Origin of the sequence: Streptomyces sp. NPDC047043 (assembly GCF_040644055.1) — a bacterium.
In the GTDB taxonomy this organism is placed as follows: domain Bacteria; phylum Actinomycetota; class Actinomycetes; order Streptomycetales; family Streptomycetaceae; genus Streptomyces.
The window spans coordinates 1-56,985 of record NZ_JBEYVO010000042.1 but is presented as its reverse complement, the minus strand read 5'-3'; the positions used below and the strand labels follow the sequence as shown (position 1 = coordinate 56,985).

Here is a 56,985-nt window from a genome sequence, read left to right as displayed (position 1 = left end):
TTCCCATGCGTCACGGATCTGATCACGTGAGCCAACAGGCTCACCGATCACTTGGGCCCCGACGGGACGACGTGCCGTTGGGGGGACGACCCCCTTCGGGGCCCCTTTCTCCATACGGGGATACACATGCGCATACGTGCCACCGTGGCCGCCGTCTCCGGTGCCCTGGCCCTGTCCGCCCTCGCCGCGCCGGCCGCGCTCGCCGCCGACTCGCCGAAGGTTCCCGCGGATGTCGCCGCCGCCGTCGAGGCCGTCCACGCCGGCTCCGGCAGGACCGCGTTCGCCGCCGACGCGACCGGTACGCCGTACGAGCTGAACGCCTCCTTCTCCAACGTGAAGGTCAACAAGGGCAAGAACATCGCCGTCGGCACCACCAACGTGGTGAAGGTGCCGGTCACCTTCACGCTCACCCACGGCGAGGAAGTGGACATCCACGCTCCGGACTTCGTCGCCGGCATCGAGCTGTACCGCGGCACGGACTTCACCGACGAGGAGTGGTGGTTCGACAGCGACGTCGCGTCCTGCACCGACTCCTCCACGACCGTCGCCTCCTGCACCGCCACCGTCGCCATCGACCCGGCGGAGCTGCTGAACGAGGACGCCGGAGCCTGGAAGGCGGCCGGCTTCGCGGTCGCGTTCAACGGCGAGGACCAGGAGAACCCGAACCTGGACAACGTCGGCGTCGCCGTGACCGACAAGGTCGCCGCCTACAACCTGCAGCGCTACTCCAAGCTGACGGTCAACGCCGCGCCCGAGCCGGTCAAGAAGGGCAAGACCGTCACGGTCACCGGCAAGCTGTCCCGCGCCAACTGGGACGACGGCAAGTACCACGGCTACACCAACCAGTCGGTGAAGCTGCAGTTCCGCAAGAAGAGCTCCAGCACCTACACCACGCTGAAGACCATCAAGTCGAACTCGACGGGCGACCTGAAGACGACGACCACTGCCACGGTCGACGGCTACTACCGCTACAGCTTCGCGGGCACCACGACCACCCCGGCGGTCAGCGCCACGGGTGACTACGTCGACGTGCAGTAAGCGCGAGCGATGAGCAGCGGCCGCCCCCGGCGGGGACCCGGGGGCGGCCGTTCCTCCGCAGATCGCAACGGCTTCGTAATCTGCGCACAAAATCCGTATCGGCCGTACAACCAGTCACAACCGTCACGGATCTGATCCGGTGAGCCAACAGGCTCCACGATCACTTTCTCCACTTGGGGAACACATGCGCATACGTGCCACCGTGGCCGCCGTCTCCGGCGCCCTGGCCCTCTCCGCCTTCGCGATGCCGGCCGCCCACGCCGCCGACTCCTCCTCCTGGGAGGCGGCCTCCGCGAAGGCCCTTGCCGCGCACTCCGGCAAGACCGCGTTCAGCAGCGACGCCGCCGCCGCGGACCTCGGCGTGACCTTCTCCGACCTCAAGATCGCCAAGGCGATCAAGGTCGGCACCACGAACCACGTCTCCACCACGGTCACCTACACGCTGACCCACGGTGCGAACTACGACATCTCGTCGGACGACTTCGACAGCGGCCCGGTCATCTACAAGGGCTCGTCGATCACCACCCCGGACAACCTGCTCGGCGGCGAAGCACCCGCCACCTGCACCAAGGTCACGGACACCACCGCCACCTGCACCGGCAAGATCGACATCTACCCGGGCGAGGGCGACCTGCTCAACTCCGACGCGGGCAAGTGGACGGCCGGCGCGCTCGCACTGCAGTACAGCACGGGCGACTACTCCCTGCAGGGCGACCTCGGCTCCACGCTCGTGCAGCGCTACTCCAAGCTGACGGTCAACGCCACGCCGGAGCCGGTGAAGAAGGGCAAGACCATCACCGTCACCGGCAAGCTCTCCCGGGCCAACTGGGAGGACAACAAGTACCACGGCTACACCAACCAGCCGGTGAAGCTGCAGTTCCGCAAGAAGGGGACCAGCACCTACACCACCCTCAAGGGCATCTACTCGAACTCGACGGGTGACCTGAAGACGACGACCACCGCCACGGTCGACGGCTACTACCGCTTCTCCTTCGCAGGCACCACGACGACCCCGGCGGTCAGCGCCACGGGCGACTACGTCGACGTGCAGTAGTGCCGTGCCCCTTCACGGGCGCGGGACTCTGACATGTGCGGCTGCGCCGCGTGGGCTCGACCAGCCACGACGGGTCCGCAGTCGACACACAACATCAGCGCTTCCGGCCAAAACCAAGCGCTAGGCGGGAACGCGGCGGTCGACCCATTTCCAGATCAACTCCAGGGCGACCGCCGCCACCGCCGAGATGCCGACCGCGATCCACGGCATCGTCACGCCGACCAGTTTCAGTGCGAAGAAGTGCTGCAGCCACGGCACGATCAGTACGAACAGGAACGCCACGCCCATCGAGGCCACCAGGGCGATCCGCCACCAGGTGTAGGGCCGGGCGATGATCGCCAGCACCCACATCGAGATCAGGAACAGCGTCAGCGTCGCCGCACTGGTCTCCGCGTCCAACTGCCCCGGGCCGGTGTAGTAGTGACGGGCCATCAGATACGTCACGAAGGTCGCCACCGCGGCCACCACCCCGCCCGGGATCGAGTACCGCATCACCCGCCGTACGAAGTGGGGTTTGGCGCGTTCCTTGTTGGGCGCCAGGGCGAGGAAGAAGGCCGGGACGCCGATCGTCAGGGTCGACAAGAGCGTCAAGTGCCGTGGCAGGAAGGGGTATTCGACCTGCCAGCACACCACCAGCACCGCCAGCAGCACCGAGTAGACCGTCTTCACCAGGAACAGGGTCGCCACCCGGGTGATGTTGCCGATGACCCGCCGGCCCTCCGCGACCACCGAGGGCAGCGTCGCGAAGCTGTTGTTGAGCAGCACGATCTGCGCGACCGCGCGCGTGGCCTCCGAGCCCGAGCCCATGGACACACCGATGTCGGCGTCCTTCAGGGCCAGTACGTCGTTCACGCCGTCGCCGGTCATCGCGACCGTGTGCCCGCGCGACTGCAGCGCGCCCACCATGTCCCGCTTCTGCTGCGGGGTGACCCGCCCGAACACCGTGCCCTCGTCGAGGGCCTGCGCCATCCCGTCCCGCTCGGCGGGCAGCCGGCGCGCGTCGACGGTCGTCCCGGTCAGGCCCAGCTTCCCGGCCACCGCGCCCACCGAGACCGCGTTGTCGCCGGAGATGACCTTGGCGCGGACGTCCTGCTCGGCGAAGTAGCGCAGGGTGTCGGCCGCGTCGGGCCGCAGCCGCTGTTCGAGCACGACGAGGGCCGTGGGCCTGGCCCCCTTCGCGGGCTCGGGGTCGCCGAGGTCGCGGCCGGCCCGGGCGAGCAGCAGGACGCGCAGGCCCTGTTCGTTGAGCCGCCCGGTCTCCTTGAGAGCGGGGTCGCCGTCGGTGAGCAGCACGTCGGGCGCCCCCAGCAGCCACGTACTGGACTCGCCGTTGCCCTCGCTGAAGGTGGCGCCGCTGTACTTGCGGGCGGAGGAGAAGGGCAGCGCCTCGGTGCAGCGCCAGTCCTCGACGTCCGGGTAGGCGTCGATGATCGCCTGGAGGGAGGCGTTGGGGCGCGGGTCGGACTCGCCCAGGGCGCCCAGCGCCTTGCGTACGTAGGACTCGTCGGCGCCCTGCAGCGGCCTGAGCTCGGTGACGTCCATGCCGCCCTCGGTGAGGGTGCCGGTCTTGTCGAGGCAGACGGTGTCGATGCGGGCGAGGCCCTCGATGGCGGGGAGTTCCTGGACGAGGCACTGTTTCCGGCCAAGCCGGATGACACCTATGGCGAAGGCGACCGAGGTGAGGAGCACCAGCCCCTCCGGGACCATCGGCACGATCCCGCCGACCGTCCGCGCCACCGAGTCCTTGAAGCCGTGCTCCTTGACGACCAGTTGGCTGATGACCAGGCCGATCGCGGTCGGGATCATCATCCAGGTGACGTACTTGAGGATCGTCGAGATACCCGTGCGCAGCTCGGAGTGGACCAGGGTGAAGCGGGAAGCCTCTTCGGCCAGTTGGGCGGCGTAGGCCTCGCGGCCGACCTTGGTCGCCTTGAACGCCCCGCCGCCGGCGACGACGAAGCTGCCCGACATGACCTGGTCCCCGGGCTTCTTGACGACCGGGTCGGCCTCGCCGGTGAGCAGTGACTCGTCGATCTCCAGCCCGTCGGCCTCGACGCACACCCCGTCGACGACGGCCTTGTCCCCCGGCCCGATCTCGATCAGGTCGTCCAGCACGATGTCAGACGTACTGACCGCGGCGGCGGCCCCGTCCCGCCGCACCGTGGGCCGTGCCTCCCCGATCACGGCGAGGGAGTCCAGGGTCTTCTTCGCCCGCCACTCCTGGATGATGCCGATACCGGTGTTGGCGAGGATGACGTAGCCGAAGAGGCTGTCCTGGAACGGCGCTACGGCCAGCATGATCACCCAGAGCACGCCGATGATCGCGTTGAACCGGGTGAAGACGTTCGCCCGGACGATCTCGCCCATCGACCGGCTGCTGCGCACCGGTACGTCGTTGACCTGCCCCCGCGCGACCCGCTCGGCGACCTCGGCCGCGGTCAGCCCGCGCGCCGTCGTCGGGAGGGGTACGGGGTGCACAGGGTCGAGCTCGGCGCCCGCGTCGATGTGCGTCATGCATTCGACGGTACGTGCGGATTTGCGGCTTCACCCGCCGAGTGACCGGAAGATCCGACCTGGGGAGGAGCCGACTCGTGCGGTGGTTGTACGGCCTACTCGACCGACCCCGACTTCAGTGCCGCGTCCCGCTTGATCGCCGCGTCCCGCTTCCGTACGAACCAGACGCCGTACAGCCCCAGCACCCCTCCGGCCAGACAGGTCCACAGCCACCATGTGTGCCCGTGGTCGTCGAACCAGCCGTAGAAGGGCAGCTGCACCAGGAAGAGGACGAACCACAGGATCGTGCCGCCGGTGATGGTGGCGACCACGGGGCCCTCAAGGGGCTCCGGCGCCTCGTGCTTGGGGGTCCACTTCGCCATGAGGGACAGCTTACGAGGCGATCACATCTACGCGCGGAGATAGCGCGGCAGGAATTCATATGTTCATACTGAAACCGTTTGCGCCTGTCCACTTCTGCTCGTAGGAACACCCAATGTCCACCTCGGCCACCGCCAAGGCCCCCGCCCCCCACCAACCGGGGAACGCGCCCGCGACCGGCGCACTCGACCGCTACTTCAAGATCTCCGAGCGCGGCAGCACACTGTCCCGGGAGATCCGCGGCGGCTTCGCCACCTTCTTTGCGATGGCCTACATCATCGTGCTGAACCCGATCATCCTGGGCAGCGCGAAGGACATGTACGGGCATCAGCTCGACAACGGCCAGCTGGTCACCGCGACCGCCGTGACGGCCGCCTTCACCACCCTCCTCATGGGTGTCATCGGCAACGTCCCGATCGCGCTGGCCGCCGGCCTCGGCGTGAACTCGGTCGTGGCGCTCCAGCTCGCGCCCCGGATGTCCTGGCCGGACGCCATGGGCATGGTCGTCCTGGCCGGCTTCGTCGTGATGCTGCTGGTCGCCACCGGACTGCGCGAGCGCGTCATGAACGCCGTGCCCTACAGCCTGCGCAAGGCGATCTCCATCGGTATCGGCCTGTTCATCATGCTGATCGGCCTGGTCGACTCCGGCTTCGTCTCCCGCATCCCGGACGTCGCCCAGACCACCGTCCCGCTCCAGCTCGGCGCCGACGGCCACCTCAACGGCTGGCCGGTCCTGGTCTTCATCCTGGGCGCTCTGCTCACGCTCGCGCTGATCGTCCGCAAGGTCTCCGGCGCGATCCTGATCTCGATCGTCACGATGACGGTCCTCGCGGTGATCATCAACGCCGTCGCGACGATCCCGACCTGGGGTCTTACGACGCCCAAGTGGCCCGGCAACCCGGTCGCCACCCCGGACTTCGGACTGATCGGCCAGGTCAGCCTGTTCGGCGGCTTCTCCAAGGTCGGTGTGCTGACCGGCGTCCTGTTCGTCTTCACCGTGCTGCTGTCGTGCTTCTTCGACGCGATGGGCACGATCATGGGCGTCAGCGACGAGGCCAAGCTGACCAACGCCAAGGGCGAGATGCCCGGCATCAACAAGGTCCTCTTCGTCGACGGCATCGCAGTCGCCGCGGGCGGCGCCAGCTCCTCCTCGGCCACCACCTGCTTCGTGGAGTCCACGGCCGGCGTCGGCGAGGGTGCGCGCACCGGCTTCGCGAACGTCGTCACCGGTGCGCTCTTCGCCGTGGCGCTGTTCCTGACGCCCGTCGCCACGATGGTCCCGTCCCAGGCGGCCACCCCGGCGCTGCTCGCGGTCGGGTTCCTGATCCTGGCCGGCTCGGTCAAGGAGATCGACTGGGCCGACTACACCGTCGCCGTCCCCGCCTTCGTGACGATGGTGATGATGCCGTTCACCTACTCCATCACCAACGGCATCGGCATGGGCTTCATCACCTTCGCGGTGCTGCGCCTGGCCGCCGGACGGGGCCGGGAGGTCCCGGTGGCGATGTACGTCGTCGCGGCGGTCTTCGGCTTCTACTACCTGATGCCTGCGCTCGGTCTCACGTGACGCCGTAGAACTTCTCGGTCTCCTCCACGGCGGACTGGAAGCGCTCGTCGAAGTCATCCCGAATGAGCGTCCGGACGACATAGTCCTGGACGCTCATTCCTCTTTTGGCGGCGTGGTGCCGGAGCCGATCGAGCAGCTCTCCGTCTATCCGCAGGCTGAGCACACTGGTCCCCATACCTACGAGGGTCGCGGCACCCTTCGGCGCGGTGTGTCACGTTCCGCGTCTCGATCACCCATATGAGTGATGTTCCGGTTCAGTGGCCCGGGTCACGGGAATCCCGGCGCATTCCAGCTTGTTTAGCGAGAGTAATGAGTTACGCTAAAGAGATGTCGGACCTCAGCCATGGCGACGACGTTGCCGCCGTGAACTCCCTGCGATCAGCTGTCATGCGGCTGTCCCGTCGGCTCAAGCACCAGCGCGTCGACGAGTCGCTCAGCCCCACCGAGATGTCGGTGCTGGGCACCCTGTCCCTCTGCGGGAAGGCCACCCCGGGCGAACTCGCCCGCAAGGAGCACGTGCAGCCGCCATCGATGACCCGCATCGTCGCACTGCTGGAGGCCAAGGGGCTGGTCCGGCTGGAGCCGCACCCCGAGGACCGGCGCCAGAAGGTCGTCACCAAGACCGAGCAGGCCGAGGCCATGCTCGAGGAGAGCCGCGCCAAGCGGAACGCGTTCCTGGCCAACCTGGTCGAGGGCCTGGACGAGGACGAGTGGGCCAAACTGCGCGCCGCCGCCCCCGTGCTGGAGAAGCTCGCACATCTGTAAGCAGCAGTCTTTCGCAAGGAGGCGAACCCTTTTGAGTACGGGATCCGGAGCAGAATCCGCCCCCGCACCGACCGACCCCGACTCCCCGCCCACTCCCAGAGCCGCTCGCAAGTCCTCGATGTTCAGCTCGCTGAAGGTCCGGAACTACCGGCTCTTCTTCGCCGGCCAGGTCGTCTCCAACATCGGCACCTGGATGCAGCGCATCGCCCAGGACTGGCTGGTCCTCAGCCTCACCGGCTCCGCGACCGCCGTCGGCGTGACGACGGCACTGCAGTTCCTGCCGATGCTGCTCTTCGGTCTCTACGGCGGCGTCCTCGTGGACCGGCTGCCCAAGCGCCGCACGCTGCTGTTCACCCAGTCCTCGATGGCCCTCACCGGCATCGCGCTCGCGGTGCTCACGCTCTCCGGCCACGTCCAGGTCTGGCACGTCTACCTCGTCGCCTTCGCCGTCGGTCTCGCCACGGTCGTCGACAACCCGGCCCGGCAGTCCTTCGTCAGCGAGATGGTCGGCCCGGACCAGCTGCAGAACGCGGTCAGCCTGAACTCCGCGAACTTCCAGTCCGCCCGCCTGGTAGGCCCCGCCGTCGCGGGCCTGATGATCACCGGTGTCGGCACGGGCTGGGCGTTCCTCTTCAACGGCCTGTCCTTCGTCGCGCCCATCGCGGGCCTGCTGCTGATGCGCGCGCGTGAGCTGTACGTCGTCGAGCGCGCGCCGCGCGGCAAAGGCCAGTTGAGGGAGGGACTGCACTACGTCGCCGGACGGCCCGACCTGATCTGGACGATCGTCCTGGTCGGCTTCATCGGCACCTTCGGCTTCAACTTCCCGGTCTATCTCTCGGCCTTCGCGGACGACGTCTTCCACGCGGGCGCCGGCTCCTACAGCCTCTTCAACACGCTGATGGCCGTCGGTTCGCTGGCCGGCGCGCTGCTCGCGGCCCGCCGCGGAACGGCCAGGATGCGGGTGATGATCGGCGCGGCGGCGGCCTTCGGCGCCCTGGAGCTGGTGGCCTCCACCGCCCCCTCGCTCTGGCTGTTCGCCCTGCTCATGGTCCCGATCGGCATGTTCGGCATGACGATCAACGTCACCGCCAACACCAGCATCCAGATGGGCACGGACCCGGCCATGCGCGGCCGGGTCATGGCCCTCTACATGATGGTGTTCCTCGGCGGCTCTCCGGTGGGCGCGCCCATCGCGGGCTGGATCACGGATGCGTACGGCGTCCGGGCCGGCCTCGCGGTCGGCGGCACGATCGCCGCGGCGGCCGCCGTCACCATCGGCCTGATCCTGGCCCGGGTCGGCGGACTGCGCCTGTCGGTCGGCTGGAACCGCGGCCACCCGCACCTCCGGTTCGTGCCGCGGGAGCGGCAGGAGGAGCTGGCCGCGGCGGCGTGACGGCTGTGCCGGCCCGGGGGGATCACACCCGCCGGGCCAGCACCTGCCCCGGCCAGTCGTCGGTGCCGACGTAGGTCTCCGTGCGGGCGAACCCGTTGCTCTCGTAGTAGCGGACGAGCTTGCCGTCGTCGCCGGCGTAGCAGTCGACCCGCAGCAGGGAGATGCCCGCGCGCCTGGTCGTCTCGGCGGCGTGCGCGAGCAGGGCGCTGCCCACGCCGTGGCCCTTGAAGCGGCGGTCGGAGGCGAGCCAGTGGATGTACCGCTCCGGCTCGCCCACCGGGGGAAGGTGGGACAGATAGGCGCCGGGCGCGTCGGTGAGGGTGAGGGTGGCTGCCGGTACACCGTCGGCCTCGGCGATGTACGTGTCTCCCTCGTCCACGTAGCGGGTGACCGACTCGACCGTCCCGGAGCTCTGTGACAGGGGCTTGGCCCCCCACTGTCCGGTCCGCCCCTGCGCGACCAGCCACTGCACGCAGCTGTCGAGCATGCCGAGTATCACGGGAACGTCCTCGGGTCCGCCTTCTCTGATGGTGATCTCCATGCCCTCATGGTGGCAGGGTGGAGCACATGAGACTCTTCGCCGCCGTGCTTCCGCCGGAGGACGTCGCCGCCGAACTCGCCCAGGAAGTGGCCGAGTTGAGGAAACTGCCGGATGCGGACCGACTGCGCTGGACCGGGCGCCCCGGCTGGCACTACACCCTCGCGTTCTACGGAGAGGTCGACGAGGACGTCGTGGCGGAGCTGTCGGTGCGGCTGGAGCGGGCGGCGCGGCGGACCGGGCCGTTCGAGCTGGCGGTGCGCGGTGGGGGCCAGTTCGGGCACGGACGGGCGTTGTGGGCCGGGGCCGAGGGGGATCTGCAGGCGCTGCGGCTGATCGCCGACCGCTCGGAGTCGGCGGCGCGGAAGGCGGGTGTGCCGATGGGGGAGCACCGGCGGTACAAGGCGCATCTGACGGTGGCGCGCAGCCGGGACGCGGTGGATGCGCGGCCGTATGTGGCGGCTCTCGGGGAGTTCACGAGCCGGACGTGGACGGTGTCGGAGCTGGTGCTCGTGCAGAGCAATCTGCCGAGGTCCGGGGTGCCGGGGGAGCAGCCGCGGTACGAGGCGGTCGCTCGTTGGCCGCTCGGTGGGGCCGGTTAGGCTCGAGTACGTGGACCCGAAAACCCGGAACCGGATCATGGCCGGTGTACTTGTGCTGTTGTTCGTGGTGGTGGCGTTGGCGGCGGCGCTCGGAAAGTAACCGACCGCCGCCACCGCCGGGACGCCCCCTGGGCCGTCGGCTCTACCAGGCGAAAGCCTCCGGGGAGGGGCCCGGGCCCGGGAAGATCTCGTCCAGGCCGGACAGGAGCTCGTCGCTCAGCTCCAGCTCGACCGCCCTGATCGCGGACTCGAGCTGTTCGGCCGTGCGCGGGCCGACGATCGGGCCGGTGACGCCGGGGCGGGTGAGGAGCCAGGCCAGGGCGGCCTCGCCGGGCTCGACGCCGTGCTTGTCGAGCAGGTCCTCGTACGCCTGGATCTGGGCGCGGATCGTGGTGTTGGCGAGGGAGTCCGCGGCCCGGCCGCTCGCCCGGCGCCCGCCCTCGACCTCCTTCTTGATCACGCCGCCGAGCAGTCCGCCGTGCAGCGGCGACCAGGGGATGACCCCGAGGCCGTACTCCTCCGCGGCCGGGATGACCTCCATCTCGGCGCGGCGCTCGGCGAGGTTGTAGAGGCACTGCTCGCTGACGAGACCGATGGTCCCGCCGCGACGGGCGGCGATCTCGTTGGCCTGGGCGATCTTGTACCCGGGGAAGTTGGAGGACCCCACGTAAAGGATCTTCCCCTGCTGCACCAGCACGTCGATGGCCTGCCAGATCTCCTCGAAGGGAGTGCGGCGGTCGACGTGGTGGAACTGGTAGACGTCGATGTGGTCGGTCTGCAGCCGCTTCAGGCTGGCGTCGACCGCGCGCCGGATGTTCAGCGCGGAGAGCTTGTCGTGGTTCGGCCAGGCGTCGCCGTCGGCGGCCATGTTGCCGTACACCTTGGTGGCGAGGACGACCTTGTCGCGGTGGGCCGCGCTCTTGGCGAACCAGTTGCCGATGATCTTTTCGGTACGGCCCTTGTTCTCGCCCCAGCCGTACACGTTGGCGGTGTCGAAGAAGTTGATGCCGGCGTCCAGCGCCGCGTCCATGATCCCGTGGCTGGCGGTTTCGTCGGTCTGCGGTCCGAAGTTCATCGTGCCGAGGACCAGTCGGCTGACCTTGAGTCCCGTGCGTCCGAGCTGCGTGTACCTCATGACCACCTAGCCAACGGCGTGGAGTGCGCTCTAGGCAAGGGAGCTTGGGGGTGCGCCGTACGCCGGTTACGGGGATTCCGCCCGCCTCGGCCACCGGAGTCGGTATGGGGGCGTCCGCCTTCAGCTCCCTGAAGGGGCGTGCAGCGTGACGAACACGGCCCGGGCGCGGGTGTCGGCCGTTGCCTGCCAGGCGCCGGTGACGTGGCCGAGTACTTCCTGCGGAGGGAGCGGCGTGGGGTGCAGGACGCGGTGCACGCGCAGCAACTTGCTGTCGGTTGTGTGGAGTTCGGTGCTCTCGGTGGTGTCGGTGGGCGTGGACAGGGGGGTCTCGATCGTTGAGGCGCAGGAGTGGGTGACCTCGTCGTCGGGGGTGTCCGTGATGCTCTGGGCCATGGCCTGGGTCCGGCCCTGGAGCAGGACCAGGAGCTCGGCCAGGAGTACCGGGTCGTGGCAGCCGTCGTAGGCCCAGCGCTTGCCCAGTACGCCGTGCTCCATGGTGCCGATGAGGGCATGTTCCGCGCCGTCGAGCGGGGCGCCGCGGTAGGTGAGCGGGACCAGGTAGGCGGCCGGGGCGGGGCCCGACGCGTCGGTGGCGACCATGAACTCGATGCCGACCTCGCCCTCCGGGTCGTCCAGCCGGAAGCCGCCGGCCTTGGTCAACTCCGGTGTGGCAGGGCCACCTTGGTACCAGGGGCGGGTGGGCAGCCAGGTGGTGAGCAGTTCCACCTTGGTCGGCTTGAGGGTGGTGTGGTGGATGAGGGCCATGGGACCGGATTCTGTCAGCCGGGTCGTGTCCCCGCGGGGGATTTCCGGGCCGTCCTCCGGCTGTCCCCCGGTGCCGTGCGGGGGGTGTCTCCCCTGGTGAACGGGGGGACAGCCGGGGCGAGTTACGGCCGTCGGATCTATAGCGTCGACGTACATGGAGGATACGGAGCGGATTCACACCACCCGCCGCAGCGTGCTCGCGCTCGGCAGCTGGACTTCAGCGAGCGCGAGTACCGGGAGGCGCTGGCCACCAACCACCGGCTCTCGCGCGCCGAGGGCATCGACGCGGTGCTGCGCCGGCACCGCCTGGATGCGTTGGTCATGCCCACCACCGGCCCCCCGGCCAAGATCGACCTGATCCGCGGCGACACTTACGGCGGCGGCGCCTCCACCCCGGCCGCCCTTGCCAGCTCCCCGGCGATCAGCGTGCCCGCGGGCTTCACCTTCGGCCTCCCGGTCGGCCTGACGTTCATGGGTACGGCATGGAGCGAGCCGACCCTGCTGCGGCTGGCGTACGCCTACGAGCGCGCGAGCCGGGTGCGCCGACCGCCGACGTACCGGCCGCCGGACGTGGGTTTCTGAGGAGACCTTGTTCGGCGGGCCCTCGAGGGTCACTCCCCGTACGGCTCGCCCACGTCCCACGCCTGGTGCATCGCGTCCGCGTAGGCCGCCGCGATCTTGTGCTCGCCGCTCGCGTTCGGGTGCGTGCCGTCGTAGGTGTCGAGGTGGATGTCGTACGAGGGCGGAGGTGACGCAAGGAGCAGGGGCGAGCGAGGTTCGTCCAGGTCTGCCACCGCCTTGGCCAACAGTTCGTTGAAGCGGGTCACTTGGGCCGCGAAGGGGGTGTCGTCGGCGGCGCGGACGTTCGGGATCACCGGCAGTACGACCATGCGGATGCGTGAGTTGGCCGACCGCGCCTCCGCCACGAAGCGGCGCGCGTTCTCCGCCGTCTGCTCCGCGTTCGTGTAGAAGCCCAGGTCGATCAGGCCCAGCGAGACCAGCAGGACGTCCGCCCGGTGTGCGCGCACCGCCTCGCCGATCAGCGGCGCCATGTGCAGCCAGCCCTCGCCCCAGCCGGCCAGGTGGGCGCGGAAGAAGTCGGGGTCGGCGTACTCGTACGACGTGGGTGAGTCCGTCGCCTTGTCGTACAGCGCCTCGCGCGGGCCGACGAGCGCGAACGGGCCGCCGTACGTCTCGCGCAGGTGCTCCCACATCCGGTAGCGCCACGTGTGTTCGCCGGCGCTGCCGATGGTCATGGAGTCGCCGACGGGCATGAACCTGAGCATCCGCTCATGATGGACGACCACTACCGGCCGGTAGGAGGGGAGTCGTCCACGGGTGCTGTGAGCATCACCACGTCGTCGGGTCTTCGGGGTGCTTTATTCGTACATTTGCTGCTGTTCCTGCCCGTGCCGATGAGCTGAACCGGGCGATCGAGCCTCTGATGTCCCGGAGGCTGATGGTCTGGTCGGCACGTGAGAACGCGGGCAGCGGGCGACCGTCACAACGACCGCCCGGCCACGTCACAGCAGCCGCGTGGAAATGATGGGCGGCTGTTACCTCCCCCCGTGCGCAGTTGTACCGGGCCTGTGACCGGTCGCGTCGGCTTTCGTGCGGAGCCAATGGCAGGCTTGGGGGCATGCGCCGACCGTTCGCCGTTCTCGCCGGGATCCTGCTCATGGGTGCCTTCGCCGTGCCCGCCTCCGCCGCCGGCGGCGACGAGGGCTTCACGATCAAGGACCCGCGGATCACCGAGTCCAGCGGGCTCGCCGCTTCCCATCTCCACCCCGGCATCTACTGGACCCACAACGACAGCAACGACGGCCCGTACATCTACGCCGTCGACAGCAGCACGGGAAAGACCGTCGCCCGCATCACGCTGAGCGGCGTCGGCTCGCCCCGCGACGTCGAGGCCATCTCCATCGGCCCCGACAACCAGATCTACGTCGGAGACATCGGCGACAACCTCGGCGGCAAGTGGCCCTACGTCTGGATCTACCAACTGCCCGAGCCGAAGAAGCTCGTCGACCAGACGATCCGGGCCACGCAGTACGTCGTGAAGTACTCGGACGGGGCCCGCAACGCCGAGTCGCTGATCGTCGATCCGAAGACCGGGCGCGCGTACATCATCGACAAGAACGAGGACGGCGGGCATCTCTACGAGGGCCCCGCCAGGCTCTCGGCGACAGGGGCGAACATCTTCAAGCCCGTCGCCGCCGTCGACCTCTGGGCCACCGACGCTGCCATCTCCCCGGACGACAAACAGCTCGCCGTGCGCGGCTACTTCGGCGGGATCTACTACGACTGGAACGGCGGCAAGATCAAGCGCAAGGGGCGCCTCAACGTCCCCTTGCAGGGGCAGGGCGAGTCCGTCACCTACTCCGCCGACGGGACCAGGCTCATGTACGGCAGCGAGGGCGGCGACAGCACCGTGCAGCCGGAGAGCGTGCCCGGAGGGGGCGGTGACTCCAATTCGCCTTCCGCGGGCGGGAGTTCGGCGGCTTCGGGTGACGGGGGTACCGGCTCGGGCGGCAACCTCAAGGTCGGCGCGCTCGCCGTCGCCGTGGCGGCAGCGGCGGTGTTCGGCTTCCGGCTGCTGCGGCGGCGCGGCTAGCCGCCTGCCGCTCCCTCGCCGCTGCATCTATTGACGGGGTCATGTCGCATCTGTTTCCTGGGTGGTGCGTGGTGTGGTGGGAGCGCTCCCACTCGTTCCGGGCCCGCGCCTCCCGAGAGGAAGCAGCGACATGTTCCGCAGCCTGCGAAGAGCGCTGTGCGCTGTTGCCGCGGCGCTTCTGTTACCGCTGGCGGGTGTCCACACGGCGCACGCCGCCGATGCCGCCGGCGCCGGTTACTGGCACACCGGCGGCCGTCAGATCCTGGACGCGGCCGGGCAGCCGGTCCGCATCGCCGGCATCAACTGGTTCGGCTTCGAGACCGGCAACCACGTCGTCCACGGCCTGTGGTCCCGCGACTACAAGTCCATGATCGACCAGATGAAGTCGCTCGGCTACAACACCATCCGGCTGCCCTACAGCGACGACATCTTCAAGTCCTCGACCGTCCCCAACAGCATCGACTTCAGCAGCGGCAAGAACGCCGACCTGCAGGGTCTGGGCTCCCTCCAGATCATGGACAAGCTGGTGGCCTACGCCGGTCAGGACGGCCTCAAGGTCATCCTGGACCGGCACCGCCCAGACGCGGGCGGCCAGTCGGCGCTCTGGTACACCTCCGCCGTCCCCGAGTCGACCTGGATCGCCGACCTCAAGGCGCTGGCGGCCCGCTACAAGGGCCAGGACACGGTCGTAGGCATCGATCTCCACAACGAGCCGCACGATCCCGCCTGTTGGGGCTGCGGCGACACGGCGACCGACTGGCGGCTGGCCGCGCAGCGGGCCGGGAACGCGGTGCTCTCCGTCAACCCGGACCTGCTGATCTTCGTGGAGGGCGTGCAGACGTACAACGGTGTGTCCGGGTGGTGGGGCGGCAACCTGATGGGCGTGGCCCAGTACCCGGTGCAGCTGGATGTCGCGGGCCGGGTCGTGTACTCCGCCCACGACTACGCGACCAGCGTGGCCCAGCAGCCCTGGTTCAGCGATCCGTCCTTCCCCGACAACATGCCGGGCGTCTGGGACAAGTACTGGGGTTACATCTTCAAGCAGAACATCGCGCCGGTGTGGGTGGGCGAGTTCGGTACGACGCTGGCCTCGACCGTGGACCAGAAGTGGCTGGCGGCGCTGGTGAGTTATCTGCGCCCCACCTCGACGTACGGCGCGGACTCCTTCCACTGGACCTTCTGGTCCTGGAACCCCAACTCCGGTGACACCGGCGGGATCCTGAAGGACGACTGGACGACCGTGGACTCCGTGAAGGACGGCTATCTGGCGAGCGTCAAGGCGCCGTTGTTTCCGGGTACGGGCGGGGGGAGCGGTGGTGGCGGTGGCGGGAGTACCGCTTCCTGCTCGGCCGCCTACACCGTCACCAGCGACTGGGGGAGCGGGTTCAACGCCGACGTGAAGGTGACCAACTCGGGCAGTACGGCGATCAGTTCGTGGAAGGTGACCTGGGCCTGGAGCGGTTCGCAGCAGGTCACGTCCATGTGGAACGCGTCGTACACCCAGAGCGGGGCGACCGTGACGGCGGCGAACGCCTCGCACAACGGGGCGATCGCGGCGGGTGGTTCGGCGAGCTTCGGGTTCGGGGGTGCGCCCGGCGGTGCGGGAGTGCCGAGCGTGAGCTGCACCGCGGCATGAGAAAGGGCGCCCGGTGGTCGCCGGGCGCCCTTCACCGTCCTACCGGACAGGACTACAGCTTCTCGATCACGTAGTCGATGCACTTCGTCAGCGCCTCGACGTCCGCCGGGTCGATCGCCGGGAACATCGCGACGCGCAGCTGGTTGCGGCCGAGCTTGCGGTACGGCTCGGTGTCGACGATGCCGTTGGCGCGCAGGACCTTGGCGACGGCGGCCGCGTCGACCTCGTCGGTGAAGTCGATGGTGCCGATGACCTGGGAGCGCTTGGCCGGGTCGGCGACGAAGGGGTTCGCGTACTTGATGTCCTCGGCCCAGCCGTAGAGCGTGCGCGAGGACGTCGCCGTGCGGCGGACGGACCAGTCGAGGCCGCCCTGGCCGTTGAGCCACTCCAGCTGCTGGTTCAGCAGGAAGAGGGTGGCGAGGGCCGGGGTGTTGTACGTCTGGTTCTTGCGGGAGTTGTCGATCGCCGTCGGCAGGCTGAAGAACTCCGGGACGTGGCGGCCGGACGCGTGGATGCGCTCGGCGCGCTCGATCGCGGCCGGGGAGAAGACGCCGATCCACAGGCCGCCGTCGGAGGCGAAGGACTTCTGCGGGGCGAAGTAGTAGACGTCGGTCTCGGCGATGTCGACCGGGAGGCCGCCGGCGCCGGACGTGGCGTCGACCAGGACCAGCGCGCCCTCGTCGGCGTCGGCCACGCGCTTGATGGGCATGGCGACACCGGTCGAGGTCTCGTTGTGCGTGAAGGCGTATACGTCCACGCCCGCCTCGGCCTCGGCCTGCGGGTGCGTGCCGGGGTCGCTGGCGATGACGGTGGGCTCGGCCAGCCAGGGGGCCAGCTTGGACGCCTTCGCGAACTTCGAGCTGAACTCACCGAAGCTGAGGTGCTGCGACTTGTTCTCGATCAGGCCGTGGGTCGCGACGTCCCAGAACGCCGTGGAGCCGCCGTTGCCGAGGATGACCTCGTAGCCCTCGGGGAGGGAGAACAGCTCGGAGATGCCCTCGCGCACCTTGCCGACCAGGTTCTTGACCGGGGCCTGGCGGTGGGAGGTGCCGAGGAGGGAGGTTCCGGTGGCGGCCAGCGCGTCCAGCGCTTCCGTCCGCACCTTGGAGGGGCCCGCGCCGAAACGTCCGTCGGCGGGCTTGATGTCAGCGGGAATCTGGATCTCAGCCACGCTGTGAGATTAGCCGGTGGGGGAAACGTGGGTGAAACGTAGTCCGTCGGGTGAGACGCGTGTCTCGGTGGTTGTCTGCTGAATTACTTCGGCCGTCGGCTGGAGGGTGGCGGCCGTGGGCTGATTTGCTGGCTTCATGGCGGATCTCGAGGCACGTTTGCGCGAGGTTGTCCGGGGCGATGTGCGGTTTGACCTCGCTTCCCGGGCGCTGGTCACCATGGACGCGTCCAACTATCGGCGGGTCCCGCTCGGGGTCGTAGCGCCGCGGGACGGCGATGATGTCGCCGCCGTGCTGGCCGTGTGTCGGGAGGGCGGGGTGCCCGTCGTGGCCCGGGGCGGGGGTACGTCCATCGCGGGGCAGGCCACCGGGACCGGGGTCGTACTGGACTTCACCCGGTACATGAACCGGCTCGTGTCCCTCGACGTGGACGCGCGTACCGCCGTCGTCCAGCCGGGGCTCGTCCTCGACCGGCTGCAGGAGGCCGCCGCACCGCACGGGCTCCGGTTCGGGCCCGACCCCTCCACGCACAGCCGGTGCACGCTCGGCGGGATGGTCGGGAACAACTCCTGCGGATCGCACTCGGTGGCGTGGGGGACGACCGCGGACAGCGTGCGGCAGCTGGACGTGGTCACCGCGCGCGGCGAGCGGCTGCGGCTCGGGCAGGAGTGGGCCGGGGCGCCCGAGGGGCTGCGGGGGCTGGTGGAAGGGGAGTTGGCGCGGCTGCGGACCGGGTTTCCGGAGCTGCCCCGCCGTATCTCCGGGTATGCGCTGGACGCGCTGCTGCCGGAGAAGGGGGCCGATGTCGCCCGTTCCTTCTGCGGGAGCGAGGGCACGCTGGGGGTGCTGACGGAGGCCGTCGTACGGCTCGTCGAGGCGCCACGCGCGCGTGCGCTCGCCGTGCTGGCGTACGCCGACGAGAGTGCGGCGGCGGAGGCCGCGGCCGGGTTGCTGCCGTACGGTCCCCTGACGGTGGAGGGGATGGCCGCCGATCTCGTGCCGGCGGCGGCGATCAGTGCCTTGCCGCGGGGTGGGGCCTGGCTGTTCGTGGAGACGGGCGGGGAGTCGGCCGCGGAGGCACGCGCGCGTGCGGAGGAGATCGTGCGGGCCGCCGATGTCGTGGACTCGCTCGTCGTGACCGGGGCGGCCGAGCAGCGGGCGCTGTGGCGGATCCGGGAGGACGCGAGCGGTACGGCGACCCGGATGCCGGACGGGTCCGAGGCCTGGCCGGGGTGGGAGGACTGCGCGGTGCCGCCGGCCCGACTCGGCGCGTATCTGCGGGACTTCAGGGGGCTGCTCACCCGGCACGGGCTGCGTGGGACGCCGTACGGGCACTTCGGGGACGGATGCATCCATGTGCGGATCGACTTCGATCTGCTGACCGAGGCGGGCATCGGGCGGTTCCGGCGGTTCTCGGAGGAGCTGGCCGAGGTGGTCGTGGCGCACGGCGGGTCGCTCTCCGGGGAGCACGGGGACGGACAGGCACGGGCCGAACTGCTGCCGAGGATGTACGGCGCGGAGACGGTCGCCCTCTTCGAGCGGGTGAAGGGCGTCTGGGACCCCGACGACCTGCTCAACCCCGGGATGCTGGTGCGCCCCGCGCCCCTGGACGCCAACCTCCGCTTCTCCGTGCTGCCCCGCAGACCGGTGGACGTGGCCTTCGGCTACCCGGCCGACGGCGGCGACTTCTCGGCTGCCGTGCGGCGGTGCGTGGGGGTCGCCAAGTGCCGTACGACATCGGCGTCCGGAGCGTCCGTCATGTGCCCCTCCTTCCGGGCGACCGGAGAGGAGGAGCACTCCACGCGCGGGCGGGCGCGGCTGCTGCACGAGATGCTCGCGGGCGAGCTGGTGACCGACGGCTGGCGTTCGACGGAGGTCCGGGACGCGCTGGACCTGTGCCTGTCCTGCAAGGGCTGCCGCTCCGACTGCCCGGTCGAGGTCGACATGGCCACGTACAAGGCGGAGTTCCTGCACCACCACTACGAGGGGCGGCGCCGCCCGGCCGCGCACTACAGCATGGGGTGGCTGCCGGTGTGGTTGCGCTGGGTGACCCGGACCCGCACCGCCCGGCCGCTCAACCACCTCGCTTCCGTACGGCCGTTGGCGGCGCTCGCGAAACGGCTCGGGGGGATCGCGGCCGAGCGGCGGATTCCGCGGGTGGCCACGGAGACGTTCACCCAGTGGTACGGGCGCCGGGCGAGGGCGCGGGCTCGGCAGGAGATGCGTGCGGGAGTGGTGGTCGAGGAGATGCCCGACCGGGGCCCGGTCTTCCTCTGGCCCGACACCTTCACCGAGCACCTCTCGCCGTCCGTGGGCAAGGCGGCGATTCGGGTGCTGGAGGCCGCCGGGGTGGGCGTGACGCCGCTGCCGAAGCTGACCAGGATGCACCGGCCGGTGAAGCAGAGTGTCGAGAAGGACGGCAGTGTGTCGTTCACCGTCGGCCTGCTGCCGTCCCGCCGGTACCGCCTGTGCTGCGGCCTGACGTATCTTTCGACCGGCCAACTGGACCGCGCCCGCGAGGTGTTGCGGCGCACGCTCGACATGCTGGACTTCCTCGTGGACCCCCGGCTGCCCGAGCCGCCGCCACTCCTCGTCGTCCTGGAACCGAGCTGCGCGGCGGCCCTCCGTACGGACCTGCCGGAACTGCTCCACGACGACCCGCGCGCCACGCGCCTCGCCGCCTCGGTCCTGACCTTCGCGGAGGCACTGGAGCGGTACGCGCCCGACTGGACCCCGCCGCGCCTCGACCGCCCGGTCACCGGCCAGACCCACTGCCACCAGCACGCGGTGCTCGGCGACACCGCCGACCGCCGGCTGCGCGAGGCGGCGGGCCTGACCGGCGAGCTGTCCGGCGGCTGCTGCGGCCTGGCGGGCAACTTCGGCTTCGAGCAAGGCCACTTCGAGGTGTCGGCGGCCTGCGCGGAGGACCAGCTCCTGCCGGCGGTGCGGGAGGCCCCGAAGGGGGCGGTGGTCCTGGCGGACGGCTATTCCTGCCGGACGCAGTTGGAGCAGCTGGGCGGGGTACGCGGGAGGCACCTGGCGGAGGTGCTGGCGGAGGCACTGGAGGCGGAGGCCGAGGGAGACGGACGGGACGCATGAGCCCGCCCGTGTCACCGCCGGGCGCGGGAACCCACGCGTGCACACTCGGCCTCATCAGGGCGCGGGAACCGGCGCACGCGCGGGCGACCTCATTAGATGGCAGGACCAGCCACTCGAAGGAGCCCCATGTCCCTGCACCTCCGCCCCCTCACCCGCGCCGAGCACCTCGCCTTCGTCGCGGACCGTCCCTCCGCCAGCCATATGCAGGTCCCTTCCTGGGGCGAGGTGAAGCCGGACTGGCGGGCGGAGAGTCTGGGGTGGTTCGAGGCGGACGGGCGGCTCGTCGGGGCGGGACTCGTGCTGTACCGGCCGTTGCCGAAGCTGAAGAAGTACCTCGCCTATCTCCCCGAGGGGCCGCTGATCGACTGGCACGCGGCCGACCTGCGTGAGCGCTGGCTCGACCCGATGCTCGCGTACCTCAAGAAACAAGGGGCCTTCTCCGTGAAGATGGGGCCGCCCGTCGTCGTACGGCGTTGGAGCGCGGACGCGGTCAAGGCGGCGATCGCCGATCCGGCGGCCCGGCGGCTGCGGGACGCGGAGGCGACCTCGACCGAACCGGGCGCGCTCGACGTGGCCGACCGGCTGCGCGCTGCCGGGTGGAAGCAGACGGAGCCGGGCGGCGAGGAGGGCTTCGCGGCCGGGCAGCCGCGGTATGTGTTCCAAGTCCCGTTCGCCGGGCGGTCGCTGGACGACATCCAGCGCGGCCTCAACCAGCAGTGGCGGCGCAACATCAAGAAGGCGCAGAAGGCCGGCGTCGAGATCGTCCGCGGCGGCTACGACGATCTGCCCGCCTTCTACGCCCTGTACACCGAGACCGCCGAGCGCGACCGCTTCCTCCCGCGCCCCCTGCCCTACTTCCAGCGCATGTGGACCGCCCTCACCGCCGAGGACCCCGACCGTATGCGCCTCTACCTCGCCCGCCACGACGGCGACGTCCTCGCCGCGGCCACGATGCTGACGGTCGGCGAGCACGTCTGGTACTCCTACGGCGCCTCCACCGCCCGCAGGCGCGAGGTCCAGCCCAACAACGCCATGCAGTGGCGCATGATGTGCGACGCCCATCAACTCGGCGCCGCCGTATACGACTTCAGGGGCATCACCGACACCCTGGAGGAGTCGAACCATCTGCTGGGGCTGCTGCGCTTCAAGGCCGGGGCCGGCGGAGAGGCCGTCGAGTACCTCGGGGAGTGGGACTTCCCGCTCAACCGCCTGCTGCACAAGGCGCTCGACCTCTACATGGCACGTCGATGAACACCCCCGGTTTCATCAGCTGACTCTCAGGTTCATAAGAGAACTCTCAGGTTCGGCGGCATCACTCAGGTTTCACCTAGGTATTCACAGCGCTTGTTTGCCGTTAGCTCGCCGACTTTGCCGTTCCTTGAGTTCCGGGCCGTGTAGGTTCTTCGATGTCGGGTTCCGGACGCGGAATTCAGCAAGACCGGCATCACAAGTACAGTGCGAACCAAGGAGTCGGAAATGAGCCTCAAGAAGCTCGCCCCGCTGCCCCCGAAGCCCAAGTCGAAGCAGCTGCCTCCCCCGCCGCCGCCGAAGCCGAAGAAGAAGCACCACCCCAAGCCCCCGGCTCCGAAGCCGATCCCCGGCGCGGACAGCTGAGTCAGCTGTCAGAGGGTCGACGGCCTGCCGTCGACCCTCTTCCTTCGTGGAATTCGTGGAATTTCTGGAATTCGCCAATTCCGGTGACGGGCAGTGGAGGGAATGCGGGATGGACGTGGACGAGGATGACGAGTTCGAATACGCGGACACTCCCACCATTCCGGCCCGCATCGCTTTCCGCCGCTTCTGGCCGCTGACCAAAGGCCTCCGGAAATGGCTGATACTCATCTGGGTGTGCACGGTCCTCGCCGCGCTCGCCGAGACCGAGGCCATCCTGGTCTTCAGCGACCTCACGGACAACGCCCTGCAGAAGGGATCGCTGGCCGCGTTCTGGACCCCGGCCGTGAAGTGGCTGGCCGTGGCGGTCGTCGGCGCGATCGTCGCGTACGCCGGCAACTCCCTTGCCGCCTGGGTCACCGAACGCTTCGTGATGAGGCTGCGCGAGCATGTCTTCGACCACGTACAGCAGTTGCCCCCGCACTTCTTCCAACGCCACCGCCAGGGCGACCTGTTGTCCCGGCTGACGAGTGACGTCGAGGCCATCGAGACGATGGTCGTGTCCGGCCTGGTCGGCGCGGCCTCGGCCGCCTTCTCCGCGCTCTTCTACGCGGCCGCCGCCTTCTGGCTGCGCTGGGACCTGGCCGCCGCCACCTTCGTCCTCGCCCCTCTCTTCTGGCTGGCCGCCCGCCGCTTCTCCGGCTCCATCAAGGACGTCTCGCGCGAGGGCCGGGTCGCCGACGGTGCCATCACCTCCGTCGTGGAGGAGTCGCTCGGCAACATCGTCCTCACCCAGGCCTACGACCGCCGGGACGCCGAGCGCCGCCGCCTGAACGAGGAGGCGAACGCCTGGTTCCGCGCCTCCGTCCGTTCCACCCGCCTGAACGAGGCATACGAGCAGCTCGTGCAGGTCATCGAGACGGTGTGCGTGCTCGCGGTGATCGGCATCGGCGCCTGGGAGATCTCCACCGGCCGGATGACCCTCGGCCAGCTCCTCGCCTTCGCCGCCTTCCTCGGCTACCTCTACCCGCCGGTCCGCGGCCTGGCCCAACTGGGCCTGACGGTCACCGCGGCCACGGCCGGCGCGGAGCGGCTCATCGAGGTCCTCGACGTCCAGCCGTCCGTCGCCGACCCCCGCCGCGGCACCGACGTGGGCCGCCCCGACGGCACGGTCGAGGTCCACGACGTCTCCTTCAGCTACCCGGGCGCCGACAGCACCGCCCTGCAGAACCTGTCCTTCACGGTCAACCCCGGCGAGCTGGTGATCGTCACCGGCCCGAGCGGCGCCGGAAAGTCGACGGTCTCCAAGCTGCTGCTGCGCTTCTACGACCCCGACGCGGGCGAACTGCTGCTGGACGGCGTCCCCTTGCGCGACTTCCCGCTCGCCCGCCTGCGCGAGTACGTGACCCTGCTCCCGCAGGAGACGCTCGTCCTGCACGACACGGTCCGCGCGAACATCGCCTGCGGCCGGCCCGGCGCCAGCGACCAGGCCATCGAGGACGCGGCGAGGGCGGCCGACGCGCACGACTTCATCATGCGACTGCCCGAGGGTTACGGCACCAGGGTCGACCCCAACTCGGCCCGGCTGTCCGGCGGTCAGCTCCAGCGCCTCGCCATCGCGCGGGCCATCCTGCGCGACGCGCCCGTACTGGTCCTCGACGAGCCGACGACCGGTCTCGACGCGATGGCCGCCCGCCGGGTCGTGAAGCCCCTGCGCCGTCTGATGACCGGCCGTACCACCATCATGATCACCCACGACCTCAACCTCGCCCCCGACGCCGACCGCATCCTCGTCGTCGACCGCGGCCGGGTCGTGGAGACGGGCCGGCACGAGGAACTGCTGGCGTGGGGCGGGGCGTACGCGCGACTGCACCGCTCGCAGAACAACGCGGTGATGGACACCGGCGAACTGCGGATGCCGTTGTTCGTGGACTCGGGCAGCGGGATACCGGTGGCGGTGGACGCCGCTGCCGGAACGGCATACCAAGGTTCGGGTTCCGGCGCCGGGGAGTGGAGCGCCGGGGGCGGCGTGACCTGGGGCGCCAATCCCTCCGAGGGTGTTCTGCCAGGCGGTCACTGGGGGGCTTCCGAGGGGATGACATGGTCCGGTGCTCCGGAGGGATTCGCCGGCCACTTCCCCGGCGAATTCCCGGCCGGGGTCTCGCACGCATACGCCCCCACGGTCCCCGACCGGCTCGCCGACGGCCGTCCGCTCTTCCGCGACGAGACGGCGTGGGGTGGGGCCTGACGCGCCGCTCCGGCGGCGGGCTTTCACCACTTGACCAGCAGCCCGAGATTGTGCAACCGTAGATTTACAGCGTAAACATACGGCGACAGGGCCGCTGGGCGACCACCGTTAGCACCGCCCTCCGGAGTCCGGCCTCGGTTCGAGTCCGGACGGCCCGCGCCCTCGCCGGGCTTCACCCGGCCTTCCCGGCTCCGACCGCCCCTCTCCTTGCACTCGCATGCCCGGATTCCGCACCCGGGGCGGGGGCGGCGCGCGCCGGCATCCAGCAACTGGCGCTGTTTTCAAGCAGGTTCACGATGACTGCCACCGACATCAAAACAGTACAATCCCCGCAAAAACTCGTCGCTGCACCCGAGCGCCCGGAGTACGTCGCCTCCGAGGTGCGGGAACCGAAGCGTGACTGGTCGCTCGGGCCGGTCACCGGACATCGGATCACCGTGGTGGTGTGCATGTCCCTCGGAGTCCTGGTGCTCTACCAACTCCAGGGATTCCTCTGGCCCGAGGGCCGGCCGGCCCACGGGTGGTTCGAGCAGGCATGGTCGTACGGAGCGATCCTGTGGCTGAGCGCGGTCGTCCCAGGACTCATGGGACTCGTGGGGCTGCTGGCCTTCCGGCACGCCGAGCGTCTCGACGAAGTGCGGCCGATTCCGGTCCTGGTCTGCTGGCGCATCGTCTCCCGGGGCGACAACGTGGAGGCGCTGACCGGCACGATCCGGCGATGCCAGCGCGAGATGGCGCGTACGCCGCTGTTCCCGTACGTCATCGAGGTCGTCACGGACACCGTGAGCACCTGCTTGCCGCCCCCCAACCAAGACCTCGTCTACCTGGCTGTTCCGCTGGACTACCGGACGCCCAAGGGGACGCTGTACAAGGCACGAGCCCTGCAGTTCGCCCTGGAACACTCCGCCCTGCCGGACGACGCCTGGATCGTCCACCTCGACGAGGAGACGCAGCCGACGTCCAGCGGAATAAAGGGCATCGCCCGCATGATCGGCGAAGAGGAACACACCGGCACGCCCAGGATCGGGCAGGGAGCCATCCTGTATCACCGTGACTGGCGGACGCATCCGTTCCTCACGCTGGCCGACAATGTGCGCACCGGCGACGACTTCGCCCGCTTCCACTTCCAGTCCCGGCTGCACCGGACCGTCTTCGGCATGCACGGGTCGTACATCGTGGTGCGCAACGACGTCGAGAAGTCGAGCGGCTTCGACTTCGGCCCGGTGGGCAGCATCACCGAGGACGCCTTCTGGGCCCTGGTGTGCATGGAAGGCGGCCATCGCTGCCGCTGGGTCGACGGTTACCTCGAAGAGCAGTCGACGCGGAGCATCGGGGACTTCGTCCGTCAGCGGCGGCGCTGGTTCCAGGGTCTGGCCAAGGTCGCGCTCTTCGCCCCGGTGAAGCCGCGCTGGCGCATCTCGCTCGGCATCAACACGACCCTGTGGGCACTCGCCCCCTTCGGTCTGCTCTACACCATCGGACACCTGGTGTACGGGTTCCAGGTGGACCCGTGGATCCGGGCGCTCGCCAACGGATCGTTCGCCTCGTTCCTCACGCTGTACATCCTGGGACTGAGGGCCAATCTGGCCGAGCACGGGATCACCGGCGGGCGGGCGGCCGGCTGGATCGCCGCCCAGGCCGTGCTCCTGCCCGTCTTCTCGGCCATGGAGGCGATCGGCGTGCTGATGGCCATCCTGAAGCCGGCCGCCGGATTCCACGTGGTCAAGAAATGACCTCGGGAGATTCGCTCGAGGAACGGCGTGCGGGAGCGGCGGGCCCCGCACCGCCGGGGATCGGTCCGACCCTCGTCGAGCGCGATCCCCAGGCCTCGCCCCACGCCACGGCCCGCTACGCCCAGTTGGTCGCCCTGGAGAACGCGGCCCGGTCCGGAGAGCGCCACAGGACCGTCATCGGGCAGCACATCGAAGCCCACAACGAGCTCTACAACCCCGTCTACGGTGACACCGGGGGTACCACGTACGTCGGCTACCACTACGACAGGGCCGCCGCGATCACGGGCCGGCACCCCGGATTCCTGGAAATCGACGTGGGCCCCGGCTACCACGCCACAGGCTGGGACGGCTCCCGGCGGAGGTACGCCGACGACGCCGTGGACCTCGCCCTGCGCGTCGCGAAGGGCGGCCGCGTCGCCGTGGGCATGTCGTTCCACCAGCCCCACCCCACGTCACACGTCAAGGACTACACCGCCACGTTGGCCACGAACGCGCCCCATCAGGCCGGCGCCTCCTGGTTCGCGAGCGTGGTCGACTGCCGGAACGGCACCGCCGAGCACCGCTCGTTGCTGCAGGACCTGTCCTATCTCGCCGACCATCTGAGTCGTTTTGCCGAACAGGACATTCCTGTCCTGCTGCGCCCGTACCACGAAATGAACCAGCCCACTTTCTGGTGGGGCGGCCAGAGCCCTGCCGCGTTCCGGGCCCTCTGGCGGATCACCTACGACTACCTTGTCGGCACGCGCGATCTGCACAACCTGATCTTCGTCTGGGCGCCCGTCTGCTGGACGCCCGACGGGCCCGACGCCCCGTGGGACTACTACCCGTCCGCCCCTCCTCCCGACGTGGTCGCCGTCGACTACTACGCCGACCCGGACCACACCTCCGGACTGTGGGAGAGCGACGTCGGAAGGATCGGGGACTACTACACGGCCCTCGCCGACTACGGCAGGCCCCGGGCGCTCGCCGAGTCGTACTACACACCCCTGGCCGAAAGCGGCACCAACGCGCTGCGGCGGAGCCCATGGGTCTGGTGGACCGTCTGGGGCGACGGACTCACCAGCCACAACAGTCCTGGCGACATCAGGGCCGCCTACAGGGAGTGTGGTCCAACATTCGGGACAGCTGCAAAACGGGTTTACGCGCCTGACTGAGTCCATTACCGTGGACTCGTCAGTGCATCACGATGAACGAACCCCGAGTCGCACCTGGACCGCCCGTGACCACGCCCAGCACAACCACGACCGCCTCGCCCTCGGCGGTGCACACCTCTGTGGCGCAAGGCCGTCGGGGTTCCCTCGGCCCGACCGGACTGGTCCTGGCCGGCGGTGTCTCGGTGCAGTTCGGCGCGGCGCTGGCGGTGAGCCTGATGCCGCGGGCGGGGGCGCTGGGTGTTGTGACCCTGCGTCTCTTCGCGGCAGCCGTGGTCCTCCTCCTGGTCTGCCGCCCCCGGCTGCGCGGCCACTCGCGCACCGACTGGGGCACGGTGATCGTCTTCGGCCTCACCATGGCCGGGATGAACGGCCTCTTCTACCAGTCCGTCGACCGCATCCCCCTCGGTGCCGCCGTCACCCTGGAGGTCCTCGGTCCGCTCGCGCTCTCCGTCCTCGCCTCCCGGCGCGCGATCAACGCCGTCTGGGCCGCGCTCGCCCTCGCCGGCGTCTTCCTCCTCGGCGGCGGAGGCTTCGGCGACCTGGACCCGCTGGGCGTCGCCTTCGCCCTGGCCGCGGGGGCCATGTGGGCGGCGTACATCGTCTTCAGTGCGCGCACGGGCCGACGGTTCCCGCAGGCCGACGGGCTGGCGCTCGCCATGGCGATCGGTGCGGTGGCGTTTCTCCCGCTCGGCATCGCGGAGTCCGGCACCAAGCTCCTCGACCCGGTGACCCTGGGCCTGGGCGCGGCGGTGGCGGTCATGTCCTCGGTCCTCCCGTACACCCTCGAACTCCTCGCCCTGCGCCGCCTGCCCGCCTCCACCTTCGCGATCATGATGAGCCTGGAACCGGCCCTCGCCGCGACGGCCGGCTTCCTGATCCTCGACCAGGCCCTGTCCGCCGTGCAGGCGGCCGCGATCGCTCTGGTCATCGCGGCGAGCATGGGTGCGGTACGGACGCAGGTGGGACGGGGGAAGGTGGCGGAGCCCGGGCCGGAGGCGGCTTCCGGGAACATCTGACCGCCGGGAGGACCGCCCATCCGGTCACAGGGCGAACCGCTCAGCCGGCCGTCTTCTCCCACACGGAGACATGCGACCGGCTCTCGCCGGTGAACGGCTCCCGCGTCCAGCCCGCCCAACGGTCACGCAGCCGCATCCCGGCCAGCCGGGCCATCAGGTCCAGCTCCGCGGGCCACACGTACCGGAACGGCACGGACCAGAACGAGCCGTGTCCGTCCTCGACCTTCACATGGTGCGAGCTCATCGCCTGCGTGACGAGGTCGTACGTGTCGAAACCGATCCGCGTCTCGCCCACGTGGAACGGCACCGCGTTCTGCCCCGGCGGAAGCCTGCGCAGGTCGGGGACCATGACCTCGACGACGAAGTGACCGCCGGGCTCCAGGTGGGCCGCGGCGTTGAGGAAGCAGTCGACCTGGGCGTCCTGCGTGGTCAGATTCATGATCGTGTTGAAGACCAGGTAGGCGAGCGAGAAGCCGCCGTCCACCCGGGTCGTCGCGAAGTCCCCGACCGTCACCCCGATCGCGTCACCACCGGGCTTCGCGCGCAACCGCTCCACCATCGCCCGGGACAGATCGATGCCGTGCACCTCGACCCCGCGGCGTGACAGCGGCAGTGCGATGCGCCCGGTCCCGACGCCCAGCTCCAGGGCCCGCCCGGCCCCGGCCAGCTCCGCCAGGAGGTCGACGGCGGGTTCCACCGCGTCCGACGTGAACATCTCCGCCGACGACTCGTCGTACGTCGCCGCGACGGACTCTCCGAAGTAACCGTCCTCATCAGGCATCGGGCGACCGTACTGCGGTCGTGGTGGGAGACGCGCGCGATTTTCCGCCCCGGCGCCCCAAAATTAATGCAAGCACGCTTGCTTGTTTCTGGCACCGCTGCCATGCTCGCCCCATGGCTGACCCGACGCCCGTCATCGACGATCTGTGCGCGGAGAGCGAGGAACTCGACCTGCTCGTGGCCGGGTTGAGCCCCGAGCAGTGGGCGCTCGCGACCCCTGCGCCCGGCTGGACCGTCGCCCACCAGATCGCGCACCTCGCCTGGACCGACCACTCCTCGTTGCTGGCAGTGACCGATCAGGACGCCTTCTCCCGCGAGGTCGAGAAGGCGCTGGCCCAGCCCGGCGACTTCGTGGACAACGGCGCGCAGGAGGGCGCAGGGAAGCCGCCCCCGCAGCTGCTCGCGGACTGGCGGACCGGGCGCAGGGCACTGGCCGACGCGCTGCGGGCCGCCCCCGACGGCGCCCGTTTCCCCTGGTACGGCCCGCCCATGGCCACCGCCTCCATGGCCACCGCCCGCCTCATGGAGACCTGGGCCCACGGCCTGGACGTCGCGGACGCGCTCGGCGTGGCCCGTACCCCCACCGACCGGCTCCGGCACATCGTCCGCCTCGGCGTCCGCACCCGAGACTTCGCCTTCGGTGTGCACGGACTGCCCACGCCGTTCGAGGAGTTCCGCGTCGAACTGACCTCGCCTTCCGGCGAGTTGTGGCTGTACGGGCCCGAGGACGCCGACGACCGCGTCACCGGTACCGCCCTCGACTTCTGCCTCCTGGTCACCCGGCGTGCGCACCGAGAGGACCTCGCCCTGCAGGCGACCGGCCCCGACGCCGACCGCTGGCTGGACATCGCCCAGGCCTTCGCCGGACCCCCGGGCGACGGCCGCCCGCCGAAGGGGACCGCCGGATGACGACTCTCCGTATCGGCAACGCCTCCGGCTTCTACGGCGACCGGTTCGACGCCATGCGCGAGATGCTCACCGGTGGCGAACTCGACGTCCTGACCGGCGACTACCTCGCCGAGCTGACCATGCTGATCCTGGGCCGGGACCGGCTGAAGGACCCCTCCGCCGGATACGCCCGCACCTTCCTGCGCCAGCTGGAGGAGTGCCTGGGGCTCGCGCAGGAGCGAGGGGTGAAGATCGTCACCAACGCCGGCGGGCTGAATCCCGCCGGGCTCGCCGACGCCGTACGGAAGCTGGCCGACCGGCTCGGCATCCCCGTCCGGGTCGCCCATGTCGAGGGCGACGACCTCACGGCCGCCCACCCGGGCAGCCTCGCGGCCCATGCCTACCTCGGCGGCTTCGGCATCGCGGCCTGTCTGCGCGAGGGCGCGGACGTTGTCGTCACCGGGCGGGTGACGGACGCGGCGCTGGTCACCGGGCCCGCCGCCGCCCGCTTCGGCTGGCAGCCGGGGGAGTACGACCGGCTCGCGGGGGCCGTCGTCGCCGGGCATGTGCTGGAGTGCGGGGCACAGGCCACCGGCGGCAACTACGCGTTCTTCGCCGAACGAGGCCATGACATCCGGCGGCCCGGCTTCCCGCTCGCCGAGCTGCACGAGGACGGCACCGCGGTCATCACCAAGCACCCCGGCACCGGCGGCTTCGTCGACGTCGGCACGGTCACCGCGCAGCTCCTGTACGAGACGGGCGGCGCCCGGTACGCGGGACCGGACGTGACGGCCCGCCTCGACACCGTACGGCTCACCCCGGACGGCCCCGACCGCGTCCGCATCGAGGGCGTACGCGGCGAGGCCCCGCCCCCGACCCTCAAGGTCGGCCGCAACCGCCTCGGCGGCTTCCGCAACGAGGTCGCCTTCGTCCTCACCGGCCTCGACATCGAGGCCAAGGCCGCGCTGGTACGGGACCAGATGGACGCCGCTTTCCGGGAGGCCAAGTCCGCGCCCGCCGACGTCCGTTGGGACCTCGTCCGCAGCGACCGGGCCGACGCCCCGACCGAGGAGACGGCCAGCGCACTGCTGCGGCTCGTCGTACGGGACCGGGACGAGGCGGTCGTGGGCCGGGCGCTGAGCGGGGCCGCCGTCGAACTGGCGCTGGCGAGCTACCCCGGCTTCCATGTGCTGGCGCCACCTGGAAAGGGTGCGCCCTATGGGGTCTTCGAGGATGTGTACGTCCCCCATGGCGCCGTGGACCATGTGGCCGTCCTCCATGACGGGCGCCGGATCCCCGTGCCGCCGGCCCACGACACCCTCGTACTCGACGATCTTCCGGAACCGCCGCTGCCGGAGCCGCTGCCCGACGGGCCGTGCAAGCGGGCTCCTCTCGGCCTGGTCGCCGGGGCCCGCAGCGGTGACAAGGGCGGGAACGCCAACGTCGGGGTGTGGGTGCGGTCGGACGAAGCCTGGCGGTGGCTCGCGCACGAGCTGACGGCGGACCGGTTCCGCGAGTTGATCCCCGAGAGCCGCGAGCTCCCCGTCACCCGGCACCTCCTGCCGAACCTCCGCGCCCTCAACTTCGTCGTCGAGGGCATCCTCGGCGAGGGCGTCGCCGCCCAGCACCGCTTCGACCCGCAGGCCAAGGCCCTCGGCGAGTGGCTGCGTTCCCGCCATCTGGACATCCCGGAGGTCCTGCTGTGACCGTCATCAACTCCGGCCTGGACACGGCGGGTTCGGACTACCGGGCCAACCGCGAGGCCATGCTCGACAAGCTGGACCAGCTGACCGCCGAGCATGCGAAGGCGCTTGCGGGTGGCGGCGAGAAGTACGTCGAACGGCACCGGAAGCGCGGCAAGCTGCTCGCCCGCGAGCGCATCGAGCTGCTCCTCGACCCGGACACGCCCTTCCTGGAACTGTCGCCGCTGGCCGCCTGGGGCAGCGACTACACGGTGGGCGCCTCGCTCGTCACCGGCATCGGGGTCGTCGAGGGCGTGGAGTGCCTGATCACCGCCAACGACCCGACCGTCCGCGGCGGCGCCAGCAACCCCTGGTCGCTGAAGAAGGCCCTGCGCGCCAACGACATCGCCCTCGCCAACCGGCTGCCCTGCATCAGCCTGGTGGAGTCGGGCGGCGCCGATCTGCCGTCGCAGAAGGAGATCTTCATTCCCGGAGGCGCGATCTTCCGGGACCTGACACGGCTGTCGGCGGCCGGCATCCCGACGATCGCCGTCGTCTTCGGGAACTCGACGGCCGGCGGCGCGTACATCCCCGGCATGTCCGACCACGTGATCATGGTCAAGGAGCGCGCCAAGGTCTTCCTCGGCGGTCCGCCCCTGGTCAAGATGGCCACCGGCGAGGAGAGCGACGACGAGTCGCTCGGCGGCGCCGAGATGCACGCGCGTGTGTCGGGCCTCGCGGACTACTTCGCCGTGGACGAGCCGGACGCGCTGCGACAGGCCCGGCGTGTGGTCGCCCGGCTCAACCACCGCAAGGCGTACGGGGATCCGGGCCCGGCCGCACCGCCCAAGTACGACGAGGACGAGCTGCTGGGCGTCGTCCCGGGGGATCTCAAGACCCCCTTCGACCCGCGCGAGGTCATCGCCCGGATCGTCGACGCCTCCGACTTCGACGAGTTCAAGCCGCTGTACGGGACGAGCCTGACGACCGGCTGGGCCACGCTGCACGGCTATCCCGTCGGCATCCTCGCGAACGCCCAGGGGGTGCTGTTCAGCGAGGAGTCCCAGAAGGCCGCCCAGTTCATCCAGTTGGCCAACCAGCGGGACATCCCGCTCCTCTTCCTGCACAACACCACCGGCTACATGGTCGGCAAGGAGTACGAGCAGGGCGGGATCATCAAGCACGGCGCGATGATGATCAACGCCGTGTCCAATTCGAAGGTCCCGCACCTGTCGGTGCTGATGGGCGCTTCCTACGGGGCCGGCCACTACGGCATGTGCGGGCGGGCGTACGACCCGCGCTTCCTGTTCGCCTGGCCGAGCGCCAAGTCGGCCGTCATGGGCCCGCAGCAGCTGGCCGGCGTCCTCTCCATCGTGGCCCGGCAGTCGGCCGCCGCGAAGGGGCAGCCGTACGACGAGGACGCGGACGCCGCGCTGCGCGCCATGGTGGAGCAGCAGATCGAGTCCGAGTCCCTGCCGATGTTCCTGTCCGGGCGGCTCTACGACGACGGCGTCATCGACCCGCGCGACACCCGCACCGTCCTCGGCCTGTGCCTGTCGGCCGTCCACACGGCGCCGTACGAGGGTGCGCGCGGCGGCTTCGGCGTCTTCCGGATGTGAGGGATCCAGTGATTGCTTCTGTCCTCGTGGCCAACCGGGGCGAGATCGCCTGCCGGATCTTCCGCACCTGCCGTGAGTTGGGAATCCGGACGGTCGCCGTGCACTCCGACGCCGACGAAAACGCGCTCCACGCGCGCGTGGCCGACACGGCGGTACGGCTGCCGGGAGCGACGCCCGCGGAGACCTATCTGCGCGGCGACCTGATCGTGAAGGCGGCGGTCGCTTCCGGCGCGGACGCCGTGCACCCCGGTTACGGCTTCCTCTCGGAGAACGCCGACTTCGCGCGCGCGGTCATCGACGCCGGCCTGATGTGGATCGGGCCGCCCCCGGAGGCGATCGAGGCGATGGCGTCCAAGACGCGCGCCAAGGAGCTGATGGGGATCGCACCCCTGGCCGGGGTGGGCGAGTCCGACCTTCCGGTGCTGGTGAAGGCGGCCGCGGGCGGCGGGGGCCGCGGAATGCGCATCGTGCGCCGCCTCGACGAGTTGGACGCCGCCCTGGAGGGCGCAAGCGCCGAGGCCGCCGGCGCCTTCGGCGACGGCGAGGTCTTCGTCGAGCCGTACGTGGAGGGCGGCCGCCACGTCGAGGTGCAGATCCTCGCGGACACACACGGCACGGTGTGGGCACTGGGCACGCGCGACTGCTCGCTGCAGCGCCGCCACCAGAAGGTGATCGAGGAAGCCCCCGCACCGGGTTTGACTTCCGAACTGACCGGCTCCCTCCACGAGATGGCCGTACGCGCCGCGAAGGCCGTCGACTACGTGGGTGCCGGCACGGTGGAGTTCCTGGTGGCGGGCGACAAGGCCCACTTCCTGGAGATGAACACCCGCCTCCAGGTCGAACACCCGGTGACGGAGGCCGTGTTCGACATCGACCTCGTGGCCCTGCAGCTCCGGGTCGCCGAGGGCCACGCACTCGACGAGGAACCCCCACGCGCGCGTGGCCACGCCGTCGAGGCCCGCCTCTACGCCGAGGACCCGGCGAGCGAATGGGCTCCGCAGACCGGCACCTTGCATCGCCTCGCTGTTCCCCACGTCCGCCTGGACACGGGCTACGAGGACGGCGACGAGATCGGCGTCCACTACGACCCCATGCTCGCGAAGGCCGTCGCCCACGCCCCCACGCGCGCGGAGGCGCTCCGCAAACTCGCGGGCGCCCTGGAACGCGCCACGATCCACGGCCCGACGACCAACCGCGACCTCCTCCTGCGCTCCCTGCGGCACAGGGAGTTCACGACGGCCCGCATGGACACGGGCTTCTACGACCGCCACCTCGACGAGCTGACGACCGCGCCCCCCGACCCGCACGCCCCCTTGGCCGCCGCCCTCGCCGAGGCCGCCCAGGGCCGCTCGCGCTTCGGCGGCTTCCGCAACCTGCCCTCCCAGCCGCAGACCAGGCGGTACGAGACGGCGGGCGAGGAGCACGAGATCCACTACCGGCACACACGCGCGGGGCTGGAGGCAGACGGGGTCCGGGTCGTGCACGCCGCCGCCGATCTCGTCGTACTCGAAGTGGACGGCGTACAGCGGAAGTTCGAGGTGGCGAGGTACGGCGAGCAGGTCTACGTCAACGCGACAGCCCTGAAGGCCCTGCCCCGCTTCCCGGACCCGACGGCACAGCTCGCACCGGGTTCACTGCTGGCACCGATGCCGGGAACGGTCGTGAAGGTGGTCGACGGTCTGGCCGTGGGAGCCGCTGTAAAGGCCGGAGAGCCCCTCCTCTGGCTGGAGGCGATGAAGATGCAACACAAGATCACAGCACCGGTCACAGGCACGGTGACAGCTCTGCACGCTGTGCCGGGACAACAGGTGGAGGTCGCCGCACTGCTTGCGGTCGTCGAGCCCACCTAGGGGCGCGGGGCGGTATCGATATGCGGCTACCGCCGCGCGAGCGCGACCAGCCACGGACAACCCGCAGCCCGAAGGAGCCCAGATGGCCCTCATCGAATCCGAAGAAAACAAAGCCCTCCGCTCGGCCGTCGCCGCCCTCGGCAAACGCCACGGCCGAGACTTCGACCGAGAAACCCTCTGGTCCGAGGCAGCCAAGCTGGGCTACCTCGGCGTCAACCTGCCGGAGGCATACGGCGGTGGAGGCGGCGGCATCTCCGAACTCTCCATCGTCCTCGAAGAGCTGGGCGCCGCAGGCTGCCCCCTGCTCATGATGGTCGTCTCCCCGGCCATCTGCGGCACGGTCATCGCCCGCTTCGGCACGGACGCCCAGAAACAGGAGTGGCTCCCCGCCCTGGCGGACGGCACCCGCACCATGGCCTTCGGCATCACGGAACCCGACGCCGGCTCCAACAGCCACCGCATCACCACCACCGCCCGCCGCGACCCGGACACCGGCGACTGGCTCCTCACCGGCCGCAAGGTCTTCATCTCCGGCGTGGACATCGCGGACGCGACCCTCATAGTCGGCCGCACCGAAGACGCCCGCACAGGCACCCTCAAGCCCTGCCTGTTCATCGTCCCGCGAGACGCCGAAGGCTTCACGCGCCACCAGATCGACATGGAACTCCACGCCAAGGAGAAGCAGTTCGAGCTGACCCTGGACGACGTACGCCTGCCCGCCGACGCCCTGGTCGGCGACGAGGACGCCGGCCTCCTGCAGCTCTTCGCCGGCCTCAATCCCGAACGCGTCATGACGGCCGCCTTCGCGATCGGCATGGGCCGCTACGCGCTCGCGCAGGCGATCACGTACGCACGGGAACGCACCGTCTGGAAGACCCCCATCGGCGCCCACCAGGCCATCGCCCACCCCCTCGCCCAGGCCCACATCGACCTCGAACTCGCCCGCCTGATGATGCAGAAGGCGGCCCACCTCTACGACTCCGGGGACGACGTAGGCGCAGGCGAGGCCGCCAACATGGCCAAGTACGCGGCGGGGGAGGCCTGCGTCCGGGCCGTCGACCAGGCCGTGCACACCCTCGGCGGCAACGGCCTCACCCGCGAATTCGGGCTCGCCAAGTTGATAACAGCCGCACGAGTGGCTCGTATTGCTCCGGTGAGCCGGGAGATGATTCTCAACTACGTCTCCCACCAGACTCTGGGCCTTCCCAAGTCGTACTAGACCGTCGTGGCCGCCTTGGAGGAACCGTGTTCCGCAGCGAGTACGCAGACGTCCAGCCCGTAGAACTCCCCATCCATGACGCGGTGTTGGGCCGGGCCGCCGAGTTCGGTGACGCTCCCGCCCTGATCGACGGCACCGACGGCACCACCCTGTCGTACGAACAACTGGACCGCTTCCACCGCCGCATCGCGGCCGCGCTCGCCGAGGCGGGCGTGCGCAAGGGCGACGTGCTCGCGCTGCACAGCCCGAACACCATCGCCTTCCCGACCGCCTTCTATGCGGCCACGCGCGCGGGTGCCTCCGTCACCACCGTGCACCCGCTGGCCACGGCGGAGGAGTTCGCCAAGCAACTGGGGGACTCGGCGGCCCGCTGGATCGTCACCGTGGGACCGCTGCTGGAGACCGCGCGCAGGGCGGCCGAACTCGCGGGCGGCGTCGAGGAGATCTTCGTCTGCGACAGCGCGCCGGGGCATCGTTCGCTGATCGACATGCTGGCCTCCGCCGCCCCCGAGCCGGCCGTCGACATCGACCCGGTGGAAGACGTCGCGGCCCTGCCGTACTCCTCCGGGACGACCGGCATCCCCAAGGGCGTCATGCTCACGCACCGCCAGATCGCCACCAACCTCGCCCAGCTCGAACCCGTCATGCCGGCCGGGCCCGGCGACCGCATCCTCGCCGTCCTGCCCTTCTTCCACATCTACGGCCTCACAGCCCTGATGAACGCGCCCCTGAGGCTCGGCGCCACCGTCGTCGTCCTGCCCCGCTTCGAGCTCGACACCTTCCTCGCGGCCATCCAGAACCACCGCATCACCGGCCTCTACGTCGCCCCGCCCATCGTCCTGGCCCTCGCCAAGCACCCGGCGGTCGCGAACTACGACCTGTCGTCCCTGAAGCACATCACCAGCGCCGCCGCCCCCCTGGACGCGAAACTCGCGGCCGCCTGCTCCCAGCGCCTCGGCCTGCCGCCCGTCGGCCAGGCCTACGGCATGACGGAACTCTCCCCGGGCACGCACGTCGTCCCGCTCGACGCCATGCGCGACGCCCCGCCCGGAACCGTCGGCAAACTCATCGCCGGCACCGAGATGCGCATCGTCTCCCTCGACGACCCCGACAAGGACCTCGGCGTCGGCGAGTCCGGCGAGATCCTCATCCGCGGCCCCCAGGTCATGAAGGGCTATCTCGGCCGTCCCGACGCCACCGCCGCGATGATCGACAAGGAGGGCTGGCTGCACACCGGGGACGTCGGCCATGCGGACGCCGAGGGCTGGCTGTTCGTCGTGGACCGCGTCAAGGAACTCATCAAGTACAAGGGCTTCCAGGTGGCCCCCGCCGAACTCGAGGCCCTCCTCCTCACCCACCCGGGCATCGCGGACGCGGCCGTCATCGGCGTCTACAACGAGGACAACAACGAAGTCCCGCACGCCTACGTCGTCCGCCAGCCCACCGCCACCGACCTCTCCGAAGGCGAGGTCATGATGTACGTCGCCGAACGCGTCGCCCCCTACAAACGCGTCCGCCAGGTGACCTTCATCGACGGCGTCCCGAGGGCCGCCTCCGGCAAGATCCTCCGCAGGGAACTGAGGGAGCGCACATGACGTTGATCGGACGTACGCGCGCGCGTGGCGTCGAAACCCTCAGCCTCGACTCCCCGGCCAACCGCAACGCCCTCTCGGCGGCACTGGTCGGCGAACTCGCCGACGCGCTCACGGACTGCGCCAAGGACACCGACGTACGTGCGATCGTCCTCACCCACACCGGCAACACGTTCTGCGCGGGCGCCGACCTCCGCGACCCGCCGCACCCGGACGCACTTGTCGGCGTGCTGAGGCAGATCGTCGAACTGCGCAAACCGGTCCTGGCACGAGTGACGGGCCACGTCCGGGCGGGCGGCCTGGGCCTGCTGGCCGCCTGCGACATCGCGGCGGCCTCGACGGAGTCCACCTTCGCCTTCACAGAGGTACGGATCGGAGTGGCCCCCGCGGTCATCTCCCTGCCGCTGATGCCCCGCACGGACCCCCGCGCCCTCGCCCGCTACTACCTCACCGGCGAACGCTTCGAGGCACCCGAGGCAGGCCGCATCGGCCTCCTGACGGCCGCGGGCGACGACGTCGACGCCGTACTGTCACCCATCCTCGACGGCCTCCGGCGAGCCGCCCCGCAGGGCCTGGCCGAGACGAAAGCGCTGCTCACAGCTAAGGTGCTGGAAACATTCGACCGGGACGCGGCCGACCTCACCGCGCTCTCGGCCCGGCTGTTCGCCTCCGCGCAGGCCCGCGAGGGGATGACGGCCTTCCTGGAACGACGGGATCCCACATGGGTGCTGTGACCGCAGACGACCGCGTCGACCGCGTGCCCAAACAGGACCGCAGCCGGGCCACCCGGCAGCGGCTCCTGGAAGCCGCCGTGTCCTGCCTCGCCGAACACGGCTGGGCGGGCTCCACGGTCTCCGTCGTCGCCGAACGCGCCGGCGTCTCCCGCGGCGCGGCCCAGCACCACTTCCCCACCCGCGAGGACCTCTTCACGGCAGCCGTCGAATACGTCGCCGAGGAACGCTCCACCGCGATACGCGCCCTCTTCCCGCAGGGCGCGTCAGGCGACCGCCGAGCCGTGGTCTCCGCCCTGGTCGACCTCTACACGGGCCCCCTTTTCCGGGCGGCCCTGCACCTGTGGGTCGCCGCCTCCAACGAGGACCAGCTCCGCCCCCGCGTCACCGAACTGGAGGCCCGCGTCGGCCGCGAGACCCACCGCATCGCCGTCGACCTGCTCTCCGCCGACGAGTCCCGCCCCGGCGTCCGCGAAACCGTCCAGGGCCTCCTGGACATGGCCCGGGGCCTGGGCCTGGCGAACCTGCTCACGGACGACGGGGGGCGGCGGGAGCGGGTGGTGGCGCAGTGGGCCGAGATCCTGGACCGGGAACTCAAGGTCTGAGCCGGCCCTTCCAGGAGCGAGCCCGAACTTCAGGGACTCAGCCGCTCCACCCGCCAGCCCCCGTCCGCCTCCGCCACGTACCGCAACCGGTCGTGCAGTCGGTTCTCGCGGCCCTGCCAGAACTCCACCGTCTGCGGGGCCACCCGGAAGCCGCCCCAGTTCGGGGGGACCGGGACCTGTTCGCCCTCCGGGTAGCGGGCCTCGAGTTCGGCGTACGAGGCGTCGAGTTCGGCGCGTGAGGGGATGACCGTGGACTGGGCGCTGGCCCAGGCGCCCAGCTGGGAGCCGTGCGGGCGGGTGCGGAAGTAGGCGGCGGTCTCGTCGCGGCCGGTGCGGCGCGCGATGCCGGAGACGATGACCTGGCGTGCCATCGGGTGCCAGGGGAAGAGCAGGGAGACGTACGGGTTCTCCGCGAGGTCGCGGGCCTTGCGGGAGTCGTAGTTGGTGTAGAAGACGAAGCCCTGCTCGTCGAACTGCTTGAGCAGCACCGTGCGGGAGCTGGACCGGCCCTCGGCGTTCGCCGTGGAGACGACCATGGCGTTCGGTTCGAAGAGGTGGGCCTCCGTCGCCGCCTGTTCGAACCAGTGCGCGAACTGCGCCACCGGAGTGGCGGCCAGATCGGACTCGGCGAGACCCTCGGCCCGGTACTGCTTGCGCATGGCGGCGGGGTCGAGGGGATGGGCGTCTCGATCGTTCACGCGGTCATCTTGCCGTATGTGCAGGTGCCGTTCGGCATCAAGTCGGTCATCATCGAAGGGCCGGATGTGGCACTGAGTGCCGCGCAGTCTCCCCAAATGTGGCACTCGGGGATATCGTGCTGGTGCCGTTCCGGTTGAGTGAGCAGCCGTACGGGGCATCACCAGGGTGGCCACCCAGGACCGCGAGTCGCACGACCGACCGGGGATCCAGCGGCCGAGCCGCCAGCCACTTCTGTCGTACACATCACGAGGAGCCGCCTGATGTCCGACTTCGTACCCGGACTCGAGGGAGTCGTCGCGTTCGAGACGGAGATCGCCGAACCGGACAAGGAGGGCGGCGCCCTTCGGTACCGGGGCGTCGACATCGAGGACCTGGTCGGTCACGTCTCGTTCGGAAACGTGTGGGGGCTGCTGGTCGACGGCGCCTTCAACCCCGGTCTGCCGCCCGCCGAGCCGTTCCCGATCCCGGTGCACTCCGGCGACATCCGGGTGGACGTCCAGTCGGCGCTGGCCATGCTGGCGCCCGTGTGGGGCCTGAAACCGCTGCTGGACATCGACGCCGAGCAGGCGCGCGCGGACCTGGCCCGGGCGGCCGTCATGGCGCTCTCCTACGTCGCCCAGTCGGCCCGCGGTCAGGGGCGGCCCATGGTTCCGCAGCGGGAGATCGACAGGGCGCAGTCGATCACCGAGCGCTTCATGATCCGCTGGCGGGGCGAGCCGGACCCGAAGCATGTCGCCGCCGTCGACGCCTACTGGACCTCGGCCGCCGAGCACGGCATGAACGCGTCCACGTTCACCGCCCGCGTCATCGCCTCCACCGGCGCTGATGTGGCGGCGGCGCTCTCCGGTGCCGTAGGAGCGATGTCCGGTCCGCTGCACGGCGGTGCGCCGTCGCGTGTCCTCGGCATGATCGAGGAGATCGAGCGGACGGGGGATGCCGACGCGTACGTCAAGCAGGCCCTCGACAAGGGGGAGCGGCTGATGGGCTTCGGGCACCGGGTGTACCGGGCCGAGGATCCACGCGCGCGCGTGCTGCGGCGTACGGCTCGTGAGCTGGGCGCTCCGCGGTTCGAGGTGGCGGAGGCGCTGGAGAAGGCCGCCCTGGCGGAGCTGCACGCACGGCGGCCGGACCGGGTGCTCGCGACGAACGTGGAGTTCTGGGCGGCGATCGTCCTCGACTTCGCCGAGGTCCCTGCGCACATGTTCACGTCGATGTTCACGTGTGCCCGTACGGCGGGGTGGTCGGCGCACATTCTGGAGCAGAAGCGGACGGGGCGGCTTGTGCGGCCGTCTGCGCGGTATGTGGGGCCGGGGTCTCGGTCGCCTCAGGAGATCGAGGGGTACGGGGACATCGCCCACTGAGGGGTGACGACAGGAGCGCGGGCGACTGCGGGCTTGTTGTGGCTGGTCGCGCCCAGGCGGCGGAGCCGCAAGTCGATGCAGCCCCGCGCGCCTGGCATGGCGTTGATCACGCCGGGGTGAGCAGGTTCCCGTGGTGTCGCTCGGCCACCAGCGGGTGGGCCCTCAGTTTGCCCTTCAGCTCGTTGTAGCCGTATTCGGCGAACAGGGGGTTGGCCGGGTCGTCGGTGACTCCGGGGGCCGTCGTCGCGTGCGGGAACTGCAGGGGCTCGACCTTCGCGTCCAGCCGCGGGTTGTAGAAGAAGGGCACGGAGAAGCGCTCTGTTGCGCCGGGCGGGGACACCACTCGGTGACTGGTGGCGACCAGGTAGCCGTTGGTCGCCACCTCCAGCAGCTCGCCGAGGTTGACCACGAACGCGCCCTCCAGCGGCGGCACGTCATGGAACCGGCCGTCCTCGCGCTCCACCTGCAGGCCGCCGACCCGGTCCTGCAGCAGGAGGGTCAGGAAGCCGTAGTCCTTGTGGGCCCCTACGCCCTGGTCGGCGCCGTCACCGGCACTTCCCGGGTAGCGCACGAGCTTCAGGTGCGGGTGGGCGTGGGCGCCGAAGATCTGGTCGTAGAAGTCGGCGGGGGCGCCGATGGCGGTGAGCAGCTCGTGCAGGAGCCGCTGGGCGACCGCGCTCAGCCGGTCGATCCAGGCGAGCGCGGCGGTGCGCAGTTCGGGGAGGGCGGCGGGCCACTGGTTGGGGCCCTCCAGCCACCAGTAGGCGGGCTCACCGGGGCCGGGTGTCCGCGCCGGCCGCTCGGCGCCGATGTCGAGCTGGTCCCGCCAGTCCCTGCTTCCGCCCGTGCGCTCGTCGCCGGTACGTGTGTAGCCACGGAAATGGGGCGAGTTGACGTTGTCGAGCGCGAGCCGGTCGGCCTCGGGCAGCCGGAAGAAGGCGTGCATGGCCTGTACGAGCCGCTCGGTCTCGGCCTGGCTCACGCCGTGCCCGACGAGCTGGAAGAAGCCCACGTCGTGGGCGGCGCTGTGCAGCTGGGAGTGGAGCAGTGCACGGGCCTGGGGGCCGCGGTCGGCGGCGGAGAGGTCGATGATCGGGAGCAGGTCGTACGACGGGGTCGTCGCAGTGTGCGTCATGAGGTGCGTCCGCAGGGTGTACGGGGCAGGGGCGGCCGCCGGGGGTGGGGCGGGCCCGGGTGCCGGAAGGAAGAACGAAAAGAAGTGCCCTAAGTACGGCAGAGAGGGGCTGGGTCAGACAGAGCGCCGACAGCCCATGCTCGTGACGCGGACGTAGTCCACGTGGCGGCGTCGAACGAGCGAAAGCATGCGCCCAGAGTAACTCGTGAACGCAGACGACCCGCGAGCTCGGGTTCCTCCGCCTCAGCGGAGGAGCCGGCCGGACGTACCGGCGAGCTCGCGGGTCGGGTGACTGCGTTGGATTGGGCCGGCTGCGTGTATCTCGCACACGCTGGTCCGGCGCCGAACCGAGTACGACGGCGGGCCACTAGCCCGCAGCCACCTCTTCCGTCCGGTATGCATACATCTGCCGAACCACCCCCTCTCTGAAGTAACAGCAACACTAGGAAGCTGTAGGGCACGGATCAACCGGTTTTTCGAGATGTTGACGGAGCTCCTTCCGGCCGGAAGGAGTATCCGTATCCGTTGCCCCGCTGGAGGAGCCGCAGATTCCGGTGGCGGACGTTGAACCGGCCTTCCGGTGTGGTGAGGCTGTGCTGCCCGTTGGCTCGGACGGAGATGCGCCCAGTCCACGTGCCCGCCCACCTGCCGATCGGGACCGTGGCTCGTACGAGGTCGCCGGTAACGTATCCGAAGTGCTGCTTGGTCCGAGCTCGCTGGAGGCGAGGGAAGCCGAAGCGGTCCGGGGTCGTGCGGGCGTACGAGCCACGCCCTGTCGCCTTGACTACGAGCACCTGGCGAGACAATCGGACGATCGCGTCGCCGTTCTCGTAGTCCAGGGATCCGACGGATAAAGCGTCGAGGGTGTGCGTCTTTTCCAGCCCCATGGCAGTGCGGTTTTCCTTGGTGCGCACGCCGGGCCAGGTGTGTACGAGGCTGCTGAGGGTAGAGAGCGCATCCTTGAGCTGCCAGCGGGTCGCGTTCATGACGGCGGCGCCATGGAGTGGCGCCATCATGTGCTGGAGGATCTTCGCGAGGAGGTCGGGGCGATCAGCGAGAAAGACCTCGACGGGGGTGCTGCCTTTTGCCTCGTTGCACGGGACGCAGGCGAGGACGAGGTTGGAGATGCGGCTTGAACCACCTCGGCTGCGGGGTCTGACGTGCTCGATGTTCAGGCGTACTCCAGCGGCGCCACAGTAGGCGCACGCGCTGTTCCACTTGGCGTGCAGGTAGGCGCGCACGTTGGTTCCGGCGAGTGTTCCTTGCGTGTATTCGGCACCGGTAAGAGGTCTGCCCGTGCTCATCGCGTGGCTGTCGAAGGCGACGCTTTCCACGTGGATTTCGGCGACGGGTGCATAACGGCAGAGACGGGTTGCCTGGGAGTAGATGGTGTCGACGCGGTGGCGCAGTGAGGGCGGCAGCCATCCCGCGGCGCAGGGTCGGTTGTGTGAACGAGGCGCCCGATAACGGCAGTTGGCCGAGCGTCGCCTGCGTCGGTAGCCGGCACGTTGTTGCATGCACTTACGGATCTGGTCGCCGCGGTGCTGGAGTTCCACCGAGACGAGGCCGCGTCGGACGGTGAGAGCGACTACTGCCCGTCCCTTGCCCAACAGTTCGCGGGCTCGAGCGGGGTGGCACGGCATGAGCGGCCGGCCGTCCTTGGAGAGGACGAAGATCCTGCTCGCGCCGACACCGCCTGTGTACGACTGCTTGTGCGTGTGCGTGGGAGCGTCACCGCTCCCGTTCTCTGCCGCCTCCGCTGCCGGAGCAGCGTTCTTGGCGTGACGCCGACGGGCTCTGGTGCCGCGCTCGCCGGTCTCCCCTCGCCCATGTTCCCTGCCGGTGTCCCGCGCGGTGGCGGGGTGTCCGTGGGCCGTTTCGTCCCTGCTCCCAGGGGTGTCTGCTCCCACGGATTCCAGAGCAGGCTGCTGAGGAAGCACAGCCTGGTGGGTCTGCTCGCCTGCAGGAAACGTAGTCATCGGTGCACCTCCCCGATCTCTCTGATCGTGATGACTTGGGCTGGTCACCCGACCCGGCTTCCTTAAGAAGGCAGGCCCCGATTCGCGATCGGTGAAGCGAGTGACCTCCTTTCAGCACGTAAAGGAAACGCTAGTGATCAACATGGTCCGCGCAAGGTCGAATCGACAGATGACGCTCATTCGTGCGAAGAATCCCAAATCCTCGAACACGTACCCGATCTTGCTGCTAGACGGGTGATCGTTCGGGACCTCCGTTAGCGTTCCGCGCATGACGGAGCGGCGTGCGATTTTCAGTGGTTCGGTGTTCGAGGAGCAGATCGGGTATGCCCGGGCCGTGGTCGACGGGGACTGGGTGCATGTGTCGGGGACGACGGGGTTCGACTACGGGGCCATGACGATCTCCGACGACGTGGTGGAGCAGGCCGAGCAGTGTCTGCGGAATGTCGGGGCGGCGCTTGCGGAGGCCGGGGCTGGGTTCTCCGATGTGGTGCGGGTGCGGTATCTGCTGCCTGAGAGGGCGGACTTCGAGCCTTGTTGGCCTGTGTTGCGACGGGCGTTCGGGGAGGTGCGGCCTGCGGCGACGATGTTGGTGTGTGGGCTGGCTGATCCTCGGATGAAGATCGAGATCGAGGTGTACGCGCGGCGGCGGGGGCTGCGGATCGAGGCCGTGCACGGGGAGGGCATGTTGGAGGAGTGGCGGTACGTGCACAACGCCGTTGTGCCGCCTGCCGCCATGTCCTTCGACGAGGCACGGGAGCGGCTCGGGCGGTATCGGCTGGAGAACGCGTACCTCGGGGACGTACTCGTCGGGTGTTCCACTGTGCGGCCGCCCGCGGCGGAGGACGCCGTGGCGACCGTTATCGCGCGCGTGCTGCCCGAGTACCGGAGGCAGGGGTTCGGGGCGGCCCTGTACGAGCGGGGGCTCGCCCACGCGCGTGTGCTGGGTGCGCGGGGCGTCGAGACGTGTGTGCTGGCGGCCAACGAGGACGGACTGCTCTTCGCCCGGAAGCACGGCTTCGTAGAGGTCGAGCGGTATGTGCTGGACGGGGTAAGCGATCTGTGGATTGATCTTCGGCTGTCGGCGGGCGGATCATAGGAGAGAGAGCAGGAAACAATGGCACGGCGTACAACGATTCCTTCAATCTTGGGGAACTCGGTGTGTGCTGCGTCACGTTCCAGTTAGATGATTGCGAGTGAGCGAACCGACGCGCCGTACGTGCGGACGCAGCTTGGCAGGGGGTCCAGGTGAGTGCTTCCCGGCGTAGTGGGACCACCGACGAGCTGGGGCCCGACGAGCCCGAGCGGGCCGGCCCGGTGGGCCCTGACGGCTCCGATCTGCTGGCCGCGCTGCTCGACGGGATGGACGCGGCGCTGTGCGCGTTCGACGCGGACGGGGTCGTCACCCATTGGAACCGTGAGGCGGAGCGCATCCTGGGATGGACCGCCGCCGAGGCGGTGGGGCGGCACGGCTTCGCCGGGTGGGCCGTGCGGGAGGCCGACGCCGAGGAGGTCGAGGGGCGGCTGATGTCCGCCATGGAGGCCCCCGGGCGGCAGGTGCACGAGTTCGCGTTGCTGACCAAGGACGGCGGACGGGTGCTCGTACGGACGCAGTCTGCGGCCGTGCGCGGGCCCGAGGGGAAGCCGGCCGGGCTGTACTGCGCCTTCAGCGAGGTGCATGCGCAGATCGATCTGGAGCGGTCCATCGCCCTGAGCGAAGCCTTGTTCGAGGACGCGAGCTGGGGTGTGGTGCTTGTCGACGCCGATCTGCGGCCTGCCGTGGTGAATGCGCACGCGGCGCGTTCGCTCGGGATCGGGCGTACGTCGGCGCTGGGGCGGCCGCTCGGGGAGTTGCTCGCCCAGGGTGTGGAGGAGCTGGAGAGCGCGCTCACGCATGTGCTGGCGGAGGGCGCGCCGCCTGCGCCGGCCGAGATCTGGGTCAGTGTGCGTACGCCGGAGGGAGAGCAGCGGCGGTGCTGGCGGTGCGGGTTCGTGCGGCTGGCCTCACCGCTCGCGGAGGAGCCGGTGCCGTTGGGTGTGGGCTGGCTCTTCCAGGACGTGACCGAGGGCAAGCAGGGGGAGCAGGAGGCGGCGCTGCTGCGCTTCCGGACGAACCAGCTGCACCGGGCGGCTCGGGCCGCCGCCGAGTGCGAGGATCCGCGGGAGGCGGCGACCGTCCATCTGGACTTCGCGCTCGCCGGGTTCGCCGATCATGCGCTGATCGACCGGGTGGCGGGCGGTGCGGTGGCCGACGGGGAGGCGGAGGGGCCGGTACGGCTGGTGCGGGTCGCCGCGACTCCCTCCGGGGCACCGGGGCCGAGTCTGCTGACCGGGCAGGCGGGGTTGCCGGTGCGGTACGGGCAGGGGCATCCGGCGTTGCAGTGCGTGGAGCGGACGGGGTCCGTGCGGGCCACTGTCGGCTCTGTACCGGCCGATCAGGCGCGGGAGTGGGCGCGGGCCCGGCAGTGGCCGTCGGATGCGGTGCATGCGCTGTGTGCGGTGCTGCGGAGCCGGGGGCGGACGCTGGGGGTTGTGACCTTCTTGCGTGGCGGTGGGCGGAGTCAGTTCGAGCGGGTGGACGCGGCTTATGCGGAGGACGTCGCGGTGAGGATCGCGGCGGCGTTGGATCTGGCGGGGGTCGTGGGGCGGGAGTAGCGCCCGCAGGCTCTGCCGGCTTCTAGCGCCGGTAGAAGATCCGGTCCCCGTACTTCTCCATCACGTGGCCGTTCCACTCGTGGCCGCCGTCCACGTTGCCCGAGCGCAGTAGGGGCGGCTCGATGCCGCGGTCCGCGAGGGTGCCCGCTGCCGTGGCCATGACCGCTTGCAGGAGGGCGCTGGTGACGACCGTCGAGGCCGGGGCGAAGGGGGCCGGGATGGTGTCGAGGGTGAGGGTCGCGTCGCCGAGGGCGATCTTGGAGTCGAGGACGATGTCGCAGTGGTCCTTCAGGTACGTGCCCGAGACGTGCCGGGAACTCGTCTCCGTCGCGTAGGCCACCGATGTGACGCCGATGACCCGCACGCCGAGGGCGCGGGCGTTCATGGCCATCTCGACGGGGAGGGCGTTGCGGCCGGACAGGGAGATGATCACCAGGACGTCGCCCGCGCGCAGCGGGGAGGTGTCCAGCACCGCGCTCGCGAGTCCGTCGACGCGCTCGAGGGCGGAGCCCAGTGTGGCCGGCATCACGTCGACGCCGACGACGCCGGGTACGGCGAGCAGGTTCATCAGGGCGAGGCCGCCCGCGCGGTAGACGACGTCCTGTGCGGCGAGGGAGGAGTGCCCGGCGCCGAAGGCGAAGAGGCGGCCCCCGTCGGCGACGGTGTCGGCGATCAGGGTGCCGGCCGCGGCGATGCTGTCGGCCTCCTCGTCGCGGACCCGTTGCAGGAGGTCGATCGCGGCGTCGAAGAACTGGCCGGCCAGTTTGCCCTCGCTCATGCGGGTCCTTCCGGGGGCGGCGTCGGTGTCGGGTGCTGTGCCTGTGTCGCGGATCACCGTGCGGTCTGGACCAGTGCCCTGTCAATACGGCCGTCCGGCCGGGCCCGTACACCTGCTCGGATACGGCCGAATACTCGCGGGTACACCCGCGTAACCCCCCGGTTCCAACGGCGCGGCACGGTTGTCAGTGGTATGCGTCAGAATTGAATCCAGGGCCAGCGCACGCGCCGGGAAGCCGTTCGTGCTTCCGGCAGATCTCATCGAGGGGCACGTATGTCCGGACTGATCGACACCACGGAGATGTATCTCCGCACCATCCTCGAGCTGGAGGAGGAAGGTGTGGTCCCCATGCGCGCCCGGATCGCCGAGCGGCTCGACCAGAGCGGGCCGACCGTCAGCCAGACGGTGGCGCGGATGGAGCGCGACGGCCTGGTGTCCGTCGCCAGCGACCGCCACCTGGAGCTCACGGACGAGGGCCGCCGGCTCGCCACGCGCGTGATGCGCAAGCACCGGCTTGCGGAGTGTCTGCTCGTCGACGTGATCGGTCTGGAGTGGGAGCAGGTGCACGCGGAGGCGTGCCGCTGGGAGCACGTGATGAGCGAGGCCGTGGAGCGGCGCGTGCTTGAGCTGCTGCGGCACCCGACCGAGTCGCCGTACGGCAACCCGATCCCGGGTCTGGAGGAGCTGGGCGAGAAGGACGGCGCGGACCCGTTCCTGGACGAGGGCATGGTGTCGCTGGCCGACCTCGACCCGGGCGTGGAGGGCAAGACCGTCGTCGTACGCCGTATCGGCGAGCCCATCCAGACGGACGCGCAGCTGATGTACACGCTGCGCCGGGCGGGCGTGCAGCCCGGTTCGGTGGTGAGCGTGACGGAGTCGGCCGGCGGTGTGCTGGTCGGCAGCGGCGGCGAGGCCGCCGAGCTGGAGGCGGACGTCGCTTCTCACGTGTTCGTCGCCAAGCGCTGAGCCGTCGACTTCGAGCCGTCAACTTCCGGGACGTGGGGGGCAGTTGGGGCGTCCCGCCGGTCTTCTGCACGGCGGGGCGAGGGCGGATCGGGGGAGAATTCTGTGCGGCGAAATCGGAGCGCTCGGACGGTTCGCGTGCGAGGCTGTCGCGTGAGGCATATGACCTGAGGGGGCGGGAGGATGTGCCGCAGACGTGTGGAGAGCCCCGGCGCCGTGCGGCGCCGGGGCCTGTCCTCCCCTGTGCTGACCCGGAGCCCCGAGCTCTCAGGGTCATCCCCCTCGGACCGTTTTCCCCGAGCGGTCCGCCTCCCGCTGAAGATCTCCCCTCGGCGGCGGCGATCATTCCTTGAGCGAGGTCACTCGTACGAGGGGTGTTGCCCGCAGAAACAGTATTTTCGAATACCCATTCGATAGTCTTCGGGTGACGAGTCACGCGGAATGTGCGCTTCAGGAGTGAGTACACAGGGCTTCAGGTGAGTGCCCAGCACAGGCAGCTGCACGGCAACGGCAGGACACGGTTCACAGGACCGGCCGGCTCGAGCGGGAGCGAGCGGTCCGAGCGGAGCTAGGGGGGTGCCAGGACCATGGCGCGACGCATCGACGTGACCGGGGCGGGCGGCGTACGACTTGCGGCCTGGGAGTTCGGCGACCCTCCCAAGACCGACCCGGCGATCAGTGTGGCGGAGCCCGCGATTCCGTCGCAGTTCGCGGGCGAGCGGGCCGCCCCGCCCGGCCACCAGGACCACGCTCCCGGCGTGCTGTTACTGCACGGCCTGATGGGCCGCGCCTCGCACTGGGCGTCCACCGCCCGCTGGCTCTCCGAGCGGCATCGCGCCGTCGCACTCGACCAGCGCGGCCACGGCCAGAGCGACAAGCCCCCACAGGCCTCCTTCACCCGCGAGGCGTACGTCGAGGACGCGGAGGCCGCTCTCGAGCAGCTCGGCCTCGCACCGACCGTCCTCATCGGCCATGCGATGGGTGCGCTGACCGCCTGGCAGCTCGCCGCGAAGCGGCCCGACCTGGTTCGGGGCGTGATCATCTGCGACATGCGGGCCTCCGCGCTGGGTGCCGCCTCGCAGCGGGAGTGGGCGGACTGGTTCAAGGCCTGGCCCGTTCCCTTCGCCACGCTCGCCGATGTACGGAAGTGGTTCGGCGAGGACGATCCCTGGGTGGAGCGGCCGAATGCGGCCCGCGGGGAGTTCTACGCCGAGGTGATGCACGAGTCTCCCGACGGGTGGCGGCCCGTTTTCGATCCCGAGCAGATGCTGAAGTCCCGGGAGACGTGGGTGTACGACGCGCACTGGGAGGAACTGGCGGCTGTGCAGTGTCCGGCGTTGGTGGTGCGGGGGTTGGACGGGGAGCTGGGGCGTGCGGAGGCGCAGGAGATGGTGCGAGTGCTCCCCCGAGGGGAGTATGCGGAAGTGGCTGATGCGGGGCATCTTGTGCACTATGACCAGCCGGAGGCGTGGAGGGCGGCCATTGAGCCGTTTCTTGATGGCGTGATGGTGTGAGTCGTGCGCCTGTTCGCCCGGGGGGTTCCGTTGTGTGGCGGGTGCGGGTGGTTCGTGGCTTGTCGCGCAGTTCCCCGCGCCCCTTAAGACCTTGTGGGCGCCGGGACCTCAAAAGATCCCGTCAGCCCTTGCTCACCGCTGTGAGGATTTCCGGGAGGCGGGCTGCCGTTCTCGGGGCTGCCAGGCGGAGGCCCGCCAGGGTGATGGCAGCGCCGTATCCGGCGCCCGCCGGGAGCAGGAGCCAGCCCCAGTCGTCGCCGTTCTTTGCCACGTTCGCCCAGATGGTGGCGGTGATGACGGGGGCGGACAGGAGGGCTGCCGAGACCATGCCGCCGAAGATGGAGATCCAGGCCAGGCCGGTCTGGCCGGGGGCGACGTTCTTGTAGCCCTCCTGGGGGATGGAGTACGGGAAGCGGGCCGAGGTCCAGGCGCCGGTCGCGAGCATCGCGCCGAGCAGGGCGAAGGAGAGGCCCAGGACCTCGGGGAGGCGGGGCCAGTCGCCGAGCATCGCGGTCGTCAGGACGGTCACGAGGGTGGCGTACGGCAGGGTGATCACCAGCAGTGCGAGGGCCCTGCCGCGCAGTTCGACGTAGGCGTCGTGCGCGGAGGAGATCGTCGTGGCGACCATCCAGAACGCGGACGTGTCCTGTCCGAACTGGTTGTACATCTGGATGCCGAGCATCCCCGCGGCGAAGCACGCGAAGTAGACCGAGCCGGTGCCCTGCAGGGCGTTGAACACCGGCACGATCAGGCCGATGGCCAGCGAAGTCACCCACGCCGCCTTGGTCTTGGGGTCGCGCCAGACGTAGCGCAGGCTGCGTTCCATGACCGTGCCGGTGCGGCCGGGCGGCAGAAGGCGGGCGAGGCCGGAGGAGGAGGTCCGTTCGCGGGCGCCCGGTTCGGTGGCGGCCTGGACGGTGGAGCCGTCGGGCGAGGTCATCAGCTTCGTCAGGTGGCGCGACCATACGGCGATCAGGGCCACCAACGCGCCCGCGCTCAGCGCCAGTTGGGTGACAGCGGCGCCGTAGGAGCCCTTGCTCACGGAGTGCACCGCGGCGATCGCCGAGGCGGGCGGCACCCACTGGAAGATGTCGCCGACCGGGTCGAGCTGTGCCAGCCCGCTCGAACCCAGGCGCTGCGCCCCGAAGTTGACCAGCTGCGCCCCGATCGCGATGACCAGGCCGCTGAGTACCGCGAGGTCGCGGCCCTTGCGGCTGGTCAACAGGCGGATGTTGGCGGCGGCGACGGCCCGCGCGAGGGCCACGCACACCAGCAGTGCGAGGACGACGGCGACGACAGCGACGGCGTACGCCGCCCCGCCGTGCGCGACCGTGACCACCGAGCCGGTCAGCAGGAGCAGGGTGAAGAGGGGGCCGATGCCGACGAGTGAGGCCGCCAGCAACGCCCGTACCAGAGGCCGGGGTTGGAGCGGCAGCATCACCAGGCGCGTCGGGTCCAGGGTCTCGTCCCCGCCGGGGAAGAACAGCGGCATCACCGCCCAGCCGAGCGCCAGCACGGCGACCAGCAGCACGACCACGGCCTCGGCGTGCGCGTGCCCGCGCAGCGCGATCAGGCCGAGCAGCTGCAGCGCCCCGAAGAGCAGCACGACGACGGCCGACACGACGTAGGCGGCCCGCCGTCCGCCCGACTGCTTCAGGCCGTTCTTCAGCAGCGACAGCTTCAGCCGTACGACGACGGGGGTGATGTTGCCCGCGGGGTGGACGTCGCCGGTCATCGGGCCCCGCCGCCCAGCCAGTCCAGGTCGGAGCCGGTGTTGCGGCCGCCCGCGCCGACGAGTTGCAGGAACGCCTCCTGCAGTGAGCGGGCCTCGCCGCGGACCTCGGCGAGCGTGCCGTGGGCGCGGATGCGGCCGGCGGCCATGACGGCGACCCAGTCGCACAGCGACTCGACGAGTTCCATGACGTGGGAGGAGAAGACGACGGTGGCGCCGGAGGCCGTGTACCGCTCGAGGACGCCCCGGATGGTCTGCGCGGAGACGGGGTCGACACCCTCGAACGGCTCGTCCAGGAACAGGACTTCGGGATTGTGCAGCAGCGCGGCCGCGAGGCCGATCTTCTTGCGCATGCCGGTCGAGTAGTCGACGACGAGCTTGTGCTGGGCACCGGCCAGGTCGAGCACGTCGAGCAACTGCGTGGCCCGCTTGTCGACCTCGGCGCCGGGCAGGCCGCGCAACCGGCCGCTGTAGCCGAGCAGTTCACGCCCCGACAGCCGCTCGAACAACCGCAGCCCCTCCGGCAGCACCCCGATCCGCGCCTTCACCGCCGCCGGGTCCCGCCACACGTCGTGCCCGACGACCTCGACGCTCCCTTGATCGGGCCGCAGCAGCCCGGTGACCATGGAGAGGGTGGTGGTCTTCCCGGCGCCGTTCGGCCCGACGAGCCCGATGAACTTCCCCGCGGGCAGCTCCAGATCGATCCCGGCGACGGCAATCTGCTGCCCGAACCGTTTCCAGAGGCCTTGTACACGTACGGCGGCTGACGTCATGCGAAAACACTAAGGGGCCGGGCTGCTGAGAGCAGGATCAGCGATCCCGCCCACATGCATAGGCAAGCGGCGAGATCAGCTCCTCCGCATCCGGCAGCCACCGGTTCGCCGGCGTCGGGCGGCACGCCCACTGGACGGCGCCTCGCGACCCGAAGCGGGTGGGAGGCGCGGCCACGTACGAGCCCTCGCCCAGAGCGACCAGACTCAGCGACGACAGCGACCAGCCCAGCTTGCGCACCAGCTCCGGCACCTTCACCGCCGCACCGGGCAACACGAAGAAGTGCATCCGCCGGTCCGGCGTCAACGTCACGGGGCCGAGCGTCAACTCCATGCGCTCCATGCGCGCCAGCGCGAGGAACCCCGCGGTCTCCGGCACCTCGATCGCGTCGAAGGTATGGCCCGTCGGCAGCAGAATCGACGCCGTCGGCTGCTTCTGCCACATCCGCCGCGCGACCGTCGCACTGCCGGTGGCCTGCGTCGCCCAGTCGTCCCGCGCAGGGTGCGCGCCGGGCGCGGCGCACGCGGCGTCGCCGCAGGAGCAGCGCTGCACCCCGTCGACGGCTTCCAGCCAGGTGCCGGGGAAGACGTCCCAGTGGCGCTCCTCGGCGTAGCGTACGGCGGTCTCCAGCAGCGATTCGCCGCGCTGCTTCGGAATCTGAGCGGCTTCGGTGCCCGCGATCGTCTCTTCCACGGTGAACTCAACTCCCGCATCCACCTCGGGTTACGGGGGTAACGCGCGCGGGGGAGGGGCATCGATTCCGTATCTGGGGCGCATGGATGCATCTGTGGGGGCGCGCGGGAGGAACCCCGGCCCGGGCTGGGTAGCCACGTTTGGGGTCGGCTTCGGCTTTTACCCCGGCAATCCTCGCATGCCTCGCATTTTCGGTATGTCCGCGGGGCATTGATCTTCGAGGCCGGATCTTTTCGCTCGCAGGAGCAGACGGTTCGGTCACGTAGGACACGCCAACTCGGTGCGTGGGCAGGCACCGCAGCCACAGGGGGTACGCCATGGCCGCAAGGCCTCTCGTCGCGCGGCAGCCGAACGAACGGTTGCAGGCGCTCATCCAGGAGGCGGGGTGCTCGAACGCCGGGCTCGCCCGCCGGGTCAACATGTGCGGTGCCGAGCACGGCCTCGACCTGCGCTACGACAAGACGTCCGTGGCCCGTTGGCTGCGTGGACAGCAGCCGCGGGGCCGGGCGCCCGCGATCATCGCGGAGGCGCTGGGCCGCAAGCTCGGCCGTACGGTCACGATCGACGAGATCGGCATGGCCAACGGCAAAAACCTTGCTTCGGGAGTCGGTCTCCAGTTCTCGCCGACGGTGCTGGGGGCCATCGAGCAGGTCTGCGAACTGTGGCGCAGTGACGTGGGCCGGCGGGACTTCCTGTCCGGCTCGTCCGTCGCCGCGTCCGCGCTCGTCGAGCCGAGCCGTGACTGGCTGATCTCCTCGCCGGACTCGCAGGTGGCGCGCTCGGCGGGCCCGCGGGTCGGGCAGTCCGACGTGGCGGCGGTGCGGGCGATGACCCAGGCGCTCGTGGACCTGGATCATCAGTACGGCAGCGGGCATGTGCGGCCGGTCGTCGTGCACTACCTCAACAGCGTGGTCTCGGGGCTGCTGGCGGGGTCGTACCGGGAGGCCGTCGGGCGGGATCTGTTCGCCGCGGTGGCCCGACTGACCGAGCTCGCGGGCTACATGGCCGTCGACACCGGTCAACCCGGCCTGGCCCAGCGGTACTACATCCAGGCGCTGCGGCTCGCGCAGGCGGCGGGCGATCGCGGATACGGCGGCTACGTCCTCGCCGCCTCCATGAGCCACCTCGCCGCGCAGCTCGGAAACCCGCGTGAGATCGCCCAGTTGGCGCGGGCGGCGCAGGAGGGGGCGCGTGGGCGCGTGACACCGCGCGCGGAGGCGATGTTCTACGCGGCGGAGGCCCGCGGGCATGCGTTGATGGGCGACGCGCGGGCGGCCCAGGTGGCGTCCGGTCGGGCGGTCACGGCGCTGGAGTCCGCCGACGCCTCGTCCGGGGACGACCCGGCGTGGATCACGCACTTCGACGAGGCGTATCTGGCCGACGAGTTGGCGCACTGCCACCGGGACCTCGGGCAGGCCGAGGCGGCGGCGCGGTGCGCGCAGGAGTCCCTGTCCGGGCTGCCCGAGACGAAGGCGCGCAGGCGGGCCATCGGCTATGTGCTGCTGGCCAGCGCGCAGGTGCAGCAGCGGGAGATCGAGCAGGCCTGCAACTCGGGCCTGAAGGCCGTCGAGCTGCTCGAGTCCCTCCGTTCCAACCGGGGCGCCGAGTATCTGGACGACTTCCAGCAGCGGCTGGAGCCGTTCCGGGACGAGCCGGTGGTGCGGGAGTTCGGGGCGCGGGTGGAGCTGCAGGCGGCGGCGTGAGACGGGCGACCGGCCGTTGCGTGAAGCTGCGGGAAACGGCCGGTTGCCGCGCAGAAGCGGTCGTGAAGGGTGACATATGCAGCGGTCTGTACCGCGCTTCTGTTACCGCTGTCACAGGTAAGGAGGTTGGGCCTGAGCTGCGTGGCACCCGGCTCGGGGGACCCGGTAGCGTGAGCCGACGATTCACAAGGTCCCCCATTAGTAGGAGTCCCGGTGACGCAGAGTGGACAGGGCGAGGAGCCCTCGCAGCGCCAGGCGCGCGAAGGCATCGTGCTGCCCTCGGACGGCGGCGAGCCCTTGCTGCCGGGCATGCTGGGCGGACCGACCGGCCCCCACGCCGACCACCAGAGCGGCCCGTACAACGGCCAGCAGAGCGGCGCGTACGGCGGCCAGCAGACCGGCTCGTACGGCGGTCAGCAGGGCCCGTACAACGGCCGGCAGAGCGGCCCGTACGGCGGCCAGCAGCCCGGTGCCTCGGCCCCGCCCGGCGGTCAGGCCTGGGGCACTCCGTGGGGTCCCGACCAGCCGCAGCACCAGGCCCAGAGCCCGGCCCCGCAGCCGGGCCAGGGCTGGCCCGCGGCGCCGGCCCAGCAGTGGGGGGCGGCCGAGCCGTCCCAGCCGCTGCCACCTGAGGGCGCCCCGGCGCAGTCGTACGGCGACCCGCAGCCGATGTCCCCGCCGGCGGGGAGCATGCCGCTGCCGCCCGCCGCTCCCGACGGCGGCCACAGCCTGCCGCTGCCCCCGGCCGTCGACGAGGGTGCCACCCAGTACATACCGCCGGTCGTCCACTCCGAGGGGCCCGCGCGGTACATACCGCCTGTCGCCGCGACGACGGACGAGCAGGCGACGCAGTACATACCGCCCGTCGCGCCCGGCGCGCTGCCGCCGGAGGTCGGGGGCGGTGAGTCCGTCTCCGAGGCGACGCAGTTCCTGGGGCGCGCGCCGTACGCCGGCGCCGGGCCGCTGCCGCCCGCCTCCGGACCCGACGCCGACGCCACGCAGTACATCCCGCCCGTGACCGACGCCGGAGCGCCGTACGGCATGCCGCAGGGCGGGGACCGGCAGCCGCCCGCCGAGTTCGACAACCTCTTCCGCAGCGAGCCGGGCGGCGAGAGCCCGGCCGCGGCCACGCAGTATCTGCCGCGCTTCGAGCAGCCGCAGGCGGCCCCTTACGGCCAGCCCGCCCCGCAGGGCTCGTACGCCCAGCCCGGCCCCTCCTACGCCCCGCCGGGCGACGACGGCGGCCGGGGCGGCCGGCCACGGTCGCGGGTGCCGCTCATCGCGGCCGTCGGCATCGGCATCGTCGTCCTCGGGGTCGGCGCCGGTGCGCTGCTCGCAGGCGGCGGGGGCGACGACGGCGGCGACAAGAACCAGACGGTGTCCGCCACGGCCCCCGCGACCGACGGCTCCGCCTCGCCGTCCGCCGACCCGGCGAAGCAGCAGGCGGTCGCCCTGGACAAGCTGCTGGCCGACAGCGGCGACAGCCGGGCCTCGGTGATCCGCGCGGTGGCGAACGTGAAGGCGTGCCAGAACCTGGACACGGCCGCCTCCGACCTGCGCGACGCGGCCAAGCAGCGCAACCAGCTGGTCACCCGGCTGTCCGGCCTGTCCGTCGACAAACTGCCGAACAACGCCGCGCTGACCGCCGCCCTCACCAAGGCGTGGCAGGCGTCCGCGTCGGCCGACAACCACTACGCGGCCTGGGCCGACCAGGTCGCCGGCAACAGCAAGAGCTGCAAGAAGGGCCAGGCCCGCGGCACCGGCCAGACCCAGGCCGGCAACCGGGCGAGCGGCACGGCCAGCCAGCAGAAGGTCAAGGCCGCGCAGCTGTGGAACACGATCGCGAAGACGTACGGCCTGACCCAGCGCCAGCCGGTCCAGCTGTGACCCGCGGCTGAGCCGCGGACGCGAGCGCGGGCACGGACCTCGGTCCGGGGCCCCCCCGAGGGAGTTAAATAAGCCCCGCGGCGGCCGGATGGTTAAATTTGACGAAACCCAAATAGCCGCCCCCAACGAAGGGGAAAACGA

47 protein-coding genes are annotated in these 56,985 nt (G+C 70.3%); 31 read left to right on the top strand and 16 right to left on the bottom strand.

Features of this window, described 5'->3' with window-relative positions; all coding sequences use genetic code 11:
• Positions 1–126: 126 nt before the first annotated feature.
• Both ABZ880_RS46220 and ABZ880_RS46215 read left to right on the top strand, forming a co-directional pair.
• Positions 127–1,038 carry a hypothetical protein gene (locus ABZ880_RS46220; RefSeq protein ID WP_361276927.1) on the top strand — a complete coding sequence of 304 codons (912 nt, stop codon included), beginning with the start codon at positions 127–129 and terminating at the stop codon, positions 1,036–1,038.
• A gap of 184 nt (positions 1,039–1,222) precedes the next feature.
• Entirely contained in the window at positions 1,223–2,092 is an 870-nt protein-coding gene (locus ABZ880_RS46215; protein ID WP_361276925.1) for a hypothetical protein, read from the top strand.
• Between the two features lie 120 nt (positions 2,093–2,212).
• Here ABZ880_RS46215 and ABZ880_RS46210 read toward each other — a convergent pair whose 3' ends face one another.
• Positions 2,213–4,606 (bottom strand): cation-translocating P-type ATPase, encoded by a 2,394-nt coding sequence (locus ABZ880_RS46210; protein WP_361276923.1) that lies wholly within the window; start codon positions 4,604–4,606, stop codon positions 2,213–2,215.
• A gap of 95 nt (positions 4,607–4,701) precedes the next feature.
• The gene (locus ABZ880_RS46205) at positions 4,702–4,968 is read right to left on the bottom strand and encodes a DUF2530 domain-containing protein (protein WP_361276921.1); all 267 of its coding nucleotides are present in this window, start codon (positions 4,966–4,968) and stop codon (positions 4,702–4,704) included.
• A gap of 113 nt (positions 4,969–5,081) precedes the next feature.
• Here ABZ880_RS46205 and ABZ880_RS46200 point away from each other — a divergent pair, with 113 nt between their 5' ends.
• On the top strand, positions 5,082–6,533 hold the full coding sequence (locus ABZ880_RS46200; protein WP_361276919.1) for an NCS2 family permease: 1,452 nt from the start codon (positions 5,082–5,084) through the stop codon (positions 6,531–6,533).
• On the opposite strand, the gene ABZ880_RS46195 is transcribed toward ABZ880_RS46200, so the two are convergent.
• Positions 6,526–6,708 carry a ribbon-helix-helix protein, CopG family gene (locus ABZ880_RS46195; RefSeq protein ID WP_361276917.1) on the bottom strand — a complete coding sequence of 61 codons (183 nt, stop codon included), beginning with the start codon at positions 6,706–6,708 and terminating at the stop codon, positions 6,526–6,528. The two genes, ABZ880_RS46200 and ABZ880_RS46195, sit on opposite strands and share 8 nt — an antisense overlap.
• A 152-nt stretch (positions 6,709–6,860) precedes the next feature.
• Here ABZ880_RS46195 and ABZ880_RS46190 point away from each other — a divergent pair, with 152 nt between their 5' ends.
• Both ABZ880_RS46190 and ABZ880_RS46185 read left to right on the top strand, forming a co-directional pair.
• Entirely contained in the window at positions 6,861–7,298 is a 438-nt protein-coding gene (locus ABZ880_RS46190) for a MarR family transcriptional regulator (protein WP_361276915.1), read from the top strand.
• 31 nt (positions 7,299–7,329) lie between these two features.
• The gene (locus tag ABZ880_RS46185) at positions 7,330–8,691 is read left to right on the top strand and encodes an MFS transporter (RefSeq protein WP_361276913.1); all 1,362 of its coding nucleotides are present in this window, start codon (positions 7,330–7,332) and stop codon (positions 8,689–8,691) included.
• Between the two features lie 22 nt (positions 8,692–8,713).
• Here the strand turns inward: ABZ880_RS46185 and ABZ880_RS46180 are convergent, their stop codons facing one another.
• A complete protein-coding gene (locus ABZ880_RS46180) occupies positions 8,714–9,232 on the bottom strand; it encodes a GNAT family N-acetyltransferase (RefSeq protein WP_361276911.1) in 519 nt (172 codons plus the stop codon).
• Between the two features lie 26 nt (positions 9,233–9,258).
• On the opposite strand from ABZ880_RS46180, the gene thpR reads away from it, so the two are divergent.
• Positions 9,259–9,831: an RNA 2',3'-cyclic phosphodiesterase gene (gene thpR, locus ABZ880_RS46175; RefSeq protein WP_361276909.1), complete on the top strand. Its 573-nt coding sequence runs from the start codon at positions 9,259–9,261 to the stop codon at positions 9,829–9,831.
• 142 nt (positions 9,832–9,973) lie between these two features.
• On the opposite strand, the gene ABZ880_RS46170 is transcribed toward thpR, so the two are convergent.
• On the bottom strand, positions 9,974–10,966 hold the full coding sequence (locus tag ABZ880_RS46170) for an aldo/keto reductase (RefSeq protein ID WP_361276907.1): 993 nt from the start codon (positions 10,964–10,966) through the stop codon (positions 9,974–9,976).
• A gap of 120 nt (positions 10,967–11,086) precedes the next feature.
• Positions 11,087–11,731, bottom strand: a complete 645-nt coding sequence (locus ABZ880_RS46165) for a 1,4-alpha-glucan branching protein (RefSeq protein ID WP_361276905.1) — start codon at positions 11,729–11,731, stop codon at positions 11,087–11,089.
• A gap of 96 nt (positions 11,732–11,827) precedes the next feature.
• On the opposite strand from ABZ880_RS46165, the gene ABZ880_RS46160 reads away from it, so the two are divergent.
• The gene (locus ABZ880_RS46160) at positions 11,828–12,313 is read left to right on the top strand and encodes an amidase family protein (RefSeq protein ID WP_361276903.1); all 486 of its coding nucleotides are present in this window, start codon (positions 11,828–11,830) and stop codon (positions 12,311–12,313) included.
• Between the two features lie 29 nt (positions 12,314–12,342).
• Here ABZ880_RS46160 and ABZ880_RS46155 read toward each other — a convergent pair whose 3' ends face one another.
• On the bottom strand, positions 12,343–13,017 hold the full coding sequence (locus tag ABZ880_RS46155; protein ID WP_361276901.1) for an SGNH/GDSL hydrolase family protein: 675 nt from the start codon (positions 13,015–13,017) through the stop codon (positions 12,343–12,345).
• A 353-nt stretch (positions 13,018–13,370) separates the two neighbouring features.
• On the opposite strand from ABZ880_RS46155, the gene ABZ880_RS46150 reads away from it, so the two are divergent.
• Together ABZ880_RS46150 and ABZ880_RS46145 are read left to right on the top strand one after the other, a co-directional pair.
• Entirely contained in the window at positions 13,371–14,345 is a 975-nt protein-coding gene (locus tag ABZ880_RS46150; protein ID WP_361276899.1) for a WD40 repeat domain-containing protein, read from the top strand.
• 130 nt (positions 14,346–14,475) lie between these two features.
• Positions 14,476–15,981, top strand: a complete 1,506-nt coding sequence (locus tag ABZ880_RS46145) for a cellulase family glycosylhydrolase (protein WP_361276897.1) — start codon at positions 14,476–14,478, stop codon at positions 15,979–15,981.
• 52 nt (positions 15,982–16,033) lie between these two features.
• Here ABZ880_RS46145 and serC read toward each other — a convergent pair whose 3' ends face one another.
• Positions 16,034–17,152 (bottom strand): phosphoserine transaminase, encoded by a 1,119-nt coding sequence (gene serC / locus ABZ880_RS46140; RefSeq protein ID WP_361276895.1) that lies wholly within the window; start codon positions 17,150–17,152, stop codon positions 16,034–16,036.
• A 136-nt stretch (positions 17,153–17,288) separates the two neighbouring features.
• On the opposite strand from serC, the gene ABZ880_RS46135 reads away from it, so the two are divergent.
• The 7 genes from ABZ880_RS46135 to ABZ880_RS46105 all read left to right on the top strand — a co-directional run bounded on the left by ABZ880_RS46135 (position 17,289) and on the right by ABZ880_RS46105 (position 28,011).
• On the top strand, positions 17,289–20,249 hold the full coding sequence (locus tag ABZ880_RS46135) for an FAD-binding and (Fe-S)-binding domain-containing protein (protein WP_361276893.1): 2,961 nt from the start codon (positions 17,289–17,291) through the stop codon (positions 20,247–20,249).
• A 126-nt stretch (positions 20,250–20,375) separates the two neighbouring features.
• Positions 20,376–21,500: a peptidoglycan bridge formation glycyltransferase FemA/FemB family protein gene (locus tag ABZ880_RS46130; protein WP_361276891.1), complete on the top strand. Its 1,125-nt coding sequence runs from the start codon at positions 20,376–20,378 to the stop codon at positions 21,498–21,500.
• Positions 21,501–21,725: 225 nt separating this feature from the next.
• On the top strand, positions 21,726–21,863 hold the full coding sequence (locus ABZ880_RS46125) for a hypothetical protein (RefSeq protein WP_361276889.1): 138 nt from the start codon (positions 21,726–21,728) through the stop codon (positions 21,861–21,863).
• Positions 21,864–21,972: 109 nt separating this feature from the next.
• Positions 21,973–24,108, top strand: a complete 2,136-nt coding sequence (locus ABZ880_RS46120; protein WP_361276887.1) for an ABC transporter ATP-binding protein — start codon at positions 21,973–21,975, stop codon at positions 24,106–24,108.
• Positions 24,109–24,404: 296 nt separating this feature from the next.
• Positions 24,405–25,841: a glycosyltransferase family 2 protein gene (locus ABZ880_RS46115; RefSeq protein ID WP_361276885.1), complete on the top strand. Its 1,437-nt coding sequence runs from the start codon at positions 24,405–24,407 to the stop codon at positions 25,839–25,841.
• Positions 25,838–26,995, top strand: a complete 1,158-nt coding sequence (locus tag ABZ880_RS46110; RefSeq protein ID WP_361276883.1) for a glycosyl hydrolase — start codon at positions 25,838–25,840, stop codon at positions 26,993–26,995. Before ABZ880_RS46115 ends, ABZ880_RS46110 begins: the two co-directional genes overlap by 4 nt.
• Positions 26,996–27,060: 65 nt before the next feature.
• Positions 27,061–28,011: an EamA family transporter gene (locus ABZ880_RS46105; protein WP_361276881.1), complete on the top strand. Its 951-nt coding sequence runs from the start codon at positions 27,061–27,063 to the stop codon at positions 28,009–28,011.
• 40 nt (positions 28,012–28,051) lie between these two features.
• Here the strand turns inward: ABZ880_RS46105 and ABZ880_RS46100 are convergent, their stop codons facing one another.
• The gene (locus tag ABZ880_RS46100) at positions 28,052–28,792 is read right to left on the bottom strand and encodes a class I SAM-dependent methyltransferase (RefSeq protein ID WP_361276879.1); all 741 of its coding nucleotides are present in this window, start codon (positions 28,790–28,792) and stop codon (positions 28,052–28,054) included.
• 113 nt (positions 28,793–28,905) lie between these two features.
• On the opposite strand from ABZ880_RS46100, the gene ABZ880_RS46095 reads away from it, so the two are divergent.
• From ABZ880_RS46095 to ABZ880_RS46060, 8 genes are all read left to right on the top strand, one after another.
• Entirely contained in the window at positions 28,906–29,700 is a 795-nt protein-coding gene (locus tag ABZ880_RS46095) for a TIGR03084 family metal-binding protein (RefSeq protein ID WP_361276877.1), read from the top strand.
• On the top strand, positions 29,697–31,385 hold the full coding sequence (locus ABZ880_RS46090) for an acyclic terpene utilization AtuA family protein (RefSeq protein ID WP_361276875.1): 1,689 nt from the start codon (positions 29,697–29,699) through the stop codon (positions 31,383–31,385). Before ABZ880_RS46095 ends, ABZ880_RS46090 begins: the two co-directional genes overlap by 4 nt.
• The gene (locus tag ABZ880_RS46085) at positions 31,382–32,980 is read left to right on the top strand and encodes a carboxyl transferase domain-containing protein (RefSeq protein WP_361276873.1); all 1,599 of its coding nucleotides are present in this window, start codon (positions 31,382–31,384) and stop codon (positions 32,978–32,980) included. The genes ABZ880_RS46090 and ABZ880_RS46085 overlap by 4 nt, the downstream gene beginning before the upstream one ends.
• A gap of 8 nt (positions 32,981–32,988) precedes the next feature.
• The gene (locus ABZ880_RS46080; RefSeq protein WP_361276871.1) at positions 32,989–34,830 is read left to right on the top strand and encodes a biotin carboxylase N-terminal domain-containing protein; all 1,842 of its coding nucleotides are present in this window, start codon (positions 32,989–32,991) and stop codon (positions 34,828–34,830) included.
• Positions 34,831–34,912: 82 nt separating this feature from the next.
• A complete protein-coding gene (locus ABZ880_RS46075) occupies positions 34,913–36,049 on the top strand; it encodes an acyl-CoA dehydrogenase family protein (RefSeq protein WP_361276869.1) in 1,137 nt (378 codons plus the stop codon).
• A 26-nt stretch (positions 36,050–36,075) separates the two neighbouring features.
• Positions 36,076–37,644, top strand: a complete 1,569-nt coding sequence (locus ABZ880_RS46070) for a 4-coumarate--CoA ligase family protein (protein WP_361276867.1) — start codon at positions 36,076–36,078, stop codon at positions 37,642–37,644.
• A complete protein-coding gene (locus tag ABZ880_RS46065) occupies positions 37,641–38,375 on the top strand; it encodes an enoyl-CoA hydratase family protein (RefSeq protein WP_361276865.1) in 735 nt (244 codons plus the stop codon). The genes ABZ880_RS46070 and ABZ880_RS46065 overlap by 4 nt, the downstream gene beginning before the upstream one ends.
• Positions 38,363–38,977 (top strand): TetR/AcrR family transcriptional regulator, encoded by a 615-nt coding sequence (locus ABZ880_RS46060; RefSeq protein WP_361276860.1) that lies wholly within the window; start codon positions 38,363–38,365, stop codon positions 38,975–38,977. The genes ABZ880_RS46065 and ABZ880_RS46060 overlap by 13 nt, the downstream gene beginning before the upstream one ends.
• A 29-nt stretch (positions 38,978–39,006) precedes the next feature.
• On the opposite strand, the gene pdxH is transcribed toward ABZ880_RS46060, so the two are convergent.
• Entirely contained in the window at positions 39,007–39,636 is a 630-nt protein-coding gene (gene pdxH / locus ABZ880_RS46055) for a pyridoxamine 5'-phosphate oxidase (RefSeq protein WP_361277018.1), read from the bottom strand.
• A 300-nt stretch (positions 39,637–39,936) separates the two neighbouring features.
• Between pdxH and ABZ880_RS46050 the strand changes: the two genes are divergently transcribed.
• On the top strand, positions 39,937–41,037 hold the full coding sequence (locus tag ABZ880_RS46050) for a citrate synthase 2 (RefSeq protein ID WP_361276858.1): 1,101 nt from the start codon (positions 39,937–39,939) through the stop codon (positions 41,035–41,037).
• Positions 41,038–41,143: 106 nt separating this feature from the next.
• Here the strand turns inward: ABZ880_RS46050 and ABZ880_RS46045 are convergent, their stop codons facing one another.
• Positions 41,144–42,172 (bottom strand): 2-oxoglutarate and iron-dependent oxygenase domain-containing protein, encoded by a 1,029-nt coding sequence (locus ABZ880_RS46045; protein WP_361276856.1) that lies wholly within the window; start codon positions 42,170–42,172, stop codon positions 41,144–41,146.
• A gap of 464 nt (positions 42,173–42,636) precedes the next feature.
• Entirely contained in the window at positions 42,637–43,848 is a 1,212-nt protein-coding gene (gene iscB, locus ABZ880_RS46040) for an RNA-guided endonuclease IscB (protein WP_361277016.1), read from the bottom strand.
• 571 nt (positions 43,849–44,419) lie between these two features.
• Here iscB and ABZ880_RS46035 point away from each other — a divergent pair.
• Complete coding sequence (locus ABZ880_RS46035; RefSeq protein WP_361276854.1) at positions 44,420–45,247, top strand: GNAT family N-acetyltransferase; 828 nt, start codon at positions 44,420–44,422, stop codon at positions 45,245–45,247.
• Between the two features lie 149 nt (positions 45,248–45,396).
• Positions 45,397–46,803, top strand: coding sequence for a PAS domain-containing protein (locus ABZ880_RS46030; protein ID WP_361276852.1), 1,407 nt, complete (start codon positions 45,397–45,399; stop codon positions 46,801–46,803).
• A 22-nt stretch (positions 46,804–46,825) separates the two neighbouring features.
• Here the strand turns inward: ABZ880_RS46030 and ABZ880_RS46025 are convergent, their stop codons facing one another.
• Positions 46,826–47,581, bottom strand: coding sequence for an SIS domain-containing protein (locus ABZ880_RS46025; protein ID WP_361276850.1), 756 nt, complete (start codon positions 47,579–47,581; stop codon positions 46,826–46,828).
• 273 nt (positions 47,582–47,854) lie between these two features.
• Here ABZ880_RS46025 and ABZ880_RS46020 point away from each other — a divergent pair, with 273 nt between their 5' ends.
• Together ABZ880_RS46020 and ABZ880_RS46015 are read left to right on the top strand one after the other, a co-directional pair.
• Complete coding sequence (locus ABZ880_RS46020; RefSeq protein ID WP_004000347.1) at positions 47,855–48,547, top strand: metal-dependent transcriptional regulator; 693 nt, start codon at positions 47,855–47,857, stop codon at positions 48,545–48,547.
• 584 nt (positions 48,548–49,131) lie between these two features.
• Positions 49,132–50,058, top strand: a complete 927-nt coding sequence (locus ABZ880_RS46015; protein WP_361276848.1) for an alpha/beta hydrolase — start codon at positions 49,132–49,134, stop codon at positions 50,056–50,058.
• 121 nt (positions 50,059–50,179) lie between these two features.
• Here ABZ880_RS46015 and ABZ880_RS46010 read toward each other — a convergent pair whose 3' ends face one another.
• From ABZ880_RS46010 to ABZ880_RS46000, 3 genes are read right to left on the bottom strand one after another with little or no spacing between them, the layout of a single operon-like run.
• Entirely contained in the window at positions 50,180–51,793 is a 1,614-nt protein-coding gene (locus ABZ880_RS46010; RefSeq protein ID WP_361276846.1) for a transporter, read from the bottom strand.
• Complete coding sequence (locus ABZ880_RS46005) at positions 51,790–52,563, bottom strand: ABC transporter ATP-binding protein (protein WP_361276844.1); 774 nt, start codon at positions 52,561–52,563, stop codon at positions 51,790–51,792. Before ABZ880_RS46005 ends, ABZ880_RS46010 begins: the two co-directional genes overlap by 4 nt.
• 37 nt (positions 52,564–52,600) lie before the next feature.
• On the bottom strand, positions 52,601–53,254 hold the full coding sequence (locus ABZ880_RS46000; RefSeq protein WP_361276842.1) for a bifunctional DNA primase/polymerase: 654 nt from the start codon (positions 53,252–53,254) through the stop codon (positions 52,601–52,603).
• A gap of 317 nt (positions 53,255–53,571) precedes the next feature.
• On the opposite strand from ABZ880_RS46000, the gene ABZ880_RS45995 reads away from it, so the two are divergent.
• The gene (locus tag ABZ880_RS45995; RefSeq protein ID WP_361276840.1) at positions 53,572–54,957 is read left to right on the top strand and encodes a transcriptional regulator; all 1,386 of its coding nucleotides are present in this window, start codon (positions 53,572–53,574) and stop codon (positions 54,955–54,957) included.
• Between the two features lie 213 nt (positions 54,958–55,170).
• On the top strand, positions 55,171–56,844 hold the full coding sequence (locus ABZ880_RS45990) for a hypothetical protein (protein ID WP_361276838.1): 1,674 nt from the start codon (positions 55,171–55,173) through the stop codon (positions 56,842–56,844).
• Positions 56,845–56,985 lie beyond the last annotated feature (141 nt).

Excerpts from the sequence above, each read along its gene's own strand:
- ABZ880_RS46220 (WP_361276927.1), top strand. The coding sequence starts at position 127 with ATGCGCATACGTGCCACCGTGGCCGCCGTCTCCGGTGCCCTGGCCCTG.
- ABZ880_RS46215 (WP_361276925.1), top strand. The coding sequence starts at position 1,223 with ATGCGCATACGTGCCACCGTGGCCGCCGTCTCCGGCGCCCTGGCCCTC.
- ABZ880_RS46210 (WP_361276923.1), bottom strand. The coding sequence starts at position 4,606 with ATGACGCACATCGACGCGGGCGCCGAGCTCGACCCTGTGCACCCCGTA.
- ABZ880_RS46205 (WP_361276921.1), bottom strand. The coding sequence starts at position 4,968 with ATGGCGAAGTGGACCCCCAAGCACGAGGCGCCGGAGCCCCTTGAGGGC.
- ABZ880_RS46200 (WP_361276919.1), top strand. The coding sequence starts at position 5,082 with ATGTCCACCTCGGCCACCGCCAAGGCCCCCGCCCCCCACCAACCGGGG.
- ABZ880_RS46195 (WP_361276917.1), bottom strand. The coding sequence starts at position 6,708 with ATGGGGACCAGTGTGCTCAGCCTGCGGATAGACGGAGAGCTGCTCGAT.
- ABZ880_RS46190 (WP_361276915.1), top strand. The coding sequence starts at position 6,861 with ATGTCGGACCTCAGCCATGGCGACGACGTTGCCGCCGTGAACTCCCTG.
- ABZ880_RS46180 (WP_361276911.1), bottom strand. The coding sequence starts at position 9,232 with ATGGAGATCACCATCAGAGAAGGCGGACCCGAGGACGTTCCCGTGATA.
- thpR (WP_361276909.1), top strand. The coding sequence starts at position 9,259 with ATGAGACTCTTCGCCGCCGTGCTTCCGCCGGAGGACGTCGCCGCCGAA.
- ABZ880_RS46170 (WP_361276907.1), bottom strand. The coding sequence starts at position 10,966 with ATGAGGTACACGCAGCTCGGACGCACGGGACTCAAGGTCAGCCGACTG.
- ABZ880_RS46165 (WP_361276905.1), bottom strand. The coding sequence starts at position 11,731 with ATGGCCCTCATCCACCACACCACCCTCAAGCCGACCAAGGTGGAACTG.
- ABZ880_RS46155 (WP_361276901.1), bottom strand. The coding sequence starts at position 13,017 with ATGCTCAGGTTCATGCCCGTCGGCGACTCCATGACCATCGGCAGCGCC.
- ABZ880_RS46150 (WP_361276899.1), top strand. The coding sequence starts at position 13,371 with ATGCGCCGACCGTTCGCCGTTCTCGCCGGGATCCTGCTCATGGGTGCC.
- ABZ880_RS46145 (WP_361276897.1), top strand. The coding sequence starts at position 14,476 with ATGTTCCGCAGCCTGCGAAGAGCGCTGTGCGCTGTTGCCGCGGCGCTT.
- ABZ880_RS46135 (WP_361276893.1), top strand. The coding sequence starts at position 17,289 with ATGGCGGATCTCGAGGCACGTTTGCGCGAGGTTGTCCGGGGCGATGTG.
- ABZ880_RS46130 (WP_361276891.1), top strand. The coding sequence starts at position 20,376 with ATGTCCCTGCACCTCCGCCCCCTCACCCGCGCCGAGCACCTCGCCTTC.
- ABZ880_RS46125 (WP_361276889.1), top strand. The coding sequence starts at position 21,726 with ATGAGCCTCAAGAAGCTCGCCCCGCTGCCCCCGAAGCCCAAGTCGAAG.
- ABZ880_RS46120 (WP_361276887.1), top strand. The coding sequence starts at position 21,973 with ATGGACGTGGACGAGGATGACGAGTTCGAATACGCGGACACTCCCACC.
- ABZ880_RS46115 (WP_361276885.1), top strand. The coding sequence starts at position 24,405 with ATGACTGCCACCGACATCAAAACAGTACAATCCCCGCAAAAACTCGTC.
- ABZ880_RS46110 (WP_361276883.1), top strand. The coding sequence starts at position 25,838 with ATGACCTCGGGAGATTCGCTCGAGGAACGGCGTGCGGGAGCGGCGGGC.
- ABZ880_RS46100 (WP_361276879.1), bottom strand. The coding sequence starts at position 28,792 with ATGCCTGATGAGGACGGTTACTTCGGAGAGTCCGTCGCGGCGACGTAC.
- ABZ880_RS46095 (WP_361276877.1), top strand. The coding sequence starts at position 28,906 with ATGGCTGACCCGACGCCCGTCATCGACGATCTGTGCGCGGAGAGCGAG.
- ABZ880_RS46090 (WP_361276875.1), top strand. The coding sequence starts at position 29,697 with ATGACGACTCTCCGTATCGGCAACGCCTCCGGCTTCTACGGCGACCGG.
- ABZ880_RS46075 (WP_361276869.1), top strand. The coding sequence starts at position 34,913 with ATGGCCCTCATCGAATCCGAAGAAAACAAAGCCCTCCGCTCGGCCGTC.
- ABZ880_RS46065 (WP_361276865.1), top strand. The coding sequence starts at position 37,641 with ATGACGTTGATCGGACGTACGCGCGCGCGTGGCGTCGAAACCCTCAGC.
- ABZ880_RS46060 (WP_361276860.1), top strand. The coding sequence starts at position 38,363 with ATGGGTGCTGTGACCGCAGACGACCGCGTCGACCGCGTGCCCAAACAG.
- pdxH (WP_361277018.1), bottom strand. The coding sequence starts at position 39,636 with ATGCGCAAGCAGTACCGGGCCGAGGGTCTCGCCGAGTCCGATCTGGCC.
- ABZ880_RS46050 (WP_361276858.1), top strand. The coding sequence starts at position 39,937 with ATGTCCGACTTCGTACCCGGACTCGAGGGAGTCGTCGCGTTCGAGACG.
- ABZ880_RS46045 (WP_361276856.1), bottom strand. The coding sequence starts at position 42,172 with ATGACGCACACTGCGACGACCCCGTCGTACGACCTGCTCCCGATCATC.
- ABZ880_RS46035 (WP_361276854.1), top strand. The coding sequence starts at position 44,420 with ATGACGGAGCGGCGTGCGATTTTCAGTGGTTCGGTGTTCGAGGAGCAG.
- ABZ880_RS46025 (WP_361276850.1), bottom strand. The coding sequence starts at position 47,581 with ATGAGCGAGGGCAAACTGGCCGGCCAGTTCTTCGACGCCGCGATCGAC.
- ABZ880_RS46020 (WP_004000347.1), top strand. The coding sequence starts at position 47,855 with ATGTCCGGACTGATCGACACCACGGAGATGTATCTCCGCACCATCCTC.
- ABZ880_RS46015 (WP_361276848.1), top strand. The coding sequence starts at position 49,132 with ATGGCGCGACGCATCGACGTGACCGGGGCGGGCGGCGTACGACTTGCG.
- ABZ880_RS46010 (WP_361276846.1), bottom strand. The coding sequence starts at position 51,793 with ATGACCGGCGACGTCCACCCCGCGGGCAACATCACCCCCGTCGTCGTA.
- ABZ880_RS46005 (WP_361276844.1), bottom strand. The coding sequence starts at position 52,563 with ATGACGTCAGCCGCCGTACGTGTACAAGGCCTCTGGAAACGGTTCGGG.
- ABZ880_RS45995 (WP_361276840.1), top strand. The coding sequence starts at position 53,572 with ATGGCCGCAAGGCCTCTCGTCGCGCGGCAGCCGAACGAACGGTTGCAG.